We start from the raw sequence: 55,230 nt of genomic DNA, 5'->3' as shown, positions 1-55,230 counted from the left end.
CGGACCTGCTCGGATGCCCCGAGCTGCTCGCCATGATGCGCGCGCGGCTGCGCCGCCTGGACGACCAGATGCGCAGGCTCGCCCAGTCCCGCCACGCGCTCGCCAACTACATCGACGCGACCGAGGCGGCGGGCGTCCAGCACTACCCGCCCCTCCACGGCCCCTACCCGGAGTCCCTCCCCGCCTGACCCACCCGGCCCCGGAGCCGTCCCCACCGGATCGCCCGACCCGGCGTCCCCACCCGGATCGCCCGACCTGGATCGCCCGACCCGGAGTCAAATCCCCGCCTGATGAACCCGGCCCGGAGCGTCCCGGGTTCATCAGCCCTGCCAGGGGGCTCGCGAAGGCACCCGCTGGTCAGGAGCCGGCCGGCCTCGCCCGCGAGGCGTTCACCCACGGCCGGCACGATGAGATGCTCACCGCGGCCGCCCTGGTCGGCGCGAACGGCCGGCACGACCGTTGGTCAGGGTCAGGCCCGCGGAGTGGGGTTCTTCCGTAGGGTGAGGCAGAAGGGGTGGCCCGCCGGGTCGAGGAAGACGCGCCAGCGGTCGCCGCCGGACTGGTGGGCGGGCTTGGTGGCGCCCAGGGCGAGCACGGCCGCCTCGGCCTCGTCGAGGTCGTCCACGTCGAAGTCGGCGTGGAGCTGCTGCGGCGTGTCCTGGCCCGGCCAGGTCGGCGGCCGGTAGCCCTCGACGCGCTGGAACCCGATGAAGAACCCGTCCTCCGCGCGCAGCCCCGCGAACTCCTCCGTGGACCTGGGGTCGAGCGGCAGCCCGGTGGCGTCCCGGTAGAACGCCGCCAGCGCCATCGGGTCCGCGCAGTCCAGCGTGATCGCCGTCAACCGCATCCGCACAGCCACCGAACCCCCTGAATCGCCGGGCCACGAGGATACGCGGAGCGGCCCAGGTCCCCGGCCCCGGTCCCCGGCCCCGGTCCCCGGCCCAGGTCCCCGGCTCCGGCCCCGCCCTGCCACCGGCCCGGTCCCGCCCCGCCACCGGCTCGGCGCCGGCCGGGGACCGTACGGGCCACGCCGTACGTCAGCGGGAGGGGGAGACCCAGGCGTAGAGGTCGCGTTTGCCGGGGAGGCGGTGCTTCTCCCAGTTCGCGGCGTCGGGCGGGGGCGGGGTCCGGCCCTCGGTGAGGACGACGGTGTGGGGGGTCGTGGCGCGGGCGCGGCGGGCGGTGGCCTCGTCCGTGGCGTCGGGGCCCCAGGGGACCATGGCCTGGCACTTCATCGGGTAGGCGAAGGTGACCGCGACATCGCCCCAGACCAGGCAGGGCGGCTTCACGCCGAGCCGGTCCGCCATGTAGCGGGCTCGCGTCGCGGCGGCGTCGTCGCTGGATTCGCGGGTGGCCATGACCCGGTCCATCGTCTGGAGCTGGACCACGAAGTGGGCTCCCACCAGGGCCGTCGCGGCCACCGCGGCCGCCGCGCGGGCCCACACCGCGCGCCGCCGTACCGTGTGGACGAAGGCGGCGGCGGCCGGGATCGCCAGCAGGGCGTACGACGGGGTCAGGAACCGGGAGTTGCCGAAGCTGAAGACGAGGATGTAGGAGGCCGCCAGGGTCAGGGCGGCGGCGATGGCCAGCAGGTGGTCCGAACGGTGGCCGCGGCGGGCCACGGCGACGCCGACGGCGGCCAGGACCGGGAGGAGGAGCCACCACAGCACGGCCGACCAGCGGAAACCGGCGCACAGGGTGGTGGGCATGCAGACCATGTACGGCCCGTCCACGCCCTCCAGGTGCTGGTACAGGTAGAAGCCGATGCTGTCCTGCGTCCCCGCGCCCGACTTGAACCGCCGCACCGGGTCGCCGAAACGGGCGAACGCCTCCACCGCCCACGAGCCCCATCCCACGGCGAGCCCCGCCGACATCGCGATCACGCCCGGCCAGTACCTCTTGACCAGGACGTACAGGCCCACCGGGCCCGCCAGGATGAGCGCGTCCGTCGGCCGCACCAGCGACGCGAGCGCGAGGCCCGCGACGACGCCGTACAGCGGCCGGCGCGAGCCGTACCGCATCGCGAGCAGGAGGCAGCCGAGCGCGCCGGTGAAGGTGAGCGCCACCCACAGGTTGGGCATGACGCGGCTGCCGTACAGCAGGGTCGTCCACAGGGTGGCGAACAGGCCGGCGGCGACCGGGGCGGCCCAGCCCACGAGCCGGATCCAGGGGCGGAACGCCAGGTAGAGCGCGAGCCCCGAGACGAGCGTGAGGTAGATCCGGATGGCCTCGGTGGACGAGGTGATGGCCGCGATCGGGAGCACCACCAGCGACATCCCCCGCGCCCGGGGGGCGGAGAACTCGGTCGCGGGCACGTCCCTGGCGACCTGGCTGGCGTAGATCACCTCATCCCAGCTCAGCACCACCGACTGCGAGGTGGTGAGCACGACGGTCGCGCAGTACGCCAGGGCGACCGCGACGAGCGCCAGGTGGGGTCCGCGGTACGAGGGCGACGAGGGTGAGCCGGAGGGATGCATGACTCGGACCACACTACCGAGGCTCAACGGGCGAAACACCCGAAACCAGCACAAGCGAGCAGGTCAGCCCCCTGGACGCATGATCACCGAAGGGGCCGGGCGGGGTTCCGGGCCCGGGCCGTGCGGCAAGATGACTGGCATGGCGGCGAAGGACGGAGACGGGTGGGCGATCTGTGAGCGAGGACATCGCCACTGGGGGATCCACGGCGCGTCCGGCTTGTTGATCGTTCACCGGAGCGAGGGCGGCGATCCGCACGTCCTGCTCCAGCGCAGATCGTGGTGGAGCCACCACGGGGGGACGTGGGGTCTCCCGGGTGGCGCGCGCGACAGTCACGAGACCGCGGTGCAGACCGCGCTGCGGGAGGCGTTCGAGGAGGCCGGGGTGGACCCCGGCGACATCCGCGTCGAGGGCGTCTACCACGACGACCACGGCGGCTGGGCGTTCGAGACGGTGATCGCGACCGCTCCCGTACGGCTGGACGCCAAGCCGGCCAACTCCGAGAGCTCGGCCCTGGAGTGGATCCCCGTGGGCGAGGCCGCGGGGATGAAGCTGCACCCCGGCTTCGCGGAGACCTGGCCCGCGGTCAGCGGCGCGATCGACCCGGTGCTCCTCGTGCTCGACGCGGCGAACATCGTCGGCTCCCGCGCCGACGGCTGGTGGAAGGACCGCGCCGGGGCGACCGCGCGCCTGCTCGGCCAGGTGTCCGCGCAGCTCGAGTACGGCTTGCGCGGACTGCCCGGCGGGACACTCGAACGGTGGTACCCCCGGGTCACGATGATCGTCGAGGGCGCGGCGAAGGGCGTGCGGCCGGTCGGCGACGTGGAGGTGGTCGCGGCCGAGGGCAGCGGCGACGACACGATCGTGGAGACGGTGCGCGCGGCGAAACCGTGGGAGCGCGTCCTGGTGGTGACCGCGGACCGGGGCCTGCGCGAGCGCTGCGCGGCGCTCGGCGCCGAGGTGATCGGCCCGCGCTGGCTCCTCGACCAGCTCACGTGACGGCGACCCGGCTCCCGCGCGGCCCCGGGGCCGACGCGGAGGATCTGTATCCCCCGGACTCGTGGGGGCGGCGGACGGGGTCCGGGCGGGCCCGGGTCCTGTGGGGCTTCGGGCTGCTCGTGGCCGGGCTGGTCGCGGGGCGCGTCTGGCTGGCGCCGGCGATCGACTGGCCGGCGCTCCAGACCTGGGCCACCGTGTTCGTGGCGATCTGCGTGCAGGCGCTGCCGTTCCTGGTGTTCGGCGTCGCGCTGTCGGCGGCGATCACCGCGTTCGTGCCCGCGTCGTTCTGGGCGCGGGCGCTGCCGAAGAACCCGGCGGCGGCCGTACCGGTGGCGGGAGTCGCGGGCGCGGTGCTGCCCGGGTGCGAGTGCGCGTCGGTGCCGGTCGCGGGCGGGCTGATGGCGCGCGGGGTGGCCCCGGCGGCGGCGCTGACCTTCCTGCTCGCGGCGCCGGCGATCAACCCGATCGTGCTGGTGGCCACGGCGGTGGCGTTCCCGGGGCAGCCGATGATGGTGCTCGCGCGGTTCGCGGCCTCGCTGACGGTCGCCGTGCTGGCCGGGTGGGTCTGGGCGCGGTTCGGGCGGGCGCGCTGGCTGCGCGTGCCGTCGCGGCACGGCGCCGAGACCGGCTGGGAGGCGTTCCGGCAGGCCATGCTGCACGACCTGCTCCACGCGGGCGGGTTCCTGGTCGTCGGCGGGCTCGCGGCGGCGACGCTGAACGTGGTGGTCCCGCGCGCCTGGCTCGACACGGTCGCGGGCGTGCCGTGGCTGGCGGTGCTGGTGCTCGCGCTGCTGGCGGTGATCCTGTCGATCTGCTCGGAGGCGGACGCCTTCGTGGCCGCGTCGCTGGCGTCGTTCTCGCCCACGGCCAAGCTCGCGTTCCTGGTCGTGGGACCGATGGTGGACCTGAAGCTGATCGCCCTCCAGGTGGGCACGTTCGGTCGGGCGTTCGCGCTGCGGTTCGTCCCGCTGACCTTCTGCCTGGCGGTGGCGGTCGCCGTACTGACGGGATGGGCCCTGCTGTGAGCCGTACGTCGCAGAACCTGCTCGTCACCCTGCTCGGCGGGGCCGTGCTGTGGGTGTCGCTGTTCACCACGTCGTACCTGAACTACGTCAAGCCCGGGTTCCGGTGGTTCCTGGTGGCGGCGGGGGTGGTGCTGGTGGTGCTCGGCGTCGTCGGGATCCTGCGCGACAGGGCGGGGCACGCGCCGCGGGTGGCCTGGCTCCTCACCCTCCCGGTCTTCGCCATCCTCCTCATCGCGCCCCCGCCGCTGGGCTCCGACGCGGCCTCCCGGTCGGCCCCGCGCCCCGCGGTGCCGGTGACGGCGTACAAGCCGCTGAACACGGGGCTGACGGCGATGTCCGTCGGGGAGTTCGTGGGCCGGGCCTGGGACGGCAAGGGCTCGCTCACCGGCCGGCAGGTCGCCCTCACCGGCTTCGTCGTCCCGGGCCGCAAGGGCGCCTGGTACGTCGCGCGCATGCAGATGAACTGCTGCGCCGCCGACGCGTTCGCCCTGAAAGTCCTGGTCCGCGGCGTCAAGGCCCCGCCGCGCGACACCTGGGTCGAGGTCACCGGCACCTGGATCCCCCCGAAGACCGGCGGCCTCCCCAAGGGCACCGTCCCCCCGGAACTGGCCGCCACCACCCTCCGCCGCCTCACCAAACCCGACGAGACCTACGAATAGGCCGGGGACGGCCCCAGCCGGAAACCGCCTACCCCGGCCGGAACGCCGGAGCCCCGGCCCGAATCCGGGGCGCCGGGATGCCGGGGGCCCAGGCCGGAATCCGGGGAGCCCGGCCGGAATCCCGGGACCGGGCCGGAATCCCGGGACCCCGGTGGAAAGCGCGAGTAGCCTGCGGGTGAGGGCGCCTGGAACGATCCGGCCCCCGGACGTCGTCGAGGGAGCACCGACCGGGCTGGAGGTGGCCCATGGACCGTTCCGCGCCGGACGAGCCGGCCGCCCCGGGCCGGGAGGACACACCGGGCCGGGAGGACACACCGGACCGGGAGGACACACCGGGCGGGACGGGACCGCCGAGCGGGACGGGACCGCCGCACTGGGATGGCGTCCGCTGGGGTCCCGCGCCTCCCTCTCCCGGAGATCGGCCGACCCGCCGGGCTTACGACGCCTGGGACGCCGGGTTCCCGCCGATGGCGGGACTGCCCGGCGCCCGCTGGTCGCGCCTCGTCCGCAGGGCCGCGGCCCTCGGCCTCGCCCTGGCCACATCGACGGCCGTGGCGCTGCTCACCACCTTGGGAAGCCAGGACTCGATTCGCTTCCCCCGGCCGACCAGGATCCCCACGATCCACCTCTCGGCCGGCTACACGAGCCACCTCTCCTGCACCGGCTCCTGCGAGCGCTGGACCGGCGTCGAGAAGATCGTGGTCACCGTCCCCGCGAAGATCCCCCGCCTCGCCAAGTCCCTCGACGCGCTGCTGGGGGACGACTGGCGGCCCAGCCCGTCCCCGGCCCAGTTCGGCGAGGTCACCACGCTGGCGTACACCCGGCAGGTGAGCCTCTCCCAGCCGCCCACCCCGGCCGGCCTCCCCGTCACCGTCGCCCACCGTGTCCCCGTCCCGCCCGTGGTCGAGGGCCTCCGCTCGCTCGGCGAAACCCGCCTCACGCCCGCCGAAGCCGCCCTGGCGAGAGGGCGGAAGACCGCCGGGACCGGGGACGCCAGGCGCATCCCCTTCTCGGTCCTCCTCATCCCCGGGCCGGGCTCCAAGGTCGTCCTCCGCCATCCCCGCCTCGCCGTGGAGGCCACCACCCCGGCCTCGACCCCCGCCGAGATCTCGGGCGGCCGGGAGGAGCGGGTCATCGACGTGAGCGAGCCCGCGGCGTACGACGACCACGCCGTCTCGCTGGACGTCCGGGCCACCTCGCTCCGCCAGCCCACCGTCGCCGCGATCCTGTCCGTCCGCCACACCGTCTGGCCCTGGCTCGCCCTCCTCGCGATCGCGGGCGTCGTGGTGGCGGCGGTGCGGCGCAGGATCGACGCCCGTCTCGACCGCCTGGCCGCCCGTCCGGACCCCGCCGCACCATGACCCGCGCTGACGCGCCCCTGACGTGCTCCGCTCGGGCCGTACGCCCTGGGACCGGCGCGGGCGCCGGCCGGATCAGGACGGGGGGAGGCCGTGGCCGCCTTGGGGGAGGAGTTCCACGCGTTCGCCGCGGCCCTGGAGGAGGGGGATCAGGTCGTCGATGAGGTCGCGGACGCCGGGGAGGGTGAGGGAGCGTTCGTGCGCCTCGCGGCTGGCCCAGAACTCGGTGATCCAGACGTCCTGGGGCTCGGCCGGGACCAGGTTGACGACGTAGAACTCGCAGCCTTCCGCGTCGGACATGAGGGATGCGGCTTTGAGCAGGATGTCCACCACTTCGTCCCGCTTGCCGGGAAGCGCGGTGAACTTCGCGTGGAGTCCGAACACGGCCATGTGCTCAGCTTATCCGCCCAGGTCAGAGCGGCCCTGGCGGGTCTGGGTCCAGCGGAGGGTGTGGGATTCGAACCCACGAGGACTGTCACCAGCCCTGGCCGCTTTCAAGGCGGCTGCACTCGTCCACTATGCGAACCCTCCAGTGCGAGATCCACGATAGCGGCGTCGCCCCCCTGCTCGCCTCCCGCCGCTGAGAGCCGCCCGGGATCATGCTCTCCATGACTCGGATATCGATTCACGACCTGGTGGCGTTCCTGCTGGAGATCGCCGCGCTGGCCGTGCTGTGCTGGTGGGGCTTCGCCCAGGACGCCGGGGTGGCGGGACGGGTGGCGCTGGGGATCGGGGCCCCGCTGGCCGCCGCCGTCCTGTGGGGCCTGTTCGCCGCGCCCCGAGCCCGTGTGAAGGCGCCGCTCCCCGGGGTCCTCGTGGTGAAGGCGCTCGTGTTCGGGAGCGCCGCGGCGGCGTTGTACGGCCTGGGGCACGGCCTGCTCGGCCTGGCGTTCGCGGTCGTGGCGGCCGTGAACACGGCGATCGTCACCGTGGAGCGGCGGAAGAATGAGCGGCATGAGTCAGCCGGTTGATGTGGTGGAACGGCAGTTGGCGGCGTACAACGCGCACGATCTCGAGGGCTTCGCGGCGACGTACGCCGAGGACGTGCGGATCGAGCGGCGCGACGGGGCCGTGATCGAGGGGCGGGCGGGCCTGCGCGAGGCGTACGAGGACCAGTTCGCGGAGGGGCGCTGCCGTGCGGAGATCGTCGGGCGGCTGACCGAGGGGGACTGGGTGATCGACCACGAGGTCGCGCACGACGTCGCGGAGGAGCCGGTGCGCGTCCTCGTGGCCTACCGCGTGCGCGGCGGGCTGATCGATTTGGTCCGCTTCATGAGCTGACGCCTCCCGGATCCCGTACGGCTCGCGCCCGCCCGGACCCGGCGCGAGCCGTACACCCGCCGGCCGGGACCCGGCCGATGCCGTACCGCCCGGCGGATGCCGTACCGCCCGGCCGAGGTCGTGCGGCCCGGCGGGGTCAGGTCCGGGGGAGGCGGGCGAAGCCGTCGCCGACCGTCGCCGCGAGCTGGAGGTACGCCTCGCGCGTGGGGGCCTGGAGGAGCTCCAGGTCGATCTCGGCGCCCTCCTCCAGGTGCGAGTCGTACGGCACGCGCACGACGGCGCGGCAGCGCGAGGCGAAGTGGGCCTCCAGGCGTTCGAGGTCCACGGTGGACTTCGAGCGCGGCCGCACGGTCGACAGGACCACGGTCGCGGCGCGGACGAGATCGCCGTAGTGGTGGGCCTCCAGCCAGTCGAGGGTCGCCGACGCGGCGCGCGCGCCGTCCACGGACGGGCTGCTGACCAGGACGATCTGGTCGGCCAGGCCGAGCACGCCGGACATCGCCGAGTGCAGCAGGCCGGTGCCGCAGTCGGTGATGCAGATCGAGTAGAAGTGCTCCAGCACGCGCGCCACGGCGCGGTAGTCGGCCTCGCTGAACGCCTCCGACACCGCGGGGTCGCGGTCGGACGCCAGCACCTCCAGGCGGCTGCTCGACTGCGACGTGAACGCCCGCACGTCGGCGTACCGCTGGATCTGCTCGCGCTCGTTCAGCAGGTCGCGGACGGTCGCGGCGGTCTCCAGCTCGACCTTGTCCGACAGCGTGCCCCGGTCGGGGTTCGCGTCCACGGCGATCACGCGGTCGCCCCTGATCTGCGCCAGCATCGCGCCGAGGCCCACGGTGGTCGTGGTCTTGCCGACGCCGCCCTTGAGGCTGAGCACGGCGACGCGGTGGTGACCGCCCGCGACGGGCGTGCGGGCGCGCATGATCAGCTCGCGGCGGCGGAGCTGCACCGGCGACTCGCCCGGGCGGATCAGCCCGCCGCTGGCGCGGTAGACCAGCCGCCGCCAGCCCGTGGAGGGCGGCGTCGGGCGGTCCCGCAGCAGGGTCATCGGGTCGAGGCTGTCGGCCGTCTGCGGCACGTCCGCGCCGGGCTGCCTCGGCTGGTCGTAGTCGGTGTACGCGTCGTACGACCGGTCGTACCCGCGCCCGTAGCCGCCCCCCGCGTAGCCGGGCCGATCCGGGGCCTCGTACGACGGGGTCCCGCGCGGCGGTTCGTAACCGGGCCGGTCCTGGGCCGCCGGGCGGTCGTAGGCGTACCCCGGGTGGCCGGGGGCCTGTTCGTAGGCCCCGGCCCCGGCCCCGCGGCCGGCCGGCCGGTCGTACGCCGGGGGCGGGGCGTCGTAGGCGGGCGGGGGCTCGTAGGCCGGCGTCCCGGTGGGCGGCTCGTAGGCCGGGGGGCCGGGCTCGTACGGGGCAGGGGCAGGCTCGTAGGCGGGCGGGACGTACGCGGCCGGACTCGCCGGGGGCGGATAGACCTGGCGGTCGCCGGGCTCGGGGCGCTCGCCCGCGCGGGGCGTGGGCGGGGCGTAGGCGGGCGGCTCGTACGTGGGGCGGGTCCGCTCGTAGTCCTCGCGCGTGACGGCGTACGGCCCGGCGGACGCCTCCGCCGGATAGACGTCCCGCACGGGGAACTCCTCCGGCGGCAACGGCTCCAGCCCGCCGCCGTCCCCCGTGCGAGGCCCCGGCACACTCGTCGCGGGAGCGCCCGGAGCACCGGTGCCGGGGTGGGCGTCGGCCCGGGAGTAGGCGTCGGCTCCGGGCCGGACGTCAGCGGCGGGACGAGTGCCCGCTCCGGGAGGCGCGACGGATCCGGGCCCGGCGGCCTCGGCTCCGGGCCGGGCGTCGGCCCCGTGACGAGCGCCGGGAGGGGCGTCCGCGACGGCCCTCGCGTCGTGGCCGGACGGCGGCACGCCCTCACTCTCGGACCGGCCGCCCCGGCCCGCCTCGCTCCCCGCACCCGCCGGCACGTCCACCCCGGCGCCGGCATCGACCCGGTTTCCGGCGTCAGCGCGCGGCGCGGCACCAGCACGGGCCTCACCAGCACGGGCCTCACCAGCGCGTGCGGGATCAGCACGGGCGTCATCGGCGCGTGCGTCATCGGCGCGGAGGCCGGTGGCGTCAGGGGTCGCGGGATCGGGGCCGGCGGAGGGTTCCGCGCCGGTCGCGGCCGTGGGCGGCGACTCCGGCCGGGCCGCGTCGGCGACGGTGGCGTCCGCGGAGCCGCGACCGGCCTCCACGTCAGGAGCGCCGGGCACGGCCCGGGCTTCCGCCTCGCCGGGCGGCGGAGGGGCCGCCGCGTGCCCGCCGCGCTCCTCCGCGGCAGGGGTCCCCGGTACGGCGGGCGTCTCCGCGCCGCCGGTCCCGGGTGCGGGGGGCGCGTCCGCGCCGTGCGCCGCCGGACCGGGGGGCGGGGCGGCGGCCCCGGGGACGGCGGGAGCGCCCGGCGCCGCCGTACGGGGATCGGAGCCCGGGGGCGTGGCGGGCGGGCGGGTTTCCGCGCCGTGGGGCGGGTGCTCGGCCGCGCGGGGGTCAGGCCGGGGTACGGCGGCGCGGCCAGAGGGCTCAGGCCCGCCGTACGCCCTGGCGTCGACGGGACCGGCGGCGCGGGAGCCGAACTCCGGCGGGGCCACCGGCGGCGACGCGGCGGAGGGCGGCTGCGGGGCGGGGGGAGCCGGGGGCGCGGGGCGGGTGTCGCGTTCCACGGTGCCCGGGGTGGTGACGCCCGCGCGGCCGAAGGGGTTCGGCCCCGGCGGCTCGGCCATGGACTGCGCGGTCTCGGCGCCGGCCCGGAACATCGGCGGCGGCACCGGAGGGCGTACGGCGGGCACGGCCGACCAGGGGTCACGCGGATAGGGGGAGACCTCCCCCTCCGCGGGCACACCGTTGCCCGGCTCCGCCGCGCCCTCCTTGCTCAGCGCGTCCAGCCAGGCGAGCTGCTCCTCAAGCGAGTGAGGATCCTCCCGGTCGTGCTTCGCCACCAGTCCCCCTCAGGCCAGGTGTCGGGGCAACCATCGTCCGAGCCGTACAAGACCCGAACCCAGGCTAGTCCAGCAAAGCCCAGCATCCCCTACGCACCGCGCTCCCGCCCACCATCCCCCAAATCCCCCCACAAACCACACCCCCACCCACCCCACAACCCCCAACCCAGGAGAAACCCGGCCCCGCGAGAACCCCAACCCCGGCACGGGAAGGTTTGGTGGGTTGGAGGGTTTGGGGGCTGGTGGGGATGCGGTCTGGGGCAGGGGGTGGGGGGTCGGTAGCGTGGGCGCATGCGTGCGATCGTGATCTCTGAGCCAGGCGCGTCCGATGTCCTGCGGTGGCAGGAGGTGCCCGAGCCGGTGGCCGGGCCTGGAGAGGTGATCGTGGAGGTGGCCGCGACGGCGGTCAACCGCGCCGACCTCATGCAACGCCAGGGGCACTACCCGCCGCCGCCGGGCGCGCCGCCGTACCCGGGGCTGGAGTGCTCGGGGTACATCTCGGCCCTCGGCGAGGGCGTCACCGAGTGGGAGATCGGGCAGGAGGTGTGCGCGCTGCTCGCCGGCGGAGGGTACGCCGAGCGGGTGGCGGTGCCGCAGGAGCAGCTCATGCCGGTGCCCGGGAACACCGGGGTCCGGGAGGCGGCGGCGCTGCCCGAGGTGGCCTGCACCGTGTGGTCCAACCTGTTCATGGTCGCCGGGCTGCGCGAGGGCGAGACGCTGCTCGTGCACGGCGGCGCGAGCGGCATCGGGACGCTGGCGATCCAGCTCGCCAAGGCGTACGGCGCGCGGGTGATCGTGACGGCCGGGTCGGCGGCGAAGCTCGAACGGTGCAAGGAACTGGGCGCGGACGTCGTGATCAACTACCGCGAGGAGGACTTCGCGGAGCGGGTCAGGGGCGAGGCCGACGTGGTCCTGGACATCATGGGCGCGAAGTACCTGCCCGGGAACGTGGACGCGCTGGCGATCGGCGGCCGGCTCGTGGTGATCGGCCTTCAGGGCGGGCGGCGCGGCGAGCTGGACCTCGGGGCGCTGCTGACCAAGCGCGCGAGCGTGCACGCCACGACGCTGCGCAGCCGCCCGCTCGCCGAGAAGGCCGAGATCGTGCGCGGCGTGCGCGAGAACGTGTGGCCGCTGGTGGCGACCGGCGCCGTACGCCCGATCATCCACACGACGGTGCCGATGGAGGACGCGGCGCGGGCCCACCGGATCGTCGAGGCGAGCGAACACGTAGGCAAGGTGCTTCTCACCCGCTGAGTGGGACAGACTTGGACTCATGGAGCAGCCCATGGACAGAGAGCAGGACAACGACCCGCAGATCGTCGTCGTGGGCCCGGAGGGCATGACGATCGGCGGCGGTAACGGCGACTCGGACGAGCGTCCGATCACCGATCTTGTGGAACAGCCGGCGAAGGTCATGCGCATCGGCAGCATGATCCGGCAGCTTCTCGAAGAGGTGCGCGCGGCGCCCCTCGACGAGGCCAGCCGCGCCCGGCTCAAGGAGATCCACCAGAGCTCGATCAAGGAGCTGGAGGACGGCCTCGCGCCGGAGCTGGTCGAGGAGCTGGAGCGCCTGTCGCTGCCGTTCACCGACGACAACGGCACCCCGCCCAGCGACGCGGAGCTGCGGGTGGCTCACGCGCAGCTCGTGGGCTGGCTGGAAGGCCTGTTCCACGGCATCCAGACGACGCTGTTCGCGCAGCAGATGGCCGCCCGGGCGCAGCTCGAGCAGATGCGCCGCGCGCTGCCGGGGGGCATCGCCCAGCAGCAGGCCGCGCAGGAGAACCCGCGGGGAGTGACCGGCCCCTACCTGTAGACGGAGCGATCCCGGCAGGCGGAGGCCCGGCCGGGCGGCCGTCCGCGGGATCCCGGGCGGCTATCCGCGCGGCCCGCGCGTGCCGGGGAAGACCTTCTCCAGGACCTGCGCCACGCCGTCCTCGTCGTTGCTCGCCGTCACGTGGTCCACGACGGCGAGCACCGCGGGGTGGGCGTTGGCGACGGCGTACGACGTGCCCGCCCACGTGAGCATGGGCAGGTCGTTCGGCATGTCCCCGAACGCGATGGCCGCCTCGCTCGTCACGCCGCGCTCGGCGGCCAGCTCCGCCAGCGCGGACGCCTTCGTGACCCCCAGCCCGCTCATCTCGATCAGCGCGCGCCCGCTGGAGTGGGTGGCCGTCACCAGGTCGCCCACCGCCTCGGTGACCAGGCCGTGCAGCACGTCGGGGTCGAGGTCCGGGTGCAGCGCCAGCAGCTTGGCCGCCGGCCGCGACACCAGCGTCGCCGTGCCCACCAGCAGCCCGCCGACCGCCCCGAGGTCCCAGCCGCCCACGCGGAACCCCGGCTCGTGCGCGAACCCGCCCTCGTATTCCACGCTGAACGACAGGTCCGGCACCGCCGCCCGCAGCCGCCGTACGACCTCGTCCAGCACCTCGGGCTCGATCAGGTCGGCGTGGACGATGCGCTCGGTGTGCAGGTCGTACACCAGCGCCCCGTTGGCGCAGATGGCCAGGCCCCGGTGGTGCACGGCGGCCGCCACCTCGTGCATCCAGCGCGGGGGCCGGCCGGTGACGATGACCAGCGTGCCCCCGGCGGCCTCCACGCGGCCGAACGCGGTGATGGTGCGGTCGGAGATGGTGCCGTCCGAGCGCACGGCCGTACCGTCGAGATCGGTCGCGACGAGGCGGACTTCGGGGCTGTGACTGTGCATGGCAGTCCTAGTCTGCCCTCTTGATCCGCACGTCGGTGAGACCGGGATGGGCTGGCCCGAGTGGCCGGTTCGGAAAAGTTCGCCGGGAAGGGAACACAGGCCCGCCCTCATGGTGTTAGATGTGATGGCGTTGTATTAGCTGTTCCCGAAGTGAAAACCAGCTTGACTGTCTGAGCCACCCGGGAGCTGTACGACACAACCCGGGATCCGCGCGGTGCGGGTCCCAAAGATCGATCCCGTAGGGAGAGCTTTAATGGCTCAGGGTACTGTCAAGTGGTTCAACTCCGAGAAGGGCTTCGGCTTCATCGCCCCCGACGGCGGCGAGCCGGACGTGTTCGTTCACTTCTCTGAGATCGTCGGCTCCGGCTACCGCAGCCTGGAGGACGGCCAGCGAGTCGAGTTCGAGATCACGCAGGGCCAGAAGGGCCCGCAGGCCTCGCAGGTTCGCGGTCTCTGACCTAAGACCCGACAGGGCGGGTGTTCGCGTCAAGCGAACACCCGCCCTGTTCGTTTATTTACGGTAAAAAATCACGTTCATGCGCATAGGTGTGCTTCTGTGGCCTTCTGAGCCGTGGGATGAAATCTCGGCGAACTTCCGGCGGGCCGAGGAGTACGGCTTCGCGCACGCGTGGGTGTTCGATCACGTGGCGTGGCGTGACATTCGCCCGTGGTACGACGCGTTCGCCGTGCTGGCGGGGGCCGCCGCGGTCACGTCGCGCATCGGCCTCGGGACCATGGTCACCACGCCCCGCCTCCGGCACCCGGTCAACGCCGCCAAGTCCGCGATGACCCTCGACATGATGTCCGGGGGCCGCTTCACGCTGGGCGTGGGCGCGGCGGCGGGCACGTCCGACTCCGGGATCCTCGGCAGCGAGCCCGCGACCCCGCGCGAGCGGGCCGACCGCTTCGAGGAGTGGGTCGAGATGGCCGACCTCCTCCTCCGCCAGGGCACGACGACCTACACGGGCCGCTTCTGGTCCACCGAGAACGCCGGGATCGGCGGCCGGGACCCGCGCCTCCCGTTCGCGATCGCCGCCACCGGTCCCCGGGGCATGCGCCTGGCCGCCCGTTTCGCCCAGACCTGGATCACCCAGGACGTGGGCGGCTTCTCCGACGTACGGCGCCAGTGCGAACGCCTCTCCGAGATCGTCGCGGAGACGCGGCCCGCCGGGGAGCCGCCGCGCCGCCTGATCGCCGCCGGAGCGGGACCCGCCGAACGCCCTCTCGCCTCGGTCGAGGCCTTCAAGGACTACGCGGGCCGCTACGGCGAGCTGGGCATCACGGACGTCGTCCTGCACTGGCCCCGCCCCGACGGCCCCTATCAGGCGGACCCGCGCGTCCTGGAGGAGGTCGCCGCCCTCGGCGACCCGGCCTGAGCCCACGCGTCCCCCTGTCCCGCCGCCTCCGCCTCTGCCCAGGCCCCGGCCTGTGCCCAGGCCCGGGCCGGGCCCGCGCACGGCCCGGCCCGGGCCGGGCCCGCGCACGGCCTCGCCTCCTGTCCGGCCCCCGCCCGCGCCTGAGGCGGGCCTCCGCCCGTCCCACGACCGCCGCCGCCGGCAACGGGCCACCGGGGAAAGGAAAGAGGGCCCGGCGCTGAGCCGGGCCCTCTGGGAGGCGTGTGTCAGGCGATGGGGCGGAGGACGTCGAGGCCGACGTACGGCCGCAGGGCCTCGGGGACCACGACCGACCCGTCGGCCTGCTGGTGGTTCTCCAGGATGGCGACGATCCACCGGGTGGTGGCCAGGGTGCCGTTGAGGGTGGCGACCGGCCGCGTCTTGCCGTCCTCGCCGCGCGTCCGCACGTTGAGGCGGCGCGACTGGAAGTCGGTGCAGTTGGAGGTGGAGGTCAGCTCGCGGTAGCGGCCCTGGGTGGGCACCCACGCCTCGCAGTCGAACTTGCGGGCCGCGCTGGAGCCGAGGTCGCCGGCCGCCGTGTCGATCACCCGGTAGGGCACGTCGATCTTGGCGAGCATCTCCTTCTCCCAGGCCAGGAGCCGCTGGTGCTCCTCGCGGGCGTCCTCGAGCCGGCAGTACGAGAACATCTCGACCTTGTCGAACTGGTGCACCCGGATGATGCCCCGGGTGTCCTTGCCGTAGGACCCGGCCTCGCGGCGGAAGCAGGAGGACCAGCCGGCGTAGCGGCGCGGCAGGCCCCCGAGGTCGAGGATCTCGTCCGCGTGGTACGCCGCCATCGGCACCTCGGACGTGCCCACGAGGAACAGGTCCTCGCCGGGCAGGTTGTAGACCTCGGCGGCGTGCGCCCCGAGGAAGCCGGTCCCGGCCATGGCCTCGGGCTTGACCAGCACCGGCGGGATCATCGGGACGAACCCGGCCTCGATCGCCTGCTGCATGGCCATGTTGAGCAGCCCGAGCTGGAGCCGCGCCCCGACGCCGGTCAGGAAGAAGAACCGCGCCCCGGAGACCTTGGCCCCGCGCTCCATGTCGATCGCGCCGAGCATCTCGCCCAGCGTGAGGTGGTCGCGCGGCTCGAAGTCGAACTCGCGGGGCGTGCCGACGTGCTCCAGCACGACGTAGTCGTCCTCGCCGCCCGGCGGCACGCCGTCCTCGACGATGTTCGGCACGGTGTAGAGCAGCTCGTCGAGCTTGCGCCCCAGCTCCTCGGCCTCGCCCTCGGCGGCCTTGACCTGCCCCGCGAGCTCCTTGGCCCGGCCGAGCAGCGCGTCGCGCTCCTCCCCCGAGGCCCGCGACACGGACTTGCCGATGCTCTTCTGCTCGGCCCGCAGCGACTCGAACCGCGACAGCGCGCCACGCCGCCGCTCGTCGAGGTCCAGCAGGGCGTCCACGACCGAGTCGTCCTCGCCCCGCATCCGCTGGGAGTGCCGCAGCACGTCCGGGTTCTCTCGAAGGGTACGCAGGTCAATCACAAACCGAAGGCTACCGGTGCGGCCCTCCCGCCCGCGCCCGGATATCCCCCCAGCGCGCCCCAGCCCAGCCCACACCCCTTCCCCTCCCGGACGGCTCCCGTCATCGCCCCGGCACGCCTCTCGCAGCCCGCGCCGTCCGTCCCCGCCCCGACCCCGCGCGGCGCCCTGCGGCACGCGTCCTCCCCCTTCGCCGTGATCATGCGGTTTGAACACAGGGTGTGCGCGAAACCGCATGATCACGGCGAGGGAGGAGGAGGGAGAGGAGCCGGAAGGTGCCGTAGCGGGGCGTGAGCCTCGCGGGAGGCTTCGGGGCGCCCGAGCCGCCGGGGCGGGGCGCTGAGGCCGTACGGCTCGCGCCAGGGGCGGGTCAGGGGCGCGCGCGGGTCAGGGGCGCGGTTTGCGCGGTGGGCGAACGGTGGTGACAGAGGGTGTGGCGGAGGGCAGGGTGGGGCCATGCGAGTCGCCGTTTTGTCCGACATACATGGGGTTCTTCCGGCGCTGGAGGCGGTACTGGCCGAGCCGGACGTCGCGAGCGCCGACCTCCTCGTGCTGACCGGGGACCTGGCCGCGGGGCCGATGCCGGTGGAGACCCTGGATCTGCTGGTGTCCCTGGGCGACCGGGCGCGCTGGCTGAGCGGCAACGCCGACCGGGAGCTGGTCGAGGTGGTCGAGGGCAAGCCCTGCGAGTTCGAGATCTCCGTCTGGGCCGCGCGGGAGCTGCGCGACGACCAGGTGCGGCTCCTCGCCGGCCTCCCGTCGCGCCAGGTGGTGGACCTCGGCCGGCTGGGCACGACCCTCTTCGTCCACGCCACCCCGCGCCGCGACGACGAGATCATCCTCGTGGACAGCCCCATGTCCCGCTGGTCCGAGATCCTCGCGGGCGTCGCCGCCGACACCGTCGTGCTCGGCAACACCCACATGCCCTTCACCCGCCTGGCCGACCGCACCCTGGTGGTCAACCCCGGCTCCGTCGGCATGCCGTACGGCACGGCGGGCGCCCACTGGGCCCTCCTCGACGGCGACACCGGCGCGGTGAGCCTCCGCCGGACCCTCTACGACCGCGAGGCCGCGGCGCGGCGGATCGTCGCCGCCAGCGGGTACGGCGACGCGGCGGCCTGGGTCGCCGAATACATCACGGGGACCTACTCCGACGCCGAGGCCCTGGCGGTCTTCTCCGAGGCCGAGGGGCGCTGATCCGGCTCACCGGCCCGCCGGGTCCTCATCACGGCTCCGGCGGGCGGGTCCCGGGGGGACGGGGCGCGGCCGTGCCGGGGTCAGACCTGGCCGGCGCGGATGCTGGTGAGCCAGGCGGCGGCCCGGGTGAAGTCCGGGTCGGTGGTGCCGGGGCGGAGGGTGGGGGCGGCCCCGTCGGCCCGGCGGTAGCTGCCGAGGAAGCGGACGTTGGCGCAGATGCGGCGGAGCCCGGTCAGGGCCTCGCCGACGCGGGCGTCCGAGACGTGGCCCTCGCAGTCGATGTGGAAGAAGTAACGGCCGATGCCGTCGCCGGTGGGCCGGGACTCGATGCGGGTGAGGCTGACCCCGCGCACGGCGAACTCGAAGAGGATCTCCAGCAGGGCCCCGGGGTGGTCGTCGGCGATGAAGGCGACCAGGGTGGTGCGGTCGGCGCCGGAGGGCGGCGGGAGGGGGCCGGGGCGACGCACGACGACGAAGCGGGTGACCGTGTCGGGCCGGTCGCCGATGCCCGTGGCCAGGGCCCGCAGGCCGTAGTGCTCACCGGCGATGGGCGCGGCGATCGCGGCGTCGTAGTGGGAGGTCGGGTCGGAGACCGCCATGGCCGCCGCGGCGGTGGAGGCGGCGGTGAAGACCTCGGCGCGGGGCAGCGTCCCGGCGAGGAACCCCCGGCACTGGGCGTGGGCGTGCGGGTGGGTGACGACGCGCTTGACGTCCTCCAGCTCGGTCTCGGGCCGGGCGAGCAGCGCGAACGACACCGGCAGCAGCACCTCGCCGTGGATCAGCAGCGGCTCCCCGGCGGCGAGCTCGTCGAGGGTGGCGTTGACCGCGCCCTCGACGGAGTTCTCCAGGGGGACGACCGCCCCGTCGGCCTCGCCCCGCCGTACGGCGTCGAAGGCCGCGCCGACCGTCGCGCACGGGATGCGCGGGGCGTCGGGCGCGAACGACCGGAGGGCCGCCTCGGTGAAGGTGCCTTCGGGTCCGAGGTAGGCGAGGGTAGACATGGGGTCCAGGTTACGAGATTCACGCGTTCGCGGCGCCGACATCCGGACCCTGCCCCAGCCGCGCCGCGCGCACGACGTGCTCCTCCTCGGGCGACAGCGGCTGCACGCCCTCGCCGCCCACGATCGGCCGGACGTAGGTGCGCGTCTCGGAGCGGCCGTTGATGGACGTCAGGACGATGCCGTCGCCCATGCCGTTGAGCATCGCGACGGAGAACGAGAGCCGCCCGGTCATCTCCGCGAGCGCGTCGTAGCGCGACACGGCGACGTCGCGGATGGCCCGGGGGTCCACCGTGCCCTCGGCGGCCGAATGGCGCGCGAGCATGGCGAGGGCGTCGGCGACCACGCGCCGGGCCTTGTTGTAGGCGAGCAACCCGGCGAACAGACCCGCTAGACCGGCCACTAGGGCCACGCTCGTAAGCAACACCTAACAAAGCGTAGTCATTGGTCGGACCGGGCGCTGATACCGGGGCCGACTAATCCGGGCCGATTCCGCCGGATTCCGTCACTCCCGCGCCGAGCCCGCGGGGCCGACCGCCACCTCCGGCCGCCGCCCGCGCAGCCACACCGCGAGTATCCACACCAGCGCCAGGGCCCCGAGGCCGTACCCGTCCTGGACGATCTTTCCGGGCACGACGAGCCAGGGCGTGTCGCGTGCCATGGTCAGCAGGCTCACGCCGTACCAGGGGACGGGGACGGTGTAGAAGACGGCGACGGCGGCGGCCATGAGCAGGCGGGCGCGGTCGCGGCCCTCGCCGGCCAGGGCGCCGAGCGCGAGGACGATCCAGGCCAGGTGGTGGATCCAGGCCACCGGCGACAGGAGCACGGCCATCAGCCCGGTCAGCGCGGCCCCGGTGATCTCGTGGCCGTCGAGGGACGCCCTGCGGGCCGCGCGGAAGCCGTACCACGCGACGACGGCCACGAGCGCGAGCCAGATCAGCGTGGACAGGGGCTCGGGCAGGTAGAGGCGGAGCAGCATGCCGCGCATGGACTGGTTGGTGGTGGCCTTGTTGGCGCCCAGCCGCTCGGAGTCGAGCAGCGCGGAGAACCAGAAGTCGGCGGCGTCGCCCGGGATGATCGCGAACGGCAGCAGCGTGAGCGCGGCGGTGGTGGCGGCGGCCACCACCGCGGCCCTGCGGCGGCCGGATATCCACAGGTAGATCAGGAACACGCCGGGGGTGAGCTTGACCGCCGTCGCGATGCCGATGAGCAGGCCCCGCGGCCAGCGGGGGTTGCGGGCGGCGCAGTCGGCCAGGCACAGCGCGACGAGGATGACGTCGACCTGGCCGAACCTCGTCTGGTCGCGGATCGGCATGAGGTACGCCGTGGCGGCCACGAGCGCGCCGCACGCGACGGGGGCCCAGGCGCCGGCGCGGGGGAGCAGCCGCCGGAAGGAGTAGGCCACGGTGACGGCCAGGGTCAGGTAGATCAGCGCGATCCAGACCCACTGCGCGACCGGCCAGGACATGAGCGCGAGCGGTACGGCCAGCAGCGCGGCGATCGGCGGGTAGGTGAACGGCAGCAGTTGCGGCGCGGGCGTGAACGCGTCGTAGACCGGCCGCCCGGTGAGCGCCATCTCGCCGCCCAGGCGGTAGACCTCCAGGTCCACGAGGCGCTGGTCGTCCGGGTTGGTCGTCCAGTAGATCACCAGCGGGGCGACCGCGGCCACCGCCAGCAGCACGCCCGGCAGCCACCGCGTGAGAAGCGCGCGGGTGGTTCGCACCGATCTCCCTCCCCCCGTGGTTCCGGTCCCGCTTCCGGCTCGCGGAGAGGCTACCGTGAGCGGATGCCGAGACCAGGTGGGGTGCGCCGAGCTGTGGATGGACTGCTCCGCGTCCTGATCGTGCTGTCCACAGCCTGCACTGGCGTCTTGTCCCTGTCTGGCGGGAGTTCCGCACAAGTTATCCACAACCTGGGGATAACGTCGTGGCATTCTCCACAGGCGCTTCCTTCTCCACAGGGCGCGGTTTCCCCGGTGGGGACGCGTTTTCCACAGTCCGGGCGCGCTCCACAGGGCGCGGGTTTTCCACAGGCCGCTCCACAGGCCGCTCCGGAGGGTTCTCCGGGGACCGCTCCGGGGGGTGTTCCGGGGGGCGCTTCGGGCGGAGTGCTGATCCTCGGCGTGCCGGGACTCCGGTGGGACGACGTCTCGCCCGAAGGCACCCCGAACCTGTGGAGGCTGCTCGCGACCGGCTCCGCGGCCTCCATGAGCACCCGCGCCGTCCCCTCCTCCGGCCACTCGCAGACCTGCCCCGTCGCCGGCTGGCTCACGGTCTCCGCCGGCCAGCGCGCCACCGAGGGCGGGGGGAACTGCCGCCCGCCGGGCCCGGTCAGCCGGGACGGCGCCGGGGCGTCCATCCCCGGGCACGCCGCCCTCGCCGCCGCCAACCGGGCCACCTCCTTCGCCGCGCGGGCCGGCCTGCTGGGCGGGACCGTACGCCGGGCCGGGCTGCGGACGGCCGCCGTCGGGCCGGGCGCCGCGCTGGCCGCCGCCGACGAGAACGGCAGGCTCGACGGATACGCGGACGAGCCCGCCGGGCTGCGCGGCGACTTCCACCTGGTCGTGGCCGAGGCGGACGCCCTCGCCCGCGCCTGGCTCGCCCTGCCCCCCGGCCGCGACCTGACCGCCGCCCAGCGCCGCGACGCCGTACGGCAGGCGGACGCGCGGGCGGGGGAGGTCCTGTCCGCGCTGGGAGCGGGCCGGAAGGTGCTGGTCGCGGGGGTGTCGGACACCTCCACCCTCGCCCACCTCAACCTGGCCCTGGCCACCGGCACCACCGGGACCGCCGGGGCCGCCTCTGGCACCACCGGGACCGCCTCCGGAACCGGGGCGTCCGCTCGCCGCGGCTACCTGACCTCGGCCTCCACCCGGCAGCAGCAGCTCGTCACGCTGACCGACCTGACCGTCACCGCCCTGTCCGCGCTCGGCCTCGACCGTCCCGCCGGGGCCGTGGGCCGCCAGTGGGAGAGCCGCCCCACCCCCGACACCCCCGCCCAGATCGCCGACACGCTCGCCTCGGCCGACCGGGCCAGCCAGGTCATGCGCGAGGTGCGCCGCCCGTTCTTCATCGTCTTCATGGCCGCCCAGCTCCTGTTCTACCTGTTCGCCGCGATCGCCGTACGGCGGGGCGCCCGCCCCGGCAGCGGGCCGCGGGCGCGAGCCGTACGCCGCTGGACGCTGCGGGCGACGACGGCGGTCGCGCTGGTCAGCGGGGCGATCGGGGTCTCGACGTTCCTGGCGCAGCTCGTGCCGTGGTGGCGGTGGGACCGGCCGATGCTGGGCGTGCTCGCGTCGATCCTGGGCTTCGCCGCGCTGATCGCCGCGATCGCGCTCGCCGGGCCCTGGCGGCGGCACGTGCTCGGCCCGCTCACGGCGGTCGCGGCGATCACCGCCGTCGCGCTCGCGATCGACGTGGTGACCGGCTCGCGGCTCCAGGTCAACGCCGTGACCGGGTACGAACCGGTCACCGGTGGGCGTTTCTACGGCTTCAGCAATATCGCCTTCGCCGTGTACGCCACCGGCGTGATCCTCGCGCTGGGCGGCCTGGCGCAGTACGCCGGTCGCCGCGCCGGCATGATCGCGACCGTCGCGCTGGGCGGCCTGGCCGTGGTGATCGACGGCTGGCCCGGCTGGGGCGCGGACTTCGGCGGCGTCCTGTCCTTCGTCCCCGGCGTCGCCATCCTCGCGGTCATGCTGGCCGGGCTGCGGCTGTCCGTACGGCTGGCGCTCGCGATCGCCGCGGGCGCGGCCGGGCTCACGCTGCTGGCCGCCTGGCTGGACTGGCTGCGCCCGGCGGACGAGCGCACCCACCTGGGCGCGTTCTTCGACCAGCTCCTCACCGGCGAGGCCGTCGGCGTCCTCGGCCGCAAGCTCGGCGCGATGCTCGGCACGCTGGGCAACGCCGAGCTGACCCTGATCGCCGTCGCGGGCCTGGCGTTCCTGTACCTCGTGCTCGTGCGTCCTTCCGCCCTCGGCGTGAGCGCCCTGGACCGCGCCTACGGGCGCGCGCCCGCCCTGCGCCCGGCGCTGTTCGGCGCGCTGACGACCGCCGTGGCGGGCCTGCTGGTCAACGACTCGGGGATCGCGATCCCCGCGATGGCGCTGACGGTGGCGGTCCCGCTGGTCCTGACGGCGACCGTGGCCGCCTCGCGAGAGCCCACCACACCAGCCCCGCCAGCAGAGCGGTGAGCGCCCACGGCACCACCTGGGATCGCACCACCGTCACCAGCCAGTCCAGCTCGGGCGGCCGCCCCGCCTCCCGCGCGGGCAGGTAGGCCAGCGACAGCAGGCCGGTCCGCGCCACCGCGAACCCGTCGAACCCCGACGCCGGCACCATCGCCAGCAGCGCGAACCCCAGCCCGTCGTACCAGGGCAGCGAGTACGGCGCCGCCAGGAGCCACGCCGACACCACCGCCAGCCCCACCCGCGCCGCCGCCGACCGCGCGTCCTCACCGGTGTCCGGCGGCGCGCCCTCGCCGTACGGCGGCGCCCCGGCGGGCCGTGCCCCGGCGGGGTAGGCGCGGGGCAGCGCGCGCAGCAGCAGCCAGGCGAGCAGCACCGCCACCGCCACCCACGCGAACCTGATCACGTCCCGGGGCAGCCCGAAACCGTGCCGCCGCCCGTCCACGAGCTGCCACGGCACGGCCAGCGACACGAACTCGCTCGCCCGCCGTACCTGGTCCAGGGCGTGCCCGCCCACCAGGGCGTACGCCGCGACGAGCACGACCAGCGCGGAGCCCGCCACGGCCAGCAGCCGGCGGACGTCCCGGCGCAGCGCCCACGCGATCCCCAGCGAGACCAGCCCGACCGGCAGCTTCACCGCCATGCCCAGCCCGACCAGCGCGCCGGACACGACCGGGAGCCGGCCGAACGTCACGACCGCCGCCACCACGAAGACGAGCGCGAGCACGTCCACGTGCGCCCCCGCGACGAGGTGGTACAGCAGCAGCGGATTGGCCGTCCACAGCAGCGCGACCCGGCGCCGCCGCTCCGGATCGGCCCAGAGCCGCCGCAGCAGCCACCCGGTCCCGAGGAACGCCGCCACGTTCGCGACGGACAGCCCGAACACGGTCAGCCGGACCGAGTCGCCGCCGACCAGGCTGGCCAGCGCCTGCACCGCCGTGGCGACCGGCCCGTAGACGCTGGTGGTCCCGCGCCACTCCTCCACGTCGGCGGTCACCGGATCGCCGGGGACCCCCTCGGGCGGCACCGCGTACGGATCCAGCCCGAGCACCGCGATCCTGCCGTACGCCGCGTAACTGAGGTGGTCGGACGAGCCCGAGGGCGGCAGGAACCCCAGCACGACGGCCGAAAGCGCCCCGAACGCCGACAGCCCGCGCGCGTCCCACCCCCGCCGCACCGCGACGAGCCCCGCCGCCAGCCCCCCGGTCCCGGCCAGGATCGCCAGCGCCGCCATCGAGATCACCAGGTACGCCGAGGGCCGCACGTCCAGCGAGTAAGGCGGCTCCCACCCCGCCCCCGCCAGCCGGGGCACCATCGCCGAGGCCCCCAGGCCCCCGATGAGCACGGTGAGCCCGACAGCGACCCCGACGGCCGAGAACGCCACCCGTCCCCACCCACGCCCGCTCACCGCCACCCCCTGCCCTCCCAGACCCACCCGAAGACGCGCCGCGAGAATACGCCACCCAAGCTCCCACCCCCGCGACCCGCCACCCCGAGGAAGCACCCCGAGCAGCGGATCTCACCCCCGCCGACTCCCGCCACCCCGCCCCCCCGGTGATCGTGCACTTTCACGCACACCCTGTGATCAGAACTGCAAGATCAGGCCGAGAGAACGCGAGCCCCGAGGAAGCCCCCCACGAGAGGAGCCCCACGCAAGGGGAGCCCCACGCAAGGGGAGCCCCACGGGGGCAGCGCCACCCAAGGAAGCCCCGCCCAAGGAAGCCTCACGGGAGGAGGCGCTACGCGAGGAAGCGCCACCAGGGAAGACACGGCGCGCGGAAACGCCACCCCAGGAAACGCCACCACGGGAAGCGTCGCCCCCAGAAACGCGGCCCGAGGAAGCGCGGCCCGAGGAAGCGGCTCCCGAGGGGAGCACGCTCGCCCGCGCCGACTCCTCGGCAGCCCGAACCTCGCCGTGATCATGCAGTTTTACGCACACCCTGTGATTAAAACTGCATGATCACGACGAGAGAACGTGAGACGCGAGGGGAGCCCCCGCGAGGCGCCCCCACGCGAGGGAACGCCGCACGGGGGGACGCCGCGCGAGGGAACTCCGCGCGAGGGAACTCCGCGTGGGGAAGAGCCGCGGGGTAGCGCCGTCCGAGGAAGGCGCATGGGGGAAGCGCTCCGTGAGGAGGCGCTCTCGGTGGTTTCGGCGTGCGATCTCTGGTCGGGATCTGGGGGCGGAGTTCGGGACGGGGCGTGGGACTTCAGGGGGTGGGGTGGGGGGGTTTGGCGGAGGGCTTGAGTTTGGCGAGGTTGCGGGCGACGGTGGGCTCGCGGGTGGCCAGGGCCAGGGCCACGTCGCGGAACTGGCGGGCGCGGTGGGCCTGGGCGCGCCAGTCGGTGCCGGTGGCGCGGTGGGACAGGGGGACCTCGACCTCCTGGACGCGCATGCCCTTGCGGAGGAGGTCGATCGTGAGGGCGGTCTCGACGCCGAAGCCGTGCGCCAGGGGGAGCGCCGCGTCGAAGGCCGCGCGGGTCAGGCAGCGCTGGCCGTTCAGCGGCTGGGCGGCCTCCCAGCCGGTGGCGCGGCGGATGCCGTCGCGCGACAGCCGTACGACGAAGCCGTGACCGCCCAGTTTGGGGCGGTCCGCGGGGAAGAGGGCGATGGTCATGTCGGCCTCGCCAGCGCGCACGGGCTCGATGAGGGGAGCCGCGGCCTTGGCGGACTCGCCCAGGTCGGCGTCCAGGAACAGCAGGTGGCGCGGGCGGTCGCGGCCCTCGTCGAGCAGGCGCACGGCCTCCGCGCCGCTCTCCATGGCGGCGGCCTTGCCCTTGTTGCGGCTGTGCCGGATCACGCGCGCCCCGGCCGCGCGGGCGGCCTCGCCGGTGGCGTCGTCCGAGCCGTCGTCGACGACGACGACCAGATCGACTCCGGGCAGCGATCGCGCCGCGGACACCGTCGCGGTGACGCGGTCGGCCTCGTCCTTGGCGGGGATGATTACGGCGATGTCGCCAGCGGAGTCCATGTCAAGTGATGGTAACGGCCACACGCGCCCCTCAGGGCTGGGACAACTCCGCGGGCAGCTCGTCGTGGACGATGAACACCGAGTCCAGGCCGGTGACCTGGAGGATCTTGCGTACGGCGGGGCGGGGCGAGGCCACCTCCAGCACCCCTCCGGCCTCCTTGAGCCGTTTCAGGGCGGAGAGCAGGACGTTCATCCCCGTCGAGTCGCAGAACTCGACCCCGGCCATGTCGATGACGACACGGTCGGGTCGTTCGGCGAGCAGCCGGGTGAACTCCGCCTGGAGACGGGGTGCGGTATATAGGTCGATTTCTCCGGATACAGCGATGATCGTGTTGCCGGCATGAGACCGAGTCGAGACCTTGAGCTCCACGCGGGCACAGTAACGCGCGAAGAGGCCTCAAGGCCACGTCCTTGCCGTGATGCGTGCTTTCTCACTTCTTCATCCACAAGATCGACAAGGGGATGGGGCGTTTGGGCAACGGGATAACACTGGGTATGCGAATCTTGACCCAGAGCAAGCCCCGCCTGGAGCGCCGGGCGCGACGCCTGTCGTTTCCCTGCACACCCCCGGCGGGATGTTGGGCCGGCCCGGGGACAAGGCGCGCGACTCCCCGGTCCGGCCCCGCGACGCCGTACGGCTGATCGGACGCCCGGGAGGCAGGCGTGGACGACCGACGACACGGGGGCCGACTGGAGAGCATGAACACCGAAGAGCCCGGCGATCCGGAGCGCGACCGGCTGCGTGAGCGGCTGGAGGCGGTCCTCGTCAACACGGAGAAGGCGGCGCCCTGGGGCGCCGAGACGCGACGATTACAGGGATTGATAAATCGGGAGGGATACGTCCAGGTATCGGCGAAACTCGCCAGAGAAGACCTGTTGTTCCTCTCAACGGCACGCGAGGAGCTGCTCGCGCTGGCCTCGCTCGGGCTGCGCCTGCTCGAGCTCCACCGGCCGCGCGACGCGGGCGGGATCACCAGTGACACACGCAATCCGATCCTGCGCTGCCGGAGCTGCATGTGGCGCTGGCCGTGCCCGACCTACCGCGCGATCCGCGAGTGCTTCGGCGACCGGACTCCTTACGGATCGGGAACCGGCACGGCCTGAACGCGCGCCGGCGCCTCCGGCTACCTAGGCTCGAACCGTGAAAGTGCTCGTTACCGGGGCCGCCGGATTCATCGGCGGCCACCTCGCCGGGCACCTCGTCGCAAGAGGTCACGAGGTGCTCGGCCTGGACTCGCTCCACCCCGCGGCCCACCCCGCCGCGCCCCGCCACCTCCCGCGCGAGCTGGACCTTCGCGTCGGCGACGTGCGCGACCAGCGCCTGCTCGACGAGCTCCTGGACGGCGTGGACGCGGTGTTCCACGAGGCCGCGATGGTCGGCCTCGGCCTCGACGTGACCGAACTCCCGGCGTACGCCTCGGCGAACACCCTCGGCACCGCCACCCTGCTGGCCGCGATGGCCCGCCGGGGCGTGCCGCGCCTCATCCTGGCCTCCTCGGTCGTGGTGTACGGCGAGGGCTCCTACGACTGCTCCGAGCACGGGCGCGTGCGGCCGGGGGCGCGCGACGTCGGGGACCTGTCGCGGGGCGTGTTCGAGCCACGCTGCCCGCGGTGCGAGGAGGCGCTGCGCCCGGCCCCGATCGACGAGGACGCCGCGCTCGAGCCCCGCAACGGGTACGCCGCGAGCAAGGTCGCGCAGGAGCACCTGGCCGGCGTCTGGGCCCGCGAGACCGGGGGCACGGCCGTCGCACTGCGCTATCACAACGTCTACGGGCCCCACATGCCCCGCGACACGCCGTACGCCGGGGTGGTGGCGACCTTCCGCGACGCCCTCACGGCCGGGCGCGCGCCGCGCGTCTACGAGGACGGCGCGCAGATGCGGGACTTCGTCCACGTGTACGACGTGGCGGCGGCGAACCTGTGCGCCCTGGACGGCGGCGCCGAGGGCAGGCTCACGCCGTACAACATCGCCAGCGGGGAACCCCACACGGTGGCCGACGTCGCGCGGGCCCTCGCGGCGGCCACGGGCGGCCCGGCCCCTCTGATCACCGGGGCGTTCCGGCTCGGCGACGCGCGGCACATCGTGGCCTCCCCGGCCCGCGCCACGCACGACCTGGGCTTTCGCCCGACGGTGGGCTTCCACGAGGGCATGCGCGACTTCATCGCCACCCTCGGCCCCCGCGACGACGACCTCCCCCTCGGCATCACCGACTAGCCCGCGCTCCTTCCCCGAACCGGGCCGGACGGTCCCGTCGTACGGCGGGCCACGCCGCGGCGTCATGCCGTACGGCGAGGCGTCCGGGGCGTCACGCCGTACCCGCGGCCAGGGGCGAGCCGTCATGCCGTACGGCGGGCGGGCGCGGGCGTCGCGCCGTACGGCGACGCGCGGCGCGGCGCGGCGCGGGCGCGGTGCGGGCGCGGGGCAGGCGCGGTGCGGGCGCGGGGCGGGCGCGGCGCGGGTCAGGCGCGGCGCGGGTCAGGCGGAGCGGGGGAGCTGGATGGTGAAGGCGCAGCCGGGGCCGGTGTTGGTGACGCCGATGACGCCGTCGTGGGCCTCGACGATGCCCCGGGCGATCGCGAGGCCGAGGCCGGCGCCGCCGCCGGGGGTGCGGGCGGCCTCGCCGCGGAAGGCGACGTCGAAGACCCTCGGCAGATCCTCCTCCGGGATCCCGCCGCAGGAGTCGGCGACGGTCACGGTCACCGTCTCGCCCCGGGCCGTGGCCGAGACCGTGACCGCGGCGTCGTCGGGGGTGTGGCGCACCGCGTTGACGACGAGGTTGCGCAGGGCCCGGCCCAGTTCGGCGGCGTCGACCTCGACGGGGAGGGCGGGCTCGGCCGAGCCGGTCAGGCGCACTCCCTTGGCCCGCGCGAGCGGCTCGACGCCGGCGAGGGTGTCGGCGAGGAGGTCGTCGAGGCCGACGCGGCTGCGCGAGAGGCGGAGCGCCCCGGCGTGGATGCGGGAGAGCTCGAAGAGGTCGTCCACCATGGCGGCCAGCCGGTCGGCCTCCTGGCGGATCTGGGAGTGGTAGCGCGTGACCGTCTCGGGGTCGGCGGCGACGCCGTCCTCCAGCGCCTCGGCCATGGCGCGCAGGCCCGCGAGGGGGGTGCGCAGGTCGTGGCTCACCCAGGCGACCAGCTCGCGGCGGCTGCTCTCCAGCGCCCGCTCGCGGGAGCGCGCCTCGCCGAGCCGTTCGTACGTCACCGCGAACGCGTCCGACAGGGCGGCCAGCTCGCCGGGCAGCGTGCCCCCGGGCGGGACGAAGCCGCCGTCCGGCACGTCGCGCACGGCCGCGAGCAGGCGGCGGTTGGCGGCCACGATCTTGCGGCCGAGCGCCGCGGAGACGGCCGCGCCGACGAGCCCCGCGGCGACGGTCACGGTGAGGACGAGATCCCTCGCGTGCCCCTCGACGATCATCTCGAACGTGATCCACAGGATTCCGGCCTGCATGGACACGACCGTGACGACCGCGACGACCCACAGCATGTGGGCGATCGAGCGGTGCCGGGTGGCGCGCAGGAGGGCGAGGCCCAGCCCGAGCCCGATCCCGCCGACCCCGCAGGCGACGAAGACGATCCACAGGATCTCCCCGAGGGGCATCGGCATCAGTCGTCGTCCTCCGGTTCGTACCGGTAGCCGACACCCCATACCGTGACGATCCGCGCGGGGGCGGTCGGGTCCTTCTCGATCTTCTCGCGCAGCCGCCTGACGTGGACGGTGACCGTGGAGGAGTCGCCGAAGGACCAGCCCCAGACCTGCTCCAGCAGCGCGTTCCGGCTGAACGCCTGTCTCGGGTTGCGCATGAGGAACGCCAGCAGGTCGAACTCCCGCGCGGTGAGCGAGATCTCCTCCGCGCCGAGCCGTACCTCGTGCGCCCCCACGTCCACCAGGAGGTTCCCGTCGCGCAGCACCCCGGTGCCGCCGGTGACCATGGCCCCGCGGGCGCGCCGCAGCACCGACTGCACGCGCAGGGCCAGCTCGCGCGGGCTGAACGGCTTGGTGACGTAGTCGTCGGCGCCGGTCTCCAGCCCGACCACGCGGTCGATCTCCTCGCCCAGGGCGGTCAGCATGATCACCGGAACGGGCCAGCGCTCCCGCAGCTTGCGGCACACCTGCAGGCCGTCCACCCCGGGCAGCATCAGGTCGAGGACGAGCAGGTCGGGCGGGCTGGCCAGGGCCCGCCGCAGCGCCTCGGCCCCGTCGCCCACGGACTCGACCCGGTGCCCGTCGCGTTCGAGGTACCGCGTCACCACCTCGGCCACCGTCGGATCGTCCTCGACCACGAGAATCCTGGCCGCGGAGCCGCCACCCATCGCCACCATCCTCCCGGTCCCGCCCGCTCCCGCACGCCCCGGTACGGCGGGCGGCCCTCGGCGGAGCCGGGGACGCCCTGGGGCCCACGGTATGCCCTGAAAGCGGCCCGATCGCCGCCTCGTCATGACTCCGTAAGATTCGCCCGCTTCCGGGCACCACAGGGGATCGCGGCGGAAGGACGGCGCGGGCGACGACTCCGGAGGCCGGGCTCCCAGCGGACGAGGACCGGAGACGGGGACCGGAGACGAGGACCGGGGACGGGCCGACCGGGAAGAGACGGAGAGACGATCTTGGGGTCGCGGGGCGGGGGCCGGGGGCGTACGGTGGCGGGATGGGTCGGAAAATCCTCATGATTCTGGGCGTCCTGCTCGCGGTCTACGTGTTCTTCGGGATGCTGGGGTGGGTCTTCACGGCGTTGAAGTTCCTGCTCATGCTGGGCCTCGTCGCCGTCGTGGTCGCCGTGGTGGTGATCGCCGTGGCGAAGTCGAAGAAGCTCTGACCCCTCGCCGATAATGGGGGGATGAACAACGTCCCGGCCGTGCCCGCGGCAGCCGTACCCGACGACGCCTACCTGCTCGACGTCCGCGAGCCCGACGAGTGGGCGGCGGGCCACGCGGGGAGCGCGGTGCACATCCCGATGGGCGAGCTGAACGCGCGGGCCGGGGAGATCCCCCAGGACCGGGACGTCTACGTGATCTGCCGGTCCGGCGCGCGCTCGGCCGCCGTGACCGCCGCGCTGAACAACGCGGGCTGGAAGGCCGTCAACGTCGGCGACGGCATGCAGGGCTGGGCGTCGGCGGGCCGTGAGATGGAGAGCGAAGGCGGGAACGCCCCCTTCGTCGCCTGACACCCGCTTCGTAGCCTGACGCCCGCTTCGCCGTCCGGCGTCCCCTTCATCGCCTGACGCCCTCTTCGCCGTCCGGCGTCCCCTTCGCCGCCCGAGGTGGCGCGCCGGGCTATGAGAGGATCTTGATCGCGCTCTCCTGGTTCAGGCCCAGCCGGTCCTGGAGGGTGAGGTTGAGGAACATGAACGCCTCCAGCTCGCGCGCCCTCCGCAGCGGGCCGGCGTCGATGGGGCGCATGCCGCCCGACTCCACCAGGTCGGCGACCATCTCCTTGGCCCTCGTGTCGTCGCCGGCCAGGAAGACGTCCAGCGGCCTGCCCGCCACCTCGCCCGTCTCCAGCGTCTTGGCGAAGGTGGTGTTGAACGCCTTCACCACCCGCGCGCCCGGGCTCGCGGCGGCCATCTCCTCGGCGGCGGACGTCCCCGGGGGCGTCCGGAGCCCGTCCATCGTGGTGAAGTCCACGGGGTTGCTGATGTCCACGACCACCGCGCCGTTCACCAGGTCGCCGAGCCCGGCCACGTAGTCGCGGCCCGCCGGATACGGCGTCGCGACCACCACCAGGTCCGCGTCGCCCAGGTCCGCGACGGCCTGGACCTGCGCGATCGCCGCGTGCGGCGCCAGCTCCGCCGCGAGCCGCTCGGCCCGCTCCGGGTCGTCGTCCAGCAGGTGCACCTCGTGCCCTCCGGCCAGCGCCCGCGTCCCGATGCCCCGCGCCATCCTGCCGGCGCCCTTGATAGCGACGATCACCACGCACCCCCCCGAACGTCCGTACCTCCGCTCGCGTACCCAGAACACCCGCCCCGACCCCCGCCCCTCGCGATCGCCTCGCCGGCGCCGTGCCGTACGGCGGGCAGGGGGGTGTGGTCACGTATCCGGACGATGGGGCATCATTGGGCCACAACCTTCACAACCACCGCGGGAGTCCGGGGCAACCGGGCTGAGAGGGCAGCTACCGCCGCTGCCGACCGCAGAACCTGTCCGGGTAATGCCGGCGTAGGGAGCGTGCGATGACCGCTGTCGTCGAAAAGTCCCAGCATGCCGAGGTTCCGCTGACGCTGGCGGAGGCTCCGCCGAAGACGCTCGGGGTGCTGGACCAAGGGGCCTTCTGGGCGAACCTCGGGGTCAGCCTGCTGGGGTTCTCCGGGGCCGTGTCGCTGATCGCGCCGAGCACGTCGCTGCCGGCGCTCACGTTCGCCGCCGCGATCGCCGCCGCGGTCGTGGGCAGCCTGATCGGGACGGCCATGGTGGGCCTCGCGGCGGTGCCCGGGGCGCGGACCGGAGCGCCGTCGATGGTGCTGCTGCGGGGGCTCTTCGGGGCCCGGCTGTCGTACGTGCCGACCGTGCTGAACATCGTGCAGATGCTCGGCTGGGGCACGTTCGAGCTGGTCGTCATCGCGGGCGGGGCCGAGGCGATCTTCGGGGACGCGCTTCCCCGGTGGGCCTGGGTCGTGCTCGCGGGCGTGATCACCACGGCGCTGACCATCCGCCCGCTGGGGGCCGTGCGCATCCTGCGGCGGTACGTCACGGCCGGCGTGGTCGTCGCCATGGTCGTGCTGTCGATCGCGGTCTTCTCCCGGGGGCCGTCGCTGCCCACCGGGTCGTGGACCGGGTTCCCGGCGGCCGTGGACTACGTGATCGCGCTGTCGGTGTCGTGGGTGCCGGTCGCGGCGGACTACGCGCGGCACTCGCGGTCGAGCCGGGCCGCCTTCGCCGGGGCCGTCGGCGGGTACACGATCGCGCAGGTCGCGTGCCTGGTCCTGGGCGTCGGGGCGCTCGCGCTCGTCGGCAACGACGCGAACAAGGTGTGGGACCCGTTCGTGACGCCGCTCTGGCTGGGGATCTTCTTCGGCGTCCTGGTGCTGCGCGAGGTGGACCAGTCGTTCGCCAACGTCTACTCCGCCGCCGTGTCCGTGCAGAACCTGCGCCCGCTCGCCGACCGCCGCGTCCTGTCGGTCGTCATCGGCTTGATCACCACGGTCCTGGCGATCACCGTCACGCTGGACGACTACATGGCGTTCCTCGCCATGATCGGCTCGGTGTTCGTCCCGATGTTCGCGGTGCTGGTCGTGGACTACTTCCTGCTCAGCGGCCGCACCCGCTGGAACACCTCGGCGACGGCCCCGTCCCGCCCGCTGATGCTCCTGCCGTGGCTGCTGGGCTTCGCGGCGTACTGGCTCATCACGCCGCCCTCCGCGATCTCCTGGTGGGCCTCCGTCTGGAACGGCGCGCGCGACCTCATCGGCTTCACCCCGCGGCCCTGGATGAGCGCGGCCCTGGCCGCGTTCCTGGTCGCGGGCCTGGTGACCCTTCTCCTCGCCCCCTTCCGCCGGGCCTCCGCCGGCTCGGTGAAGGAGGACTGAGCCGCGGGCTCGATGTCACGGGCGGCCCGGCGGACCCCGGGCCGCCCTGGGTCATGCGATCTCCGAGACGGCGCCGACCCGCGCCGGGGAGGGGAGGGAAGGAAATCTCGCGAGCCGCCCTCCCGGGCGAGTCGCGCGGAGCGTCCGGGGAGGGGCCGGCGGGGCTAGCGGGCCGATTCGAGGGCCAGGAGGCGCTGCTTGGCCTCGGGACCGCCGGCGTAGGCGCCCGGGTTGTCCGGGGACTCGACGGCCCGGTGGCAGGGGACCAGGAGGCAGACCGGGTTGGCCGTGACGGCGTTGGTCACCGCGCGTACGGCCTGGGGGCGGCCCAGGCGGGCGGCGACGTCGGCGAACGTCTGCGTGGCGCCGTACGGGATGGCGGCCAGCGACTGCAGGACGGCCCGGCTGAAGGAGGAGGCCAGGCGGAGGTCGATGGGGGAGGAGAAGGTGCGGAGGCGGCCGGCGAAGTAGGCGTCGAGTTCGCGGCGGACCGGGTCGATGCGGCGCGGGTCGGGGCCGATGAAGGAGCCGACCTCGCGGACCAGGCGCTCGAAGACGACGTTCTCGTCCTCGTAACTGCAGGCCACGACGCCGCGGTTGGTCACGGCGACCACGAGCACGCCCACGGGCGTCTCGGCCGTCCCGAACGCGGTGTCGGGGGCCGACTCCGGCTGGTAGCCGGGAGCGGTGACCCTCAGGAGGGCCTCAAGGTCGCCGGATGACATGCTGCTTACCCTTTCATGTCCGGCGCTCGCGCGCGTCAACGGATGTCCGAAAAAGGACATGATCAAGATTCGTGAAGGGGCACGATTAGGGCTGTGGACCGCACCCTCGACCTCCACGTGGAGCAGGCGGTCGTCGCTAGCGCGGCGAACGCGGTCGTCGCCGTCGGCGACGACCTCACGGTGCTGGTCTGGAATCCCGCGGCGGAGCGGCTGTTCGGCTGGTCCGCCGGCGAGGTACGCGGCCGCCGCCTGCCGATCGTGCCCACAGAGCTGATGGCCGAGCGCAGCGCGGTGCTCGAACGCGTCCGCGCGGGCGGGTCGGTCTCGCTGCGCACCCGGCGGCTGCGCCGCGACGGCACGCTGCTGGACGTGCGCGTGGACACGAGCGCGCTGCTCGGCGCGGCGGGCGAGCAGATGGGCTGGGTGAGCGTCTACCACACGGTCGCGGAGGAGGAGGTCGCCGGCCACCGCATGGCCGAGCGCGCCCGCCTGGTGAGCCGCCTGAACGACGTGGTGGGCGACATCAACTCCGCGCTCAACCTGCCCGCCGTGCTCGACCGCATCGCCGCCAGCCTGACCGAGCTGACCGGGGCGGACGCGGGCGGCTTCGTGCAGATCGAGGGGGACCGGCTGCGCCTGGTCGGCGCGCACCGCATGCCCGAGCCGCTGCGCGGGGCCACGGCGTCGCTGCACGGCAGCCTGGTCGGCGAGCTGCTGCGCACCGGCAAGCCGGTCATGCTCGCGACCCACGACAACGCGCCGCTGGACGAGCTGATCTGGTCGCAGCTCCCCGGCCTGCACACGATCGCGCTGGGCCTGACCACCGTGGGCGGGCGGCCGTACGGCGCGCTCTACGCCCTCTTCGCCAAGGGCCGCGTGGGCCACGTCGAGCTGGAGCTGCTGGAGCTGCTCGCCGCCCACGCGGGCATCGCGGTCCGCAACGCCATGGCCTACCAGGAGGCCGTGCGCCAGCGCGCGCACGAGCGGGCGGTGTTCGACGCCAGCGCGGACGGCATCGCCGTACTCGACGACGCGGGCCTGGTGCGCCAGTGGAACCCGGCGGCGCGGGAGCTGACGGGGCTGGCGCGGACCGACGTGCTCGGGCACCCGCCGCCGTTCCCGCTGCCCGCGCCGGGGGAGAAGCTGACCTGCCAGCTCGCGAACGGGCGGTGGCTGGACGTCCTGCGCGCGGAGATCGAGGAGACCGGGGAGACGGTCGTGGACTTCCGCGACGTGACCCGGGCCAAGGAGCTGGAGGAGGCCAAGGACCTGTTCCTGGCCACGACCTCCCACGAGCTGCGCACGCCGATCACCGTGGTCCGGGGCTTCGCGAGCACGCTGGCCGCCCGCTGGGACATGCTCACCGACGCCGAGCGGCGGGACGCGGTGCGCACGATCGCCGACCGGGCCGGGGCGCTGTCGCGGCTGGTGGAGCACCTGCTGCTGGGGTCGCGGGCGGGCACGGGCGAGCTGGCGGTGGCCGACGGGCCGTTCGACGTGTCGCGGCTGCTGCACGAGGTGACGGCGGGCCTGCCGGCGCTGTCGGACCGGCATCGGGTGGAGCTGCGGGTCGAGCCGGGGCTGCCGCTGGCGCGCGGGGACAACCTGGCGACGGACGTGATCCTCGGCCAGTTGCTGGAGAACTCCCTGAAGTACTCCCCCGACGGCGGCCTGATCGGGATCAGCGCGTGGGCGGAGAACGGGTCCGTCGTGGTGGACGTGGAGGACGAGGGCATCGGCATCGCGGCGGCGGACCGGGAGCGCGTCTTCGAGCGGTTCACGCAGGGTGAGGCGGGTGACCGGCGGCGGTTCGGCGGGGTCGGACTGGGCCTCTACATCGTGCGGAGCCTGGCCCGGGCGCAGGGCGGGGACGTCACCGCGCACGCTCGCGAGAAGGCGGGCACACGGATGCGCTTGGTACTGCGTCAAGCAGGGAACGATCTGACCCGTGAGGTGCGGGAGGCCTGAGCACTGGTGTTTCATGACACCATAAATTGGGCATTTCGGACCATGTGGACTGGAGTTACCGACGGGGTCGCCGCGCAGGGAGGTGAGGGCGTCGAGCGTCATGCTGCTGCCCCACGTGCCGTCCAGCGTCGCCGTCGCTCGTCGACGGCTCACCGCTGATCTCGCGGCTCAGGGGCACTGCGAAGCGGCCGTGGACGACGCGGTGCTCGTGGTGAGCGAACTGCTGAGCAACGCGCTGCGCCACGCGCGCCCACTTCCATCCGGGCAGGTCAAGGTGGCCTGGACCTGCACCGGTGACCGGGTGAGGGTGGCTGTGAGCGACGGGGGCGCGGCCACGGAGCCTCGGGCGAGACGTCCGGGGCTCTCTTCGTTGGGGGGCCGGGGGCTGGACATCGTCGAGCATCTGTCCGAAAGCTGGGGGGTGGCCCACGAAGGGCCGATCACGACGGTCTGGGCCGAGGTGGCGGCGGTCGACTCGCCCGACCGGCCCGCCCCGAACGGGGTCTCCGCCATGACCGAAATAGCCCGGGCCGCCGAAGAGCTCGCCGAGCACTGACGCGCCTCGACGCGCCGTCCGTACGGCGGGCCGCCGCGCCCTCGGAGAAGCCCGCGAGAAGCCCGTGAGAAGCCCCCGGGACGCCTGCGAGAAGCCCCCCGGGACGCCTGCGAGAAGCCCCCGGCAAGCCCGCGAGAAGCCCCCGGCAAGCCTGCGGGAAGGCCGTGAGGAGGCCGCGCGAAGGCCGCCGTGAGGCGGCTCGCGGCGAGACCCCCGAGAAGCGCCCGCGAGGGGTCAGGCGGCGGGGTCGCGGCTGATGGGGCAGGACATGCAGCGGGGGCCGCCCCGGCCGCTGCCCAGTTCGCTGCCCGCGATGGGGATGACCTCGATGCCGGCCATCTCCAGCCGGGCGTTGGTCTCGGTGTTCCGCTCGTAGGCGATGCAGCGTCGGGGTTCGATGGCCAGGGTGTTGTTGCCGTCGTCCCACTGCTCGCGCTCGGCCGTCACCGGGTCCAGGCCGGTGTCGATGACCTTGAGGCGGTCGATGTCCATCGCGCGGGCGGCGGCCTCCAGGAACGGCTTGGCGCGGGAGACCCGCGGCTCGCCGCCGGGCCCGGGGGTGACGGTGGTGGCGGTCAGGGAGTAGGCCACGGCGGGGTACATCACCACGGTGTCCACGTCCACCATCGTGCAGATCGTGTCCAGGTGCATCGTCGCCCGCTGCTGCGCGATCGGGACCGCGAGCACGGTGTGGGCGACCTCCTTCTCGAACAGCCGCCGCGCCAGCCGTTCCACCCCGGCGGGCGTCGTGCGCTCGCCGGTGCCCACCGCGACCACGCCGTCGGCGAGCAGCAGCACGTCGCCGCCCTCCAGGTGCTCCAGGCCCGGGTCGTACAGCCGGGGCGTGGCCGAGAAGCGCGGGTGGTAGGTGTAGACGAGCTCGGTGAGCTGGGTCTCGCGGCGGCGGGCGGGCATGGCGAGGCTGGTCACGGCCACGCGCCCGTCCACCCACACGCTGGAGTCGCGCGTGAACAGCAGGTTCGGCACCGGGTGGATCACGAAGTCGTGCCTGCTCATCAGGGAGTACACCAGCCCGGCGCCGGTCTTCAGCTCGTCGTGCGCGAGCCCGGCGATGAGCGTGCGGGTGAGGTCCTCCGGGTGCAGCCCCTCCAGGTGGTCGCACGCGATCGCCCGCAGCCGGTCGCCCAGCCGGGGGTCGTCGAGCACGGTGGTGATGATCTCCTGGCGCGCGTCGTCGTACTCCAGGGTGTCCTGCAGCAGCTCGGCCAGGTAGAGCACCTCGACGTCGTTGTCCCGCAGCGTCTGCGCGAAGGCGTCGTGCTCGTCCCGCGCCCGGTCCACCCAGGGGATCGCGTCGAACAGCAGCTTGTCGTTGTTGCGCGGCGTGAGGCGTTTCAGCTCGTCCCCCGGCCGGTGCAACAAGACCGTCCGCAACCGCCCGACCTCGCTGTCGGCGCCGAGTTCCCGCCTCAAGGCCCTCACCTCCCCCATGCGTCCTTTCATGGACATGCCCTCCCGCGCGCGTTTGATCCGCCCTGTCCGGGAGATCCACCCTGCCCGGGAGCGCGTCCCGCCGTACGGCCCGCGCCCCGCCGCCGGGCCGTACGACGGGCGGGGTCAGGTGGTGGCGTCGCGGAAGGTCGAGATGATCTTGTTGATCTCGTACTCGGGGATGGAGTCGGCGACGCCGCGGTGGGCGTAGATGATGAGGACCACGTTGCCGTCGCCCTCGGCCTTGGGGATGGCCGCCACGTAGACCTGGCCGCGCGGGGGCTCGCACTTCTCGCTCCGGGCGCGCACGGCGGTCGCCGTCACGACGCGGCCCTTGCGGCCGTCCAGCTTGATCGGCTTGGGCGGGCCCAGGGTGACCTGCGGGCGCTCATCGTCCTCGGTCCGGTACGCCGCGTCGGCCCAGAGCCCGGCGAAGAAGCGGGCGACGGCGGCGGAGTCGTTCGAGTCTGCCTCCTGGACCCCCGCGCCGCCGAGCGACCGGTCCTCGCCGCCGCACTTGCCCTTGTAGAGCTTGGCGGCGCCGCTCATGCCGACCAGCGGCTTGCCGTCGGCGTCCTCGAAACCGATGATCGTCGTGGGGGTCCTCACCTGCCAGCGGGACGGGACGTCGTACGCCATCTGGCGCTTGGTGGAGAAGACGGCCTGCCAGCCCGCGACGGTCGGCTTCATCGGGGGCGGCGGGTTCGGGGTCGGGATCGGCGGCGGGCTGCCGGCGGCGGTCGGGCTGGTCGCCGGGCCGGCGGTCTGGGCCGGGGCCGGGGTGTCGATCAACTGCGGGAGGGCCTTGCCCGGGTCCGGGTCCTTGTCGCCGTCGTTGCCGAGCACGACGAAGCCCAGCGCTCCGGCGGTCAGCACCAGCGCGCCGACCAGCGTGAACGCGATGATCATGGCGTTGTTGCGCTCGCGCCGGGGGCGGGTGGTCCCGGGCACGGTCGGCTGGCCCGGCATCTGGTACGGCCCCGCCGCGTACCCGCCGGGCTGCCCAGGTTGACCGGGCTCGCCAGGTTGCCCCGGCTGACCGGGCTGGCCGGGCTGGCCGGGCATGCGATAGCCGCCGCCGTACTGCCCGGTGTTCCCGGTCCGCCCCAGGGGTCCGGTCTGCCCCGGGGTGGGCTGCGGGCCGTACGGCCCTCCGCCGCTCACGCCGTACGGGCCGGTCTGGCCCGAGGGGGGCTGCCCGCCGTACGGACCGGACTGACCGGGCGGGACGCCGTACGGACCGGGCTGGGAGGGGGTGCCCGGCGTGCCGCCCTGCGGGGCGGGTGAGCCGGGGGTGCCGTGCGGGTCTTGTCGCCACTCCATGGTCGGCAAGGTAGCGCAGTGCGGCGATCCGCGGCTTTTACTCGGCGATGACCAGAATCACTTGATGAGCCGGGAGAGGCGGCGGTCGGCGAGGGGCTTGCCGCCGGTCTGGCAGGTGGGGCAGTACTGCAGGGCGGAGTCCGCGAAGGAGACCTCCCTGATCGTGTCGCCGCAGACGTCGCACTTCTCCCCGGCGCGGCCGTGGACGCGCAGGCCGGACTTCTTCTCGGCCTTGAGGTCCTTGGCCGCCAGGCCGCGGCTGCGCTCGACGGCCTCCCGCAGCGTGGTGACGATGGCGTCGTGCAGCACCCGGACCTCGTCCTCGGTGATCTTGTCCGCGATCTTGAACGGGGACATCCTCGCGGCGTGCAGCACCTCGTCGGAGTAGGCGTTGCCGATGCCCGCGATCACCTTCTGGTCCCGGAGGAGGCCCTTGACCTGGGTGCGCCGCCCGCGGAGCAGCCCGGCCAGGGTCTCGGCCGTGAATCCGGGGGCGAGCGGGTCGGGGCCGAGCCCGGCGATGCCCGGGACCTGCTCCGGGTCGTGCACGACGTAGATCGCCAGCCGCTTCTGGGTGCCCGCCTCGGTGAGCTCGAACCCGGCCTCGGGCTCGTCGCCCTCGGGCGCGAGCCGTACGCGCGCGGCCAGGGGGCCCTTGCCCGGGCGGGCGGGGCGCACCGAGCCCAGGTCGGCGCGCCAGCGCAGCCAGCCCCCGCGCGCCAGGTGGGTGATGAGGTGCAGCCCGTCGCAGTCCAGGTCCAGGAACTTGCCGTGCCGCGCGACGCCGGTCACGGTGAGGCCCGCCAGCGCGCTGACGGGCGGGTCCACGGTCTTGAGGGCCTGGAAGGCCACGACGTCCACACCGGCCACGGTGCGTCCCACGGCGTGCGCCCGCAGGAACTCCGCCAGCGACTCGACCTCGGGTAGTTCCGGCATGTCGCCAGGGTAACCGGCGGAAATCGATGCCCCGCGACCCCTGCCGAATCCCGTCCGACCGGTACTAGGTTATGCGCGTGCTGCTTTCAGTGCGCCCCGCGACCGATGACGACCGGTCCTGGATACAAGGGCTCGGCTACATCAGCGATCCCGCGGCGTTCGTCGCCCACCACGGTCTTGAGCGCGTCGGTTTCGCCGTCTACAGCCTCGACGGCGACCACTGCCGGCTCCTGGCCACCCACTCCCGGCTTCCCGGCCTGAGCGTGCCCACCTCCCTGCTGTCGGCGGTGACCGCCCAGGCCCGGTCCAACGGCTGCACCCGGCTCTGGCAGACCCTCACCAACGACAACATCGAGGGGCTGCGCTTCTACCAGGCCCGGGGCTGGGACCTGGCCGCCCTCCACCGCAACACCCACCCCGGCGACCAGAAGGGCCGGGACGCGATCCCCATCCGCCACGAGCTGGAACTCGAAGTCCTCCTCTGAGCGGGGCCGTCCGTGCCTCCAGATCCGGGGGGTCTAGAGCGGGACGTCCCAGAAGGCGAGCTCGTGGGCCATGCCCTCGCGGAAGAGGGCGTGGGAGCGGGCGCGGCCGGCCTCCGTGCCGGGCTCGGACTCGTCGATCATCTGCGCGATGCGCTCGGTGAGGGCGGCGAAGCCGGGGTCGGCGTAGGTGTCGATCCAGCGGCGGTAGCGGGGCTCGTCCGGCGGGTTCTTCGCGAGGATGGCCCCGAGCGTGGAGTAGCCCCACATGCAGGGGTAGAGCGCCGCCAGGCCCTCCGCGTAGTTCTCCGCCGAGCCGAGGAGGAAGGCGGTGTACGCCTCGCAGGGGCCGCCCTTGCGCGCCCCGCCGAGGTCGGCGCCGAACTCGGCGCTCAGGGAGCGGTGCAGCTCCAGCTCGTCGTGATAGGTCGCGTGGGCGAGGTCCACCAGGTCACCGAGGTGCGCGTCGGGGGCCTGCCAGGCGAGGCGGCTGAAGACGCGCACGTAGTCCAGGAGGAACAGGTAGTCCTGTTCGAGCCAGGAGCGGAACACCGGCTCGGGCAGGTCGCCGCGCGCGATGCCGGCGACCGTCGGGTGGGCGAGCTGGGCGTCGAGCAGGGGTCGCCCGATCCGGTGCAGTTCCTCGGAAAGCCTCACGAGTCCGCATTCTCCCGCATTTCCCGCCACCCCTCGCCCCGTGCCCCGGCCTCCCCCTGCCGTACGGCTGCCGCCCGCCGTCCGACAGTGCCCAGGCCGTACGGCGGGGCCCAGGCCGTACGGCGGGCGGCGGGGCTCGGGTCGCGCGGCGGCGGCGGGGCGCGCAGGCGGGGGTCAGGGGCGGAAGGCGGCGGCGTTCTCGCGGGCCCACTGGGCGAAGGTTCGGGCGGGACGGCCGGTGACCTCCTCGACCGTGGGCAGGACTTCGCGGGCCTCCTCCGGCGGGTTCGACCACATCCGGAGGAAGAACTCGATGTCCTCGTCGCCGTAGCCCTCCGCCCGCCAGCGTTCGCGAGCCTGGTCCACCGTGAGCTCGACCAGCTCGATCTCGCGGCCGACCGCCTCGCCGAGGATGCGCAGCTTGTCGCGCATGGTCAGCGCCTCGGGGCCGGTGAGCCAGTACTCCCGGTCGCCGTGGCCGTCCTCGGTGAGCGCCACCGCCGCCACATCCGCGATGTCGGCCTCGTGGATCATCGGGCTGAGGTGCCGGTCCGGCAGCTCGCGCACCACGCCCTCCGCGCGCACCTGGTCCGCCCAGGACAGCGCGTTGGCCATGAACTCCACCGGCGCGAGCCGCGCGAACGGCAGGCCGGCGTCGCGCAGCGCCTTCTCCACCGGCGACTCCTCGACGTCTCCGGCGAGCACGGTGATCCGCCGCACGCCCGCCCCGGCCGCCAGCGAGGCCAGTTCGGGCCCGGTGGTCAGCTCGGCGTAGTCGTCGCCGCCGAAGGTGATCAGGTGCAGCCCGGTCACGCCCTCCAGCGCCGGGGCCACGGTCTCCGGCACGGCGAGGTCGCCGCGGACGACCTCCACGCCCTCCGGGAAGGCGGCGCGGGCGGGGTCGCGGGTCAGCGCCCGGACGTGGTGCCCCGTCCCGGCGAGCCGGGTCACGAGGTGGCGGCCGACGTTCCCGGTGGCGCCCGTCACGAGAATGGTCACGAGTTCTCTCCCGTCGGAAGCGATCTTCGGGGAGGACTCTAGGAACGGGTCAGGACACCTGCCGTCCTAACCGGGCTCAGTTCGTGACCAGCACGTCCTTGGGGACCTCGCGGTCGGCGGCCAGGGCCTCGAACAGCCGCAGCGCCCGTGCCCGGTCCCACTGCACCACCGAGCCGACGCCGGGCAGCGTGGGGGTGCTCGCGACCGGGACCGTGGTCGTGATCGGCCCGTCGCCCATCGCGAACGCCAGCCCGGCCAGGTTGTGGACGTGCGCCGAGCCGTCCAGGCTGACCGCGTCGGCCGCGCTGAACGCCAGCGGGACCGACCGGAACGGGTTGAGCAGCACCCCGGGCGAGGTCGCCTGCGACACGACCGCCGCGAAGAACTGCCGCTGCCGCTTGACCCGGTCCAGGTCGGCGCGGGCGGTGGCGCGCGTGCGGACGTATCCCAGCGCGGTCGGCCCGTCCATGACCTGGCAGCCCTTCTTGAGGTTCAGCCCGGCCTTGGGGTCCTTGATCGACTCCTTGGGGCACAGCTCCACGCCGCCGATCGCGTCCACGATGCCCACGAACCCGGCGAACCCGATCTCCATGTACCGGTCGAGCCGGATCCCCGTCACCGTCTCCACCGTGCGGGCCAGCAGCTTCGGCCCGCCCAAGGTGTAGGCGGCGTTGAGCTTGTTGCGGCCCTTGCCGGGGATCGACACGTAGGAGTCGCGCGGCAGCGACACCAGGGTCGGCCTCCCCGAGCCCTCGGGGATGTGCAGCAGCATCATCGTGTCCGTGCGCTGCCCGGCGGCGCGGCCGGTCGCGAGCTTCTTGCGGTCCTCCGCGCTCAGCCCTTTGCGGCTGTCGGACCCGACCAGCAGCCAGTCCTGCCCGGGCGTCTCCGCCGGGCGGCCGTCGTAGTCGGCCAGCGCGTCGATCCGGTGCAGCTTGGAGTCCAGCGTCACGAACCCGGCGACCCCGAGCACCAGCAGCGCCACGAGCGCGACGAGCAGCCCCCGCCGCACCGTCCGCCCGCTGACGCGCGGCCGCGATCCCCCGGACGACGTACGGCGGGGCGGCCGGAACCCGCCGCCGCCCGAACCCCCCTGGCCTCCCTGGCCCGTACGGCGGCCGCCGCCCCCGGCCGTACGGGGCGTGGCGCCGCCCGGCGCGGCCGCCGAGGTGGTGCGGCGGGGCGGCTCGGGGACGCGGTCGCGGCCGTACTCGCGGGTCGGGGCCTCGGGCGGGGCGCCGTACTCCTCCCTGCGGGGCAGCGGCTTGCGCGTCCCCGACGAGGGGCGACGCGGGACGGAGTCGCGGGGCATGATCTGTGTGCGGTCGTCGGGCGACGGCTCCTCGCCCCGCCTGTCCCCGCGAGTCCAGCCCTCGGGCCAGTCACCCATGCCGCGACCCCCTGTTCTCACGGCGCCGCAGGTCCCCGGCGCCGGCCTCGCTATCACCACGACCGTATGTCGCGTTTAGATAACGCGCCAAACTATCGCCCCGATCCGCTGCCCCGCACCACGTCTGAATACACATTCGGCATGACTCCAGGACCAGGGGAAACATCACGGCTCTCACGATCGTTACGGTTGTAACCCCTACGTCAGGAAGGATGGTCGTGTCCGCTTCGGACCCAGGCGATAGACGCCCGTGCCCCGGCACGGGAACCCCCGCCCGCTTCGGCGCCGCCGGAGGGCGTGGATGAACGCCGCCCTCGGCCTTCTCGCCGTACTCCTCCTCACGGTCCTCACCGGCTACTTCGTCGCCCAGGAGTTCGCCTTCGTCGCGGCCGACCGGTCCGCCCTCCGCCAGCAGGCGGAGGCGGGCGATCAGGCGGCCGCCCGCGCGCTGGCCGTCACCGGCCGCCTCTCCTTCATGCTCTCGGGCGCCCAGCTCGGCATCACCGTGACGACCCTGATCGTCAGCTTCATCGCGCGGCCCGCCGTGGCCGACGTGATCTCCCCCGGCCTGGGAGCGCTCGGCGTGCCGCCGTCCGCCACGGACGCGATCGCGCTGGCCCTGGGCCTGATCATCTCCACGATCCTGGGGATGATCTTCGGTGAGCTGGCGCCGAAGAACCTCGGCATCGCCCGCCCCGAGCCCGTCGCGAAGGCCCTGGCCTCCTCGACGCTCCTCTACCTGAAGATCGCCGGTCCGGTGATCCGGCTGTTCGACTCGGCGGCCACCCGGCTGCTGCGCCGCGTCGGCGTCGAGCCCGTCGAGGAGGTGGAGCACGGAGCCACCCCCGAGGAGCTGGACCGGATCATCGCCGAGTCCGAGCGCGCCGGGGAGCTGCCGCACCACCTGTCCGAGCTGCTCGACCGCGCGCTGGACTTCGGCGACATGACCGCGGAGGACGTCATGGTCCCCCGCCCCGAGGTCGTGTCCCTGCGCGCCCGCTGCCCCGTGGACGAGGCCCTGGCCACGCTCCGCCGTACCGGCCACTCGCGGTACCCCGTGCTCGGTGAGGACTCCGACGACGTGCTCGGCGTGCTCGGCGTCCGCGAGCTGCTCACCTGGGTCGAACGGCCCGGGGCCACGATCGGCGACATCGCCCGCCCGCCGCTGCTGGTGACCGCGACCGCGCCGCTGCCCAGCCTGCTCCAGCAGATGCGCGACGCCGGGGAGGAGTTCGCCTGCGTCATCGACGAGTACGGCGGGCTCGCCGGCGTCGTGACGCTGGAGGACATGGCCGAGGAACTCGTCGGCGAGATCGTGGACGAGAACGACCCCGAGCCCCCCGGCGTCACCGAGCTGCCCGACGGCTCGTGGGTGCTGGCCGGCGTGCTCCGGCTCGACGAGGCCGAGCGCGCCACCGGCGTACGGCTGCCGCGCGGCGAGGGTTACGAGACCGTGGGCGGGCTGGTCCTGGCCCTGCTCGGCCGCCTGCCCGTCGAGGGCGACGAGGTGCGCCTGGAGCTGCCGGCCGAGGACCTGCTCGCCGAGGACCTGGAGCCGGCCGAGGCCGTCCTGACGGTCGCGGCCGTGAACCGGCGCGTGCCCTCGATCCTGCACCTGTCGCTGGCGCAGCCCGTGACGAGCCTGAGCCGCACCTCCCTCGGGAGTGAGCGATGAACATCTGGCTCTCGCTGCTGATCGGCGTGCTGCTGCTGGCCGGGAACGGCTTCTTCGTGGCCGCCGAGTTCGCCCTGGTCTCCGCCCGCCGCCACCGCCTGGAGCAGCTCGCCGCGGGCGGCGGCCGGGTCGTCCGCTCGGCCGCCCGCACGGCCGTGCGCGGCGTGCGCGAGCTGTCGCTCATGCTCGCCGGCGCCCAGCTCGGCATCACGCTGTGCACGCTGGGCCTGGGCGTCGTCGCCGAGCCCGCGATCGCGCACCTGCTGGAGCCGCTGCTGTCGGCGGTCGGCCTCCCGCCCGCGGCGCAGCACCCGATCGCGTTCGTGATCGCGCTGGCGATCGTGACGTTCCTGCATATGGTCGTGGGGGAGATGGCGCCCAAGTCGTGGGCGCTGACCGCCCCCGACCGCGCCGCGCTGTGGCTGGCGCTGCCGTTCCAGGGGTTCCTGGTCGTCATGCGGCCGGTCCTGCGCGTGCTCAACGCCGCCACCAACGGCCTGCTGCGGCTCGTCGGCGTGCACGCGCGCGACGAGCTGGGCGTCAGCCGTACGTCCGGGCAGCTCGCGATCCTGGTCGCCGAGTCCGGGCGGATGGGCCTGCTCGACCGGGAGGAGCACGACCTGCTCACCCGCGCGCTGCGGGTCGAGTCGATGACGGTCGAGCGGGTCATGGTGCCGATCTCCGCCGCCGCCTCGGTGCCCGCCGACGCCGGCACCCCCGAGGTGCTTGAGGCGGCCCGGCGCAGCGGTCACCTGCGGGTGCTGGTCACCGAGGGCGACCGGGTGCTGGGCGTGGTGCACGCGCGCGAGGCCCTGGTGGACCCGGAGTGCTCGCCGAGGGAGGCCGCGCGGTCGCTGCCGCGCCTGCCCTGCTCGATGCCGGTGATCCAGGCGGTCTCCGACCTGCGGGAGGCGCGGTCGCAGCTCGGGCTGGTCGTCCGGCCCGACGGCCGGGTGGTCGGCCTGGTCAGCCTCTCGGACCTGCTGGGCCCGCTGCTCGACACGGCCCCGGCCGCGGCCTGAGAACCCCCGGGCGGCCGTCACGCGCGGCCGCCCGGCCCGCCACCGAGCCTGGAACGGCGCCGCCGAAGCCGGAACCACCTGGCCCTTTCACACGTCGTCAGGACAGGGGCGCGGTTAACGCGCTTCTTACGCGGCATGACGTTCACTGCATCGTGTGGGTAGGGACCCTCGCAGGGGGTGCTTCATGAAGACGCGTACGTTGACAGGGGCAGGACTGGCCGCGGCCGCGGTGATCGCGGTCTCGACGGCCTGCGCGGGGGGCGGCGCCTCGCCTCAGGCCGCGGCGCCGGTGGCGGCCCGCACGACGGCCCCGGCGGCCCCGGCCGCCACCCAGGCCCCGCCGGGCGACGCCGTCGCGCTGGAACGGGCCTATGAGCAGGTCGTGCGCCAGGTGCTGCCCTCTGTCGTGCAGATCAACACCGAGTCCGGCCTCGGCTCCGGCATCGTCCTCGACGGGCAGGGTCACGTCGTGACCAACGCCCACGTGGTCGGCGACTCCCGGACGTTCCAGGTACGGCTGGCCAGCGGCGGCAGGCAGTTCAGCGCCCGCCTCGTCGGGACGTACCCCGGCGGCGACCTCGCGGTGATCCGGGTCGAGGGCGCCTCGCAGCTCCAGCCGGCCCGCTTCGGCGACTCCGGCAGGCTCCGCGTGGGCCAGATCGTGATGGCCATGGGCAACCCGCTCGGCCTGTCGGGCAGCGTCACCAACGGCATCGTCAGCGCCCTGGACCGCACCGTGACCGAGCCGGGCGACCGCAGCGGCCGCCAGGGGGCCACCATGACCGGCATGATCCAGACCTCGGCGCCGATCAACCCCGGCAACAGCGGCGGGGCCCTGGTGAACCTGTCCGGCGAGGTCGTCGGCATGCCGACGCTGGCCGCGCGGGACCCCGAACTCGGCGAGGGCGCCGCGCCCGGGATCGGCTTCGCCATCCCGAGCAACACCATCACCGAGATGGCCCGCCAGCTCATCCAGAACGGCAGGGTCACCGACACCAATCGCGCGGCGCTGAACGTCCGCGTGGTCACGGTCGCCGACCGCTCGGGCCGCCCGGCCGGGGTGAGCATCGCCCAGGTCGAGCCCGGCGGCGCCGCCGAGAAGGCCGGTCTCCGCCCCGGCGACGTCATCCTCGCGGTCAACGACAAGGAGACGCCCACCACGCAGGAGCTCTCCGAGGCCCTGGCCGGGCTCAAGCCGGGCGACACGGCCCGCGTCCAGTACAGCCGCAACGGCCAGGAATCCACCGCGAACGTCCGCCTGGGCGAACTCCCCGGCGACTGACGTCCCGCGCTCCCCGGAGCGTCCACGGCGGCGCTCCGGGGGGACGCGGCCAGGGCTCGCCCCCCGGCCACAGGAGTTACTGCCGTTATTTCCCGCTTTGGGGCGAATCCCATTCTTCGCGGCATTTTTGAATTTCTTACGCTTCTCCGGATGATCTAGGAATTCGCCGCCTTCCATGACTAACCTCGCAGGAGCATCGGGGTGATCACCACGCCGCTCACGGTGATCCAGCATGTCGGGAGGCACATGTGAAGAAGCGGCCAGTTCTCTGGTTCGTCCTGTCCATCGTCACCGCCGGGCTCCTCACCGCTCCCGCGAGCGCCGAGCCCACACCGACGCCCACCTCCGCACCGGCACCCGCCCCCACGTCCGCGACCGCTCCGGCCTCCCCCGAGGAGGCGACGGGGCTCCGGCGGACCCGGCAGGCCACGCTCAACCTCGGCGACGACCCGCAGCAGTGGTCGAAGGCCGCCTCGGTCGGCTTCGACCTGCTCGACGTGGGGCCGTGGGAGGAGCACATCGACGCGCTGCCGGCCGGCGCGCAGGCGCTCATCTGGGCGGGCAACACGCAGTGCTCGGAGTTCCAGTACCCCTGGGAGGAGTTCACCCAGCACGTGGACCGGCTGGCGGCCCACCCGCGCGTCTTCGGCTGGTTCATCTCCGACGAGCCGCTGGTCGCCGAGTGCCCCGAGGTGCTGGGCGAGATCCAGCGCCGCGCCGACTACATCCGGGCCAAGGCTCCGCGCCAGAAGTCCTTCATCGTCGCCGCCGACACGGCGTACGCCCAGGCGGCCCCGGCCAGCTCCCACGTCGACTACGTCGGCATCAACCCCTACCCCTGCCGCCCCTGGCTCCAGCAGTGCGACTTCGGCCTCATCGAGCGCGAGTTCAAGAAGGCCGAGGCGGCGGGCATCCCGCGCGCGGTCATGGTCCCCAAGTACCAGACCTTCGGCCAGGACTGCACCGGCGGTGAGAACGGCTACCGCCTCCCGTCCGAGCGCGACATGATCACGATGCTCCTCATCTGGCACCGCCTGCTCCCGAACCCGGCCTTCGAGATGGCCTACTCCTGGGGCAACCAGCCCGGGGTCTCCTGCCCCACGCTCGTGGACGCGGACGGCACCAACGGCCGCCCCAACCTCCAGCGCATCATGAAGCTCCACGCCCTGTGGCACACCTTCACCGACGGCCGCTCCCTGGAGCAGACCCTCACCAGCCCCCAGAGCTGACAAGACCCACCAGGCTGGCGAACTCCCCAGACTGACGGACTCACCAGGCTGACGGACTCACCAGGCTGACGGACTCACCAGGCTGACGAGTCCGGCAGGACCGGCAGGACCGGCAGACCTACGAGCGACCGCCGATCGGCCGTCCCCGCTCCCGGGGGCGGCGATCGCTCATGCGGACGGGCGGTCCACCGCAGGGCGCCGCTCCTCGCGCTCGCGGCGTTCCCGCTCGGCGCGCGCCCGGGCCGTGGTCATCTCTGCTCCTTCCCGGCTCTGGGCGAGGTCGGCGCGACGGATGACCTGCCGGCGTGTGACGGGGTCTGAGGGGTGGTCGTGGCCGAGAACACCCGAGGGCCACAGGACGCCTTCATCTCCGCTCGCGCTCGCGCCGACGCCGAGCCGCGCCTCCGGCCGGGAGGTTCAGGAAGGTGAACCGGCGTCAGATGACGCCCATGCGCCACGCGAGCCCGCGCAGCTCACGGCCCTCCGCGCGCCGCCGGGCCCGGATCACCAGGTCGGCGACGAGTTCGCGGATCAGCGGCGAGTGATGCACCCGACCGGGCGCAGCCGCGTCTTGCCGTTCTCGACCTGGGACAACCATCCCTTGGACCGCCCGATGAGGTCGACGAGCGTCCCGATCGGGAGCCCCCGGTAGCGGCGGAACATGCGGACGTTCTGACCGATGCGACGAGTCGTCTCGTCGGGCGTGCTGCCGTCAGGCATGGTCCTGCACCTCCTGAACCACGTCGCAGCCTTCAGGCTAGTCCGGCCCTCCCACCCACCGAAGAGCACTTTCGACGTACCGCCCTACCTGTTCCGGACACGTGGCCGCCCACACGCGCTATACGCTCGCGTTCAAGCTCATCGAAGAAGCCGCCCTCACGCCCGAGCAGAGCAGGACGCTGGTGGCGACGGCGGCCGAGGAGTACAAGTGATCAGATGGCGCAAGTCGAGCCACAGCGGTGGCGGCAGCAACTGCGTGGAGATCGCCTCAGTCGAGACAGATCGCCGGGGAGCCGGGCAGGAGGACGGCAACGGCTCGCTCGTCGCGGTGCGCGATTCCAAGGACCCGGCCGGGGCACCCTCCGCTTCTCACTCGATGAGTGGCGTGCCTTCACCCTCGCCGTGAAGGCCGGCGATTTCGACCACCGGGTCTGAGGAAGACCCCGCCGCCGGAGGTGGATGGCCCATGGGGCGGGTCGACTACTACGACGATCCCGGTGCTCCCGAGGCCAACTCCCTCGTGCCCGGGGGGTCGGCGGTGGTGGTGGACGGGCAGGGACGGGTGTTGCTGCATCGGCGGCGGGACAGCGGGCTGTGGGCCCTGCCCGGCGGGGTCATGGACGTAGGGGAGACGATCGCCGAGGCCGTCGCTCGCGAGGTCGCCGAGGAGACGGGGATCTCCGTGGAGATCGTGCGGCTGATCGGTATCTACAGCGATCCCCGACATGTGATCGCCTACGACGACGGCGAGGTGCGCCAGCAGTTCAACATCTGCTTTCTGGCGCGCCCGGTGGGCGGAACCCTTCGTCCCGGCGATGAGGCGAGCGAGGTCCGCTGGCTGCGTCCCGAGGAGACGGCGGCGCTGGACATGCACCCGACCCAGCGCCTGCGTCTCCGTCACTTCGTGGAAGGCCGGACGGACCCCTATATCGGGTGACTCGGCCCCGCCCTACGACCGGCCTCGGGGGCCCGTGACGAGCCACGGCCCCGCCGTACGAGGACATGTCCGGGCACGAGTCGCCGTGGCGTCGGGAAACGGGGGCGTGCCGGGTCAGGGGGTCAGGGAGGGGGCGGGGGTCAGGGCGGCGGCCAGGTGTTCGGCGGCCTTGTGGGCGTCGGCCAGGGAGCGGGCGGCTTCGTCCCTGAACATGGCCAGCTCGGGCTTGACGTCGGCGAGGGTGAACTCGGGGGTGATGATCCGCAGGTCGAGGCCGAGGCGTTCGCCCACCACGTGGCGGAGATAGGGCTCCACGTGATCCCATCCCTCGCGGGGCGCGCCGGGCCGGTAGGAGCCGCCCCGGGCGCTCACGACCACGCCGGTCCGGCCGGCGAACAGGGCCTGGGCCGCGGCGACGCGGGGTTCGTTGAGGACGTGGTCGAGCCAGCTCTTGAACAGGGCGGGGACGCCCCAGTTGTAGAGCGGCACGGCCATCAGCACCACGTCGGCCGCCAGCACCTCGTCGACGAGCTCCGCGCCGACGGCGACGGCGGCCCGCTGCTCGGCCGTGCGCCGGTCGGCCTCGGTGGCGGCGGCGAGGACGTGCTCCAGGGTGAGGTAGGGCAGCGGGTCGGGGTCGAGGCCGCGCACGGTCACCTCATCGTCCGGATGCAGGGCCGTCCACGCGCGCTGGAAGCTGTCGGCGACCGCGTGGGACACCGACGACTCCCGCTGGATGCTCGCGTCGACTCGGAGCAGGTGCATGTCGATTCCTTTCGTGCCAGAGGGGATCGGGGCAGGTCACGAGAACAGGTCGTCCATGGTCAGCCGGTTCCGGGCGAAGACCGGGGCGACGGCGCGCTCCTCCCGGTCGAGGTGGTCCAGCAGGTGATCGGCGAGCCGGTCCAGCGCGGCGGCCAGCCGCTCGCCGCCGTCTCCGGCGAGCGTCTCGGTGGCCGCCTCGACCTCGTCCAGCACGTCGGAGACCTCCGCGTGGTCGCGCTCCAGCCGGTCGAGGGTCGTGGCGAGCTCCGGGGCGTAGCGGCGGAGGGCGGGGAACATGTGGGCGTCCTCCAGCCGGTGATGGTGGTGGACGAGCGCGCAGTAGCGCAGGCACCCGGCCCGCAGCCGCCACAGCGGGCCCGCCGTGCGCAGCTCCCGGACCTCGGCTCGCACCTGGTCGGCCGCGGCGCCCGCCCGGACCGCCCTGGCGAGCTCCTGGCACCGCCGCAGATCGCGGCGGATCCAGTCGTGCACCCACAGCAGCTCGGCCATCAGCGGCGAATCGGCGTGAGCCTCCCGGCTCGGCGTGACCTCGGACATGTGCTTGACTATAGCCAATCATTGAAGTGTGTCAATGATTGAAGGAGTCGGATCGCTTACTTGGGTAGGGTGTGAGACATGGCCGCCGAGAAGCTCCGCACCGAACAGCACGCCGGCGCGATGGGCTGCCTCGGCTTCACGCTGGCGCGCCTCGGGCTCGCCGTGAACGCCCGCATGCAGGCGGCCATGTCGGTGACCGGGCTCAAGCCGCGGCAGTGCCTGGCCCTGCTGCATCTGTCGGAGTCGGGGGCGATGAGCCAGCTCTCCCTGGCCAAGGCCCTCCAGGTCGACCCGAGCGTGCTGGTGTCGATCCTCAACGAGCTGGAGCGCCGGGAGCTGGCCCGCCGCCGCCGCGAGCCGTCGGACCGGCGCAGGCACATCGTGGAGCTGACCGAGCGCGGCCGCGAGGTGGTGTCCGTCGTCGAGCGGTCGGTGTCCGAGGTCGAGCGCGAGCTCTTCGCCGGCCTGAGCCCGGCCGAGCGCGTCCTGCTCACCGACATGCTGAGCCGGATCGCCCCCGACGACCCCGTCGACTGCGAAGAGGACTGACGCCCGCGGAGGGCACGCACGCCCTCCAGACGCGCCTCGCACGTCTCCCGTCCGCTCTGTGGCGGTTCATCCCCCGGCGTACGAGTCCCTGGAAGCACACACGCGCCCTGGCGTCCCGGCTTCTCCAGGTTTATCGAATCTTTACCTTTTGCCGGGCTTGGCCTGCCGTACGAAAGAAAAAGACCCCGGCTCTTGCGAACCGGGGTCTGTTTCGTCACTGTGGGTCTGCCGCTTCCGCGGCGACCCGCCTGTGTGGGCGAGGAGGGATTTGAACCCTCACGTCCTTTCGGACACACGGACCTGAACCGTGCGCGTCTGCCGTTCCGCCACCCGCCCCTGGGTGCCGACAAAGGTTAGCACGAATCCTGCGCCACCTCAGAACCGGGCACGGAGGAACCCGGATACGATCGTCCTAGACGATGCGGAAGGGAGGTACCCGGTGGGAGTCCTGCAACGCTTCGAGCGAAGGCTTGAGGGTCTGGTTGAGGGTGCCTTCGCGCGGGCGTTCAAGTCGGAGCTTCAGCCGGTCGAGGTCGCCAGCGCGGTGCAGCGGGAGATGGACGAACGAGCGGCGATCGTGGCACAGGGCCGCACGCTCGTTCCCAACGACTTCGTGGTGGAACTTTCACTCGCCGACGGTGAGCGGCTTGAGGTCTACGCCGACAGCATCAGCCACGAGCTCGCCAACCTCGCCCGGGAGTACGCCAAGGAGCAGGGTTACTCCTTCGTGGGACCGGTCCGGGTGCGTTTCGAGAACGCCGAGGATCTGACGACCGGGATGTTCCGCATCCGGTCGGGCGTGATCCGCGGCGCCACGGTCGAGCAGGGCGAGGTGCGCCAGCCGCCGAGCGATGTGCCGTCGCCGGGGGGCGGGTTCGCGGGACGCCCGCGGCTCCTGGTCTCCACGGCGGACGATCCGGGCAGCCAGCGCTCGTACGAGATGACCACTCCGGTGACTCTGCTGGGCCGCGGGACCGACTGTGATCTGCGTCTCGTCGACCCCGGGGTCTCACGCCACCACGCCGAGCTGAGGGTGGAAGGCAGCGAGGTGGTCCTCGTCGACCTAGGCTCGACCAATGGCACCTTCGTCAACGGCCAGCCGGTGCGCCGGGTCTCGCTGCACGACGGGACTCGCGTGACGCTTGGCCGCACCACACTGGTTTTCCGGCGCGATTAGGGATAGATACACGGTCCATGTCCGAGCTCACACTGCTGCTGATCCGGCTCGCGTTCCTCGCGGTGCTGTGGTTCTTCGTGATCGCCGCGGTCGGTGTGATCAGGACGGACCTGTTCGGCCCCAAAACCGCCCCGGCCAACACCGCGCGAAAGCCTGCCAAGCAGGCCAAGCCGGCGATGCGGTCACGGCGGGGTGAGCCGCAGAAGCTCGTCGTCACCGGAGGTCCTTTGAACGGCACGACGCTCAACCTCACGGAAACCACGTTGATCACCATCGGCAGGGCGAATGACTCCACCCTGGTGCTCAACGACGACTACGCTTCGACCCGGCATGCCCGGCTCTTCCCACAGGACGGTCAGTGGATCGTGGAGGACCTCGGTTCCACCAACGGCACCTATCTCGACCGCTCGAAAGTGACCCGCCCGACTCCGGTGCCCATCGGCGTACCGATCCGCATCGGCAAGACCGTCATCGAATTGCGCAAATGACAATCGCACTCCGCTACGCAGCCCGCTCCGACGTGGGCCTCCTCCGCGAGGGGAACGAGGACTCCGCGTTCGCCGGGCCGCGCCTGCTCGCCGTCGCCGACGGAATGGGCGGCCACGCCGGCGGCGAGGTGGCCAGCTCGGTCGCCATCGCCGCCATGGCGAGCCTCGACGAGGCGGTCGCCCCCGACGCCGACCTGCTCGGCGCGATCGAGGCCGCCGTCCGCGACGCCAACAGACGGCTCCACGAGATCGTGGCGCGCGAACCCAGCCTCAAGGGCATGGGCACCACCCTGACGGCGATGCTGTGGTCGGGCCGCCGGGTCGCGCTCGTCCACGTCGGCGACTCCCGGGCCTACCTCCTGCGCGGAGGCGAGCTCTACCAGATCACGCACGACCACACGCTGGTCCAGTCGCTGGTGGACGACGGGCGGATCACGGCCGAGGAGGCCGCCACACACCCGCAGCGGTCCATATTGCTGCGCGCCCTCGACGGAAGCGGTGAGGTCGAGCCCGACCTGTCGCTGCGCGAGGCCCAGGTCAACGACCGCTACCTGCTCTGCTCCGACGGCCTGTCCGGGGTGATCAGCCCCGAGACGCTGCACCAGACGCTGAGCACGCTCGAGGACCCCGAGGCCGCCGTACGCCAGCTCATCGACCTGGCCAACCGCGGCGGGGGACCGGACAACATCACCTGCGTCGTGGCCGACGTGATCGAGCTGGGACCGGGCGAGCCGGGGCCGCCGGCCAAAGTGGCCGTCGTCGGCGCCGCGGGCAACAACCGCATGGGCCCGAGCCCGCTGCCGGACACCCCCGCGGGCCGCGCCAGCGCGCTGACCTCCGGGGAGTCCATCGGCTCGCCGCCCGTGGCCGAGGAGGACGAGCCGGAGCCGCCGCGCGCCGAGGACCCTCCCGCGCGGCGCAGGCGTTTATGGCCCGCCGTACTCGTGACGCTGGTGCTGCTGCTGGGCGCGCTGGGCGTGGGCGGGTACTTCGGCTACCAGTACACCCGGGACCAGTTCTTCGTGGGCAAGCACGACAGCGGCGACGGCGCCGTGGTCGCGATATTCCAGGGCATCGACCAGTCGATCTTCGGGTTCGACCTGTTCACCCTGGA

The 55,230-nt window shown here is 73.6% G+C and carries 55 protein-coding genes, 2 tRNA genes and 1 riboswitch (2 of these 58 running past the window's edge); of the genes, 30 read left to right on the top strand and 27 right to left on the bottom strand.

Features of this window, described 5'->3' with window-relative positions:
• A protein-coding gene (locus D5H75_RS17755; RefSeq protein WP_119927554.1) for a MerR family transcriptional regulator crosses the window boundary here: on the top strand, positions 1-188 show its end. Its footprint begins 220 nt before the window's first position; the window shows 188 of its 408 coding nt (coding positions 221-408); its start codon lies off the left edge, out of view; the stop codon is at positions 186-188.
• A 281-nt stretch (positions 189-469) separates the two neighbouring features.
• On the opposite strand, the gene D5H75_RS17750 is transcribed toward D5H75_RS17755, so the two are convergent.
• Both D5H75_RS17750 and D5H75_RS17745 read right to left on the bottom strand, forming a co-directional pair.
• Positions 470-859, bottom strand: a complete 390-nt coding sequence (locus tag D5H75_RS17750) for a VOC family protein (protein ID WP_242454312.1) — start codon at positions 857-859, stop codon at positions 470-472.
• A 178-nt stretch (positions 860-1,037) separates the two neighbouring features.
• Positions 1,038-2,477, bottom strand: a complete 1,440-nt coding sequence (locus tag D5H75_RS17745; RefSeq protein ID WP_119927552.1) for a hypothetical protein — start codon at positions 2,475-2,477, stop codon at positions 1,038-1,040.
• Positions 2,478-2,694: 217 nt separating this feature from the next.
• Between D5H75_RS17745 and D5H75_RS17740 the strand changes: the two genes are divergently transcribed.
• From D5H75_RS17740 to D5H75_RS17725, 4 genes are all read left to right on the top strand, one after another.
• Positions 2,695-3,474: an NUDIX domain-containing protein gene (locus D5H75_RS17740; protein ID WP_242454311.1), complete on the top strand. Its 780-nt coding sequence runs from the start codon at positions 2,695-2,697 to the stop codon at positions 3,472-3,474.
• The gene (locus D5H75_RS17735) at positions 3,471-4,499 is read left to right on the top strand and encodes a permease (protein ID WP_242454310.1); all 1,029 of its coding nucleotides are present in this window, start codon (positions 3,471-3,473) and stop codon (positions 4,497-4,499) included. Before D5H75_RS17740 ends, D5H75_RS17735 begins: the two co-directional genes overlap by 4 nt.
• The gene (locus D5H75_RS17730; protein ID WP_119927550.1) at positions 4,484-5,158 is read left to right on the top strand and encodes a TIGR03943 family putative permease subunit; all 675 of its coding nucleotides are present in this window, start codon (positions 4,484-4,486) and stop codon (positions 5,156-5,158) included. The genes D5H75_RS17735 and D5H75_RS17730 overlap by 16 nt, the downstream gene beginning before the upstream one ends.
• 467 nt (positions 5,159-5,625) lie before the next feature.
• Entirely contained in the window at positions 5,626-6,519 is an 894-nt protein-coding gene (locus D5H75_RS17725; protein WP_119927549.1) for a hypothetical protein, read from the top strand.
• Between the two features lie 72 nt (positions 6,520-6,591).
• On the opposite strand, the gene D5H75_RS17720 is transcribed toward D5H75_RS17725, so the two are convergent.
• Together D5H75_RS17720 and D5H75_RS17715 are read right to left on the bottom strand one after the other, a co-directional pair.
• Entirely contained in the window at positions 6,592-6,906 is a 315-nt protein-coding gene (locus D5H75_RS17720; RefSeq protein ID WP_119927548.1) for a putative quinol monooxygenase, read from the bottom strand.
• A 52-nt stretch (positions 6,907-6,958) separates the two neighbouring features.
• Positions 6,959-7,047, bottom strand: a tRNA-Ser gene (locus tag D5H75_RS17715).
• Positions 7,048-7,124: 77 nt separating this feature from the next.
• Between D5H75_RS17715 and D5H75_RS17710 the strand changes: the two genes are divergently transcribed.
• Positions 7,125-7,487: a YrdB family protein gene (locus tag D5H75_RS17710; protein ID WP_202638245.1), complete on the top strand. Its 363-nt coding sequence runs from the start codon at positions 7,125-7,127 to the stop codon at positions 7,485-7,487.
• Positions 7,471-7,797: a nuclear transport factor 2 family protein gene (locus D5H75_RS17705; RefSeq protein ID WP_119927546.1), complete on the top strand. Its 327-nt coding sequence runs from the start codon at positions 7,471-7,473 to the stop codon at positions 7,795-7,797. Before D5H75_RS17710 ends, D5H75_RS17705 begins: the two co-directional genes overlap by 17 nt.
• Before the next feature lie 136 nt (positions 7,798-7,933).
• Here D5H75_RS17705 and D5H75_RS41640 read toward each other — a convergent pair whose 3' ends face one another.
• A complete protein-coding gene (locus D5H75_RS41640; protein ID WP_242454309.1) occupies positions 7,934-10,774 on the bottom strand; it encodes a nucleotide-binding protein in 2,841 nt (946 codons plus the stop codon).
• 291 nt (positions 10,775-11,065) lie between these two features.
• Here D5H75_RS41640 and D5H75_RS17690 point away from each other — a divergent pair, with 291 nt between their 5' ends.
• Together D5H75_RS17690 and D5H75_RS17685 are read left to right on the top strand one after the other, a co-directional pair.
• Positions 11,066-12,028, top strand: a complete 963-nt coding sequence (locus tag D5H75_RS17690; RefSeq protein WP_119927544.1) for an NAD(P)H-quinone oxidoreductase — start codon at positions 11,066-11,068, stop codon at positions 12,026-12,028.
• Between the two features lie 31 nt (positions 12,029-12,059).
• On the top strand, positions 12,060-12,587 hold the full coding sequence (locus D5H75_RS17685; RefSeq protein ID WP_202638244.1) for a bacterial proteasome activator family protein: 528 nt from the start codon (positions 12,060-12,062) through the stop codon (positions 12,585-12,587).
• Between the two features lie 60 nt (positions 12,588-12,647).
• Here the strand turns inward: D5H75_RS17685 and D5H75_RS17680 are convergent, their stop codons facing one another.
• A complete protein-coding gene (locus tag D5H75_RS17680) occupies positions 12,648-13,478 on the bottom strand; it encodes an HAD family hydrolase (protein ID WP_119927542.1) in 831 nt (276 codons plus the stop codon).
• A gap of 253 nt (positions 13,479-13,731) precedes the next feature.
• Between D5H75_RS17680 and D5H75_RS17675 the strand changes: the two genes are divergently transcribed.
• Both D5H75_RS17675 and D5H75_RS17670 read left to right on the top strand, forming a co-directional pair.
• Positions 13,732-13,935 carry a cold-shock protein gene (locus D5H75_RS17675; RefSeq protein WP_119927541.1) on the top strand — a complete coding sequence of 68 codons (204 nt, stop codon included), beginning with the start codon at positions 13,732-13,734 and terminating at the stop codon, positions 13,933-13,935.
• 79 nt (positions 13,936-14,014) lie between these two features.
• Positions 14,015-14,854 carry an LLM class flavin-dependent oxidoreductase gene (locus tag D5H75_RS17670; protein WP_119927540.1) on the top strand — a complete coding sequence of 280 codons (840 nt, stop codon included), beginning with the start codon at positions 14,015-14,017 and terminating at the stop codon, positions 14,852-14,854.
• 245 nt (positions 14,855-15,099) lie between these two features.
• On the opposite strand, the gene serS is transcribed toward D5H75_RS17670, so the two are convergent.
• On the bottom strand, positions 15,100-16,362 hold the full coding sequence (gene serS / locus D5H75_RS17665; protein ID WP_119927539.1) for a serine--tRNA ligase: 1,263 nt from the start codon (positions 16,360-16,362) through the stop codon (positions 15,100-15,102).
• A 453-nt stretch (positions 16,363-16,815) separates the two neighbouring features.
• Between serS and D5H75_RS17655 the strand changes: the two genes are divergently transcribed.
• Positions 16,816-17,556, top strand: a complete 741-nt coding sequence (locus tag D5H75_RS17655; RefSeq protein WP_119927537.1) for a metallophosphoesterase family protein — start codon at positions 16,816-16,818, stop codon at positions 17,554-17,556.
• Positions 17,557-17,636: 80 nt separating this feature from the next.
• Here the strand turns inward: D5H75_RS17655 and pheA are convergent, their stop codons facing one another.
• The 6 genes from pheA to D5H75_RS17625 all read right to left on the bottom strand — a co-directional run bounded on the left by pheA (position 17,637) and on the right by D5H75_RS17625 (position 26,079).
• Positions 17,637-18,557 carry a prephenate dehydratase gene (gene pheA, locus D5H75_RS17650; protein WP_119927536.1) on the bottom strand — a complete coding sequence of 307 codons (921 nt, stop codon included), beginning with the start codon at positions 18,555-18,557 and terminating at the stop codon, positions 17,637-17,639.
• Positions 18,558-18,576: 19 nt separating this feature from the next.
• Positions 18,577-18,957 carry a DUF4446 family protein gene (locus tag D5H75_RS17645; RefSeq protein ID WP_242454308.1) on the bottom strand — a complete coding sequence of 127 codons (381 nt, stop codon included), beginning with the start codon at positions 18,955-18,957 and terminating at the stop codon, positions 18,577-18,579.
• 102 nt (positions 18,958-19,059) lie between these two features.
• Complete coding sequence (locus D5H75_RS17640; RefSeq protein WP_242454307.1) at positions 19,060-20,277, bottom strand: glycosyltransferase 87 family protein; 1,218 nt, start codon at positions 20,275-20,277, stop codon at positions 19,060-19,062.
• Between the two features lie 2,344 nt (positions 20,278-22,621).
• On the bottom strand, positions 22,622-24,145 hold the full coding sequence (mptB, locus tag D5H75_RS17635; RefSeq protein ID WP_242454306.1) for a polyprenol phosphomannose-dependent alpha 1,6 mannosyltransferase MptB: 1,524 nt from the start codon (positions 24,143-24,145) through the stop codon (positions 22,622-22,624).
• A gap of 802 nt (positions 24,146-24,947) precedes the next feature.
• Positions 24,948-25,709, bottom strand: a complete 762-nt coding sequence (locus tag D5H75_RS17630; RefSeq protein ID WP_119927533.1) for a glycosyltransferase — start codon at positions 25,707-25,709, stop codon at positions 24,948-24,950.
• Positions 25,710-25,740: 31 nt separating this feature from the next.
• Positions 25,741-26,079, bottom strand: coding sequence for an STAS domain-containing protein (locus tag D5H75_RS17625; RefSeq protein ID WP_119927532.1), 339 nt, complete (start codon positions 26,077-26,079; stop codon positions 25,741-25,743).
• 329 nt (positions 26,080-26,408) lie between these two features.
• Here D5H75_RS17625 and D5H75_RS17620 point away from each other — a divergent pair, with 329 nt between their 5' ends.
• Together D5H75_RS17620 and D5H75_RS17615 are read left to right on the top strand one after the other, a co-directional pair.
• Positions 26,409-26,813 (top strand): hypothetical protein, encoded by a 405-nt coding sequence (locus D5H75_RS17620; protein WP_119927531.1) that lies wholly within the window; start codon positions 26,409-26,411, stop codon positions 26,811-26,813.
• 37 nt (positions 26,814-26,850) lie between these two features.
• Positions 26,851-27,924, top strand: coding sequence for an NAD-dependent epimerase/dehydratase family protein (locus tag D5H75_RS17615; protein ID WP_119927530.1), 1,074 nt, complete (start codon positions 26,851-26,853; stop codon positions 27,922-27,924).
• 261 nt (positions 27,925-28,185) lie between these two features.
• Here the strand turns inward: D5H75_RS17615 and D5H75_RS17610 are convergent, their stop codons facing one another.
• A complete protein-coding gene (locus tag D5H75_RS17610; RefSeq protein WP_242454305.1) occupies positions 28,186-29,313 on the bottom strand; it encodes a sensor histidine kinase in 1,128 nt (375 codons plus the stop codon).
• The gene (locus tag D5H75_RS17605) at positions 29,313-30,020 is read right to left on the bottom strand and encodes a response regulator transcription factor (RefSeq protein ID WP_119927529.1); all 708 of its coding nucleotides are present in this window, start codon (positions 30,018-30,020) and stop codon (positions 29,313-29,315) included. The genes D5H75_RS17610 and D5H75_RS17605 overlap by 1 nt, the downstream gene beginning before the upstream one ends.
• Positions 30,021-30,352: 332 nt before the next feature.
• Between D5H75_RS17605 and D5H75_RS41635 the strand changes: the two genes are divergently transcribed.
• Both D5H75_RS41635 and D5H75_RS17600 read left to right on the top strand, forming a co-directional pair.
• On the top strand, positions 30,353-30,520 hold the full coding sequence (locus D5H75_RS41635; RefSeq protein ID WP_202638243.1) for a hypothetical protein: 168 nt from the start codon (positions 30,353-30,355) through the stop codon (positions 30,518-30,520).
• A 21-nt stretch (positions 30,521-30,541) separates the two neighbouring features.
• The gene (locus D5H75_RS17600; RefSeq protein WP_119927528.1) at positions 30,542-30,868 is read left to right on the top strand and encodes a rhodanese-like domain-containing protein; all 327 of its coding nucleotides are present in this window, start codon (positions 30,542-30,544) and stop codon (positions 30,866-30,868) included.
• Positions 30,869-30,977: 109 nt separating this feature from the next.
• Here D5H75_RS17600 and D5H75_RS17595 read toward each other — a convergent pair whose 3' ends face one another.
• Complete coding sequence (locus D5H75_RS17595) at positions 30,978-31,616, bottom strand: NADPH-dependent F420 reductase (protein WP_202638242.1); 639 nt, start codon at positions 31,614-31,616, stop codon at positions 30,978-30,980.
• A 155-nt stretch (positions 31,617-31,771) separates the two neighbouring features.
• A riboswitch (TPP riboswitch) is annotated at positions 31,772-31,884 on the top strand.
• On the opposite strand from D5H75_RS17595, the gene D5H75_RS17590 reads away from it, so the two are divergent.
• Positions 31,874-33,226 (top strand): purine-cytosine permease family protein, encoded by a 1,353-nt coding sequence (locus D5H75_RS17590; RefSeq protein WP_119927527.1) that lies wholly within the window; start codon positions 31,874-31,876, stop codon positions 33,224-33,226. It overlaps the preceding riboswitch by 11 nt.
• A gap of 164 nt (positions 33,227-33,390) precedes the next feature.
• On the opposite strand, the gene D5H75_RS17585 is transcribed toward D5H75_RS17590, so the two are convergent.
• Positions 33,391-33,951 carry a methylated-DNA--[protein]-cysteine S-methyltransferase gene (locus tag D5H75_RS17585; protein ID WP_119927526.1) on the bottom strand — a complete coding sequence of 187 codons (561 nt, stop codon included), beginning with the start codon at positions 33,949-33,951 and terminating at the stop codon, positions 33,391-33,393.
• A 93-nt stretch (positions 33,952-34,044) separates the two neighbouring features.
• On the opposite strand from D5H75_RS17585, the gene D5H75_RS17580 reads away from it, so the two are divergent.
• The gene (locus D5H75_RS17580) at positions 34,045-35,919 is read left to right on the top strand and encodes a PAS domain S-box protein (protein ID WP_119927525.1); all 1,875 of its coding nucleotides are present in this window, start codon (positions 34,045-34,047) and stop codon (positions 35,917-35,919) included.
• Positions 35,920-36,019: 100 nt separating this feature from the next.
• Positions 36,020-36,475: an ATP-binding protein gene (locus D5H75_RS17575; protein WP_242454304.1), complete on the top strand. Its 456-nt coding sequence runs from the start codon at positions 36,020-36,022 to the stop codon at positions 36,473-36,475.
• A gap of 234 nt (positions 36,476-36,709) precedes the next feature.
• Here the strand turns inward: D5H75_RS17575 and D5H75_RS17570 are convergent, their stop codons facing one another.
• The 3 genes from D5H75_RS17570 to D5H75_RS17560 all read right to left on the bottom strand — a co-directional run bounded on the left by D5H75_RS17570 (position 36,710) and on the right by D5H75_RS17560 (position 40,186).
• On the bottom strand, positions 36,710-37,909 hold the full coding sequence (locus D5H75_RS17570; RefSeq protein WP_242454303.1) for an arginine deiminase: 1,200 nt from the start codon (positions 37,907-37,909) through the stop codon (positions 36,710-36,712).
• A gap of 144 nt (positions 37,910-38,053) precedes the next feature.
• Positions 38,054-39,250 (bottom strand): DUF8017 domain-containing protein, encoded by a 1,197-nt coding sequence (locus tag D5H75_RS17565; RefSeq protein ID WP_147425196.1) that lies wholly within the window; start codon positions 39,248-39,250, stop codon positions 38,054-38,056.
• A 57-nt stretch (positions 39,251-39,307) separates the two neighbouring features.
• Positions 39,308-40,186, bottom strand: a complete 879-nt coding sequence (locus D5H75_RS17560; protein ID WP_119927521.1) for an Fpg/Nei family DNA glycosylase — start codon at positions 40,184-40,186, stop codon at positions 39,308-39,310.
• A 77-nt stretch (positions 40,187-40,263) separates the two neighbouring features.
• Between D5H75_RS17560 and D5H75_RS17555 the strand changes: the two genes are divergently transcribed.
• On the top strand, positions 40,264-40,671 hold the full coding sequence (locus D5H75_RS17555) for a GNAT family N-acetyltransferase (protein ID WP_147425195.1): 408 nt from the start codon (positions 40,264-40,266) through the stop codon (positions 40,669-40,671).
• Between the two features lie 33 nt (positions 40,672-40,704).
• Here the strand turns inward: D5H75_RS17555 and D5H75_RS17550 are convergent, their stop codons facing one another.
• The 3 genes from D5H75_RS17550 to D5H75_RS17540 form a co-directional block, all read right to left on the bottom strand.
• Positions 40,705-41,325, bottom strand: coding sequence for a TenA family protein (locus D5H75_RS17550; protein WP_119927519.1), 621 nt, complete (start codon positions 41,323-41,325; stop codon positions 40,705-40,707).
• A gap of 174 nt (positions 41,326-41,499) precedes the next feature.
• Positions 41,500-42,324, bottom strand: a complete 825-nt coding sequence (locus D5H75_RS17545) for an SDR family oxidoreductase (protein WP_119927518.1) — start codon at positions 42,322-42,324, stop codon at positions 41,500-41,502.
• Positions 42,325-42,400: 76 nt separating this feature from the next.
• The gene (locus tag D5H75_RS17540) at positions 42,401-43,714 is read right to left on the bottom strand and encodes an LCP family protein (RefSeq protein ID WP_202638241.1); all 1,314 of its coding nucleotides are present in this window, start codon (positions 43,712-43,714) and stop codon (positions 42,401-42,403) included.
• Between the two features lie 301 nt (positions 43,715-44,015).
• Here D5H75_RS17540 and D5H75_RS17535 point away from each other — a divergent pair, with 301 nt between their 5' ends.
• The 4 genes from D5H75_RS17535 to D5H75_RS17520 all read left to right on the top strand — a co-directional run bounded on the left by D5H75_RS17535 (position 44,016) and on the right by D5H75_RS17520 (position 48,922).
• Entirely contained in the window at positions 44,016-45,389 is a 1,374-nt protein-coding gene (locus D5H75_RS17535) for a hemolysin family protein (protein WP_119927517.1), read from the top strand.
• Positions 45,386-46,411: a hemolysin family protein gene (locus tag D5H75_RS17530; protein WP_119927516.1), complete on the top strand. Its 1,026-nt coding sequence runs from the start codon at positions 45,386-45,388 to the stop codon at positions 46,409-46,411. The genes D5H75_RS17535 and D5H75_RS17530 overlap by 4 nt, the downstream gene beginning before the upstream one ends.
• Positions 46,412-46,595: 184 nt before the next feature.
• Positions 46,596-47,693 carry a S1C family serine protease gene (locus D5H75_RS17525; protein WP_119927515.1) on the top strand — a complete coding sequence of 366 codons (1,098 nt, stop codon included), beginning with the start codon at positions 46,596-46,598 and terminating at the stop codon, positions 47,691-47,693.
• A 248-nt stretch (positions 47,694-47,941) separates the two neighbouring features.
• Positions 47,942-48,922 (top strand): hypothetical protein, encoded by a 981-nt coding sequence (locus D5H75_RS17520; RefSeq protein WP_119927514.1) that lies wholly within the window; start codon positions 47,942-47,944, stop codon positions 48,920-48,922.
• 531 nt (positions 48,923-49,453) lie between these two features.
• Here D5H75_RS17520 and D5H75_RS17515 read toward each other — a convergent pair.
• Complete coding sequence (locus D5H75_RS17515) at positions 49,454-49,642, bottom strand: helix-turn-helix domain-containing protein (RefSeq protein ID WP_119927513.1); 189 nt, start codon at positions 49,640-49,642, stop codon at positions 49,454-49,456.
• A 208-nt stretch (positions 49,643-49,850) separates the two neighbouring features.
• Between D5H75_RS17515 and D5H75_RS43160 the strand changes: the two genes are divergently transcribed.
• The gene (locus D5H75_RS43160) at positions 49,851-50,048 is read left to right on the top strand and encodes a DUF397 domain-containing protein (RefSeq protein WP_242454302.1); all 198 of its coding nucleotides are present in this window, start codon (positions 49,851-49,853) and stop codon (positions 50,046-50,048) included.
• A 60-nt stretch (positions 50,049-50,108) separates the two neighbouring features.
• On the top strand, positions 50,109-50,579 hold the full coding sequence (locus D5H75_RS17505) for an NUDIX domain-containing protein (protein WP_119927511.1): 471 nt from the start codon (positions 50,109-50,111) through the stop codon (positions 50,577-50,579).
• 114 nt (positions 50,580-50,693) lie between these two features.
• Here the strand turns inward: D5H75_RS17505 and D5H75_RS17500 are convergent, their stop codons facing one another.
• A complete protein-coding gene (locus D5H75_RS17500) occupies positions 50,694-51,344 on the bottom strand; it encodes an FMN-dependent NADH-azoreductase (protein ID WP_119927510.1) in 651 nt (216 codons plus the stop codon).
• A 36-nt stretch (positions 51,345-51,380) separates the two neighbouring features.
• A complete protein-coding gene (locus D5H75_RS17495; RefSeq protein ID WP_119927509.1) occupies positions 51,381-51,902 on the bottom strand; it encodes a hemerythrin domain-containing protein in 522 nt (173 codons plus the stop codon).
• Between the two features lie 78 nt (positions 51,903-51,980).
• Here D5H75_RS17495 and D5H75_RS17490 point away from each other — a divergent pair, with 78 nt between their 5' ends.
• Positions 51,981-52,451, top strand: coding sequence for a MarR family winged helix-turn-helix transcriptional regulator (locus tag D5H75_RS17490; protein ID WP_119927508.1), 471 nt, complete (start codon positions 51,981-51,983; stop codon positions 52,449-52,451).
• 253 nt (positions 52,452-52,704) lie between these two features.
• Here D5H75_RS17490 and D5H75_RS17485 read toward each other — a convergent pair.
• Positions 52,705-52,787: transfer RNA gene (locus D5H75_RS17485), tRNA-Leu, on the bottom strand.
• 103 nt (positions 52,788-52,890) lie between these two features.
• Here D5H75_RS17485 and D5H75_RS17480 point away from each other — a divergent pair.
• The 3 genes in view from D5H75_RS17480 to D5H75_RS17470 are tightly spaced (at most 17 nt apart) and all read left to right on the top strand, a layout consistent with a single transcriptional unit that may run on beyond the window.
• A complete protein-coding gene (locus tag D5H75_RS17480; protein ID WP_119927507.1) occupies positions 52,891-53,628 on the top strand; it encodes an FhaA domain-containing protein in 738 nt (245 codons plus the stop codon).
• A 17-nt stretch (positions 53,629-53,645) separates the two neighbouring features.
• Entirely contained in the window at positions 53,646-54,116 is a 471-nt protein-coding gene (locus D5H75_RS17475) for an FHA domain-containing protein FhaB/FipA (RefSeq protein WP_119927506.1), read from the top strand.
• Positions 54,113-55,230, top strand: the 5' portion of a protein-coding gene (locus D5H75_RS17470; RefSeq protein WP_119927505.1) for a Stp1/IreP family PP2C-type Ser/Thr phosphatase. 223 nt of this gene lie beyond the right edge of the window; the window shows 1,118 of its 1,341 coding nt (coding positions 1-1,118); it begins with the start codon at positions 54,113-54,115; its stop codon lies beyond the right edge, outside the window. The genes D5H75_RS17475 and D5H75_RS17470 overlap by 4 nt, the downstream gene beginning before the upstream one ends.

This window comes from Bailinhaonella thermotolerans, assembly GCF_003594875.1.
Classification (GTDB): Bacteria; Actinomycetota; Actinomycetes; order Streptosporangiales; family Streptosporangiaceae; genus Bailinhaonella; species Bailinhaonella thermotolerans.
Note: the sequence above shows the minus strand (reverse complement) of the source record. Positions and strands in the feature narration are given on the sequence as shown.

Coding starts and splice junctions, on each gene's coding strand:
- D5H75_RS17745 (WP_119927552.1), bottom strand. CDS start 2,477: ATGCATCCCTCCGGCTCACCCTCGTCGCCCTCGTACCGCGGACCCCAC.
- D5H75_RS17730 (WP_119927550.1), top strand. CDS start 4,484: ATGGGCCCTGCTGTGAGCCGTACGTCGCAGAACCTGCTCGTCACCCTG.
- D5H75_RS17725 (WP_119927549.1), top strand. CDS start 5,626: ATGGCGGGACTGCCCGGCGCCCGCTGGTCGCGCCTCGTCCGCAGGGCC.
- D5H75_RS17720 (WP_119927548.1), bottom strand. CDS start 6,906: ATGGCCGTGTTCGGACTCCACGCGAAGTTCACCGCGCTTCCCGGCAAG.
- D5H75_RS17710 (WP_202638245.1), top strand. CDS start 7,125: ATGACTCGGATATCGATTCACGACCTGGTGGCGTTCCTGCTGGAGATC.
- D5H75_RS17705 (WP_119927546.1), top strand. CDS start 7,471: ATGAGTCAGCCGGTTGATGTGGTGGAACGGCAGTTGGCGGCGTACAAC.
- D5H75_RS17690 (WP_119927544.1), top strand. CDS start 11,066: ATGCGTGCGATCGTGATCTCTGAGCCAGGCGCGTCCGATGTCCTGCGG.
- D5H75_RS17685 (WP_202638244.1), top strand. CDS start 12,060: ATGGACAGAGAGCAGGACAACGACCCGCAGATCGTCGTCGTGGGCCCG.
- D5H75_RS17680 (WP_119927542.1), bottom strand. CDS start 13,478: ATGCACAGTCACAGCCCCGAAGTCCGCCTCGTCGCGACCGATCTCGAC.
- D5H75_RS17675 (WP_119927541.1), top strand. CDS start 13,732: ATGGCTCAGGGTACTGTCAAGTGGTTCAACTCCGAGAAGGGCTTCGGC.
- D5H75_RS17670 (WP_119927540.1), top strand. CDS start 14,015: ATGCGCATAGGTGTGCTTCTGTGGCCTTCTGAGCCGTGGGATGAAATC.
- D5H75_RS17655 (WP_119927537.1), top strand. CDS start 16,816: ATGCGAGTCGCCGTTTTGTCCGACATACATGGGGTTCTTCCGGCGCTG.
- pheA (WP_119927536.1), bottom strand. CDS start 18,557: ATGTCTACCCTCGCCTACCTCGGACCCGAAGGCACCTTCACCGAGGCG.
- D5H75_RS17630 (WP_119927533.1), bottom strand. CDS start 25,709: ATGGACTCCGCTGGCGACATCGCCGTAATCATCCCCGCCAAGGACGAG.
- D5H75_RS17620 (WP_119927531.1), top strand. CDS start 26,409: ATGAACACCGAAGAGCCCGGCGATCCGGAGCGCGACCGGCTGCGTGAG.
- D5H75_RS17610 (WP_242454305.1), bottom strand. CDS start 29,313: ATGCCGATGCCCCTCGGGGAGATCCTGTGGATCGTCTTCGTCGCCTGC.
- D5H75_RS17605 (WP_119927529.1), bottom strand. CDS start 30,020: ATGGGTGGCGGCTCCGCGGCCAGGATTCTCGTGGTCGAGGACGATCCG.
- D5H75_RS41635 (WP_202638243.1), top strand. CDS start 30,353: ATGGGTCGGAAAATCCTCATGATTCTGGGCGTCCTGCTCGCGGTCTAC.
- D5H75_RS17600 (WP_119927528.1), top strand. CDS start 30,542: ATGAACAACGTCCCGGCCGTGCCCGCGGCAGCCGTACCCGACGACGCC.
- D5H75_RS17590 (WP_119927527.1), top strand. CDS start 31,874: ATGACCGCTGTCGTCGAAAAGTCCCAGCATGCCGAGGTTCCGCTGACG.
- D5H75_RS17585 (WP_119927526.1), bottom strand. CDS start 33,951: ATGTCATCCGGCGACCTTGAGGCCCTCCTGAGGGTCACCGCTCCCGGC.
- D5H75_RS17575 (WP_242454304.1), top strand. CDS start 36,020: ATGCTGCTGCCCCACGTGCCGTCCAGCGTCGCCGTCGCTCGTCGACGG.
- D5H75_RS17565 (WP_147425196.1), bottom strand. CDS start 39,250: ATGGAGTGGCGACAAGACCCGCACGGCACCCCCGGCTCACCCGCCCCG.
- D5H75_RS17560 (WP_119927521.1), bottom strand. CDS start 40,186: ATGCCGGAACTACCCGAGGTCGAGTCGCTGGCGGAGTTCCTGCGGGCG.
- D5H75_RS17540 (WP_202638241.1), bottom strand. CDS start 43,714: ATGGGTGACTGGCCCGAGGGCTGGACTCGCGGGGACAGGCGGGGCGAG.
- D5H75_RS17535 (WP_119927517.1), top strand. CDS start 44,016: ATGAACGCCGCCCTCGGCCTTCTCGCCGTACTCCTCCTCACGGTCCTC.
- D5H75_RS17530 (WP_119927516.1), top strand. CDS start 45,386: ATGAACATCTGGCTCTCGCTGCTGATCGGCGTGCTGCTGCTGGCCGGG.
- D5H75_RS17525 (WP_119927515.1), top strand. CDS start 46,596: ATGAAGACGCGTACGTTGACAGGGGCAGGACTGGCCGCGGCCGCGGTG.
- D5H75_RS17515 (WP_119927513.1), bottom strand. CDS start 49,642: ATGCCTGACGGCAGCACGCCCGACGAGACGACTCGTCGCATCGGTCAG.
- D5H75_RS17505 (WP_119927511.1), top strand. CDS start 50,109: ATGGGGCGGGTCGACTACTACGACGATCCCGGTGCTCCCGAGGCCAAC.
- D5H75_RS17500 (WP_119927510.1), bottom strand. CDS start 51,344: ATGCACCTGCTCCGAGTCGACGCGAGCATCCAGCGGGAGTCGTCGGTG.
- D5H75_RS17495 (WP_119927509.1), bottom strand. CDS start 51,902: ATGTCCGAGGTCACGCCGAGCCGGGAGGCTCACGCCGATTCGCCGCTG.
- D5H75_RS17490 (WP_119927508.1), top strand. CDS start 51,981: ATGGCCGCCGAGAAGCTCCGCACCGAACAGCACGCCGGCGCGATGGGC.
- D5H75_RS17475 (WP_119927506.1), top strand. CDS start 53,646: ATGTCCGAGCTCACACTGCTGCTGATCCGGCTCGCGTTCCTCGCGGTG.